The organism is Nitrospirota bacterium, from assembly GCA_035873375.1.
Lineage (GTDB): Bacteria > Nitrospirota > Thermodesulfovibrionia > Thermodesulfovibrionales > JdFR-85 > BMS3Bbin07.
The window spans coordinates 1-48,112 of sequence record JAYWMQ010000048.1 but is presented as its reverse complement, the minus strand read 5'-3'; the positions used below and the strand labels follow the sequence as shown (position 1 = coordinate 48,112).

The 48,112-nt window shown below is 47.0% G+C and carries 52 protein-coding genes and 1 tRNA gene; 26 read left to right on the top strand and 27 right to left on the bottom strand.

The features are described from left to right. Nucleotides 1-150: 150 nt before the first annotated feature. The 3 genes from VST71_10580 to VST71_10570 all read right to left on the bottom strand — a co-directional run bounded on the left by VST71_10580 (nt 151) and on the right by VST71_10570 (nt 1,138). The gene (locus VST71_10580) at nt 151-666 is read right to left on the bottom strand and encodes a TlpA disulfide reductase family protein (GenBank protein MEC4686162.1); all 516 of its coding nucleotides are present in this window, start codon (nt 664-666) and stop codon (nt 151-153) included. Nucleotides 667-774: 108 nt separating this feature from the next. After that, nucleotides 775-860, bottom strand: a tRNA-Leu gene (locus VST71_10575). 65 nt (nt 861-925) lie between these two features. Beyond that, entirely contained in the window at nt 926-1,138 is a 213-nt protein-coding gene (locus VST71_10570; protein MEC4686161.1) for a DUF6485 family protein, read from the bottom strand. Between the two features lie 154 nt (nt 1,139-1,292). On the opposite strand from VST71_10570, the gene VST71_10565 reads away from it, so the two are divergent. Further along, nucleotides 1,293-3,446, top strand: coding sequence for a bifunctional (p)ppGpp synthetase/guanosine-3',5'-bis(diphosphate) 3'-pyrophosphohydrolase (locus VST71_10565; protein MEC4686160.1), 2,154 nt, complete (start codon nt 1,293-1,295; stop codon nt 3,444-3,446). Nucleotides 3,447-3,765: 319 nt separating this feature from the next. Here VST71_10565 and cysK read toward each other — a convergent pair whose 3' ends face one another. Then, the gene (gene cysK, locus VST71_10560) at nt 3,766-4,701 is read right to left on the bottom strand and encodes a cysteine synthase A (protein MEC4686159.1); all 936 of its coding nucleotides are present in this window, start codon (nt 4,699-4,701) and stop codon (nt 3,766-3,768) included. Between the two features lie 258 nt (nt 4,702-4,959). Between cysK and nifH the strand changes: the two genes are divergently transcribed. The 8 genes from nifH (at nt 4,960) to fdxB (ending at nt 13,245) form a co-directional block, all read left to right on the top strand. After that, on the top strand, nt 4,960-5,799 hold the full coding sequence (nifH, locus tag VST71_10555; protein MEC4686158.1) for a nitrogenase iron protein: 840 nt from the start codon (nt 4,960-4,962) through the stop codon (nt 5,797-5,799). Between the two features lie 38 nt (nt 5,800-5,837). Then, the gene (gene nifD / locus VST71_10550; protein MEC4686157.1) at nt 5,838-7,265 is read left to right on the top strand and encodes a nitrogenase molybdenum-iron protein alpha chain; all 1,428 of its coding nucleotides are present in this window, start codon (nt 5,838-5,840) and stop codon (nt 7,263-7,265) included. Next, nucleotides 7,262-8,776, top strand: a complete 1,515-nt coding sequence (gene nifK, locus VST71_10545) for a nitrogenase molybdenum-iron protein subunit beta (protein MEC4686156.1) — start codon at nt 7,262-7,264, stop codon at nt 8,774-8,776. Before nifD ends, nifK begins: the two co-directional genes overlap by 4 nt. Nucleotides 8,777-8,905: 129 nt before the next feature. Beyond that, complete coding sequence (nifE, locus tag VST71_10540) at nt 8,906-11,620, top strand: nitrogenase iron-molybdenum cofactor biosynthesis protein NifE (protein MEC4686155.1); 2,715 nt, start codon at nt 8,906-8,908, stop codon at nt 11,618-11,620. Between the two features lie 56 nt (nt 11,621-11,676). Next, nucleotides 11,677-12,072, top strand: a complete 396-nt coding sequence (nifX, locus tag VST71_10535) for a nitrogen fixation protein NifX (GenBank protein MEC4686154.1) — start codon at nt 11,677-11,679, stop codon at nt 12,070-12,072. An 89-nt stretch (nt 12,073-12,161) separates the two neighbouring features. Continuing rightward, entirely contained in the window at nt 12,162-12,479 is a 318-nt protein-coding gene (locus VST71_10530; protein MEC4686153.1) for a P-II family nitrogen regulator, read from the top strand. Next, the gene (locus tag VST71_10525) at nt 12,476-12,892 is read left to right on the top strand and encodes a P-II family nitrogen regulator (protein ID MEC4686152.1); all 417 of its coding nucleotides are present in this window, start codon (nt 12,476-12,478) and stop codon (nt 12,890-12,892) included. Before VST71_10530 ends, VST71_10525 begins: the two co-directional genes overlap by 4 nt. A gap of 74 nt (nt 12,893-12,966) precedes the next feature. Then, complete coding sequence (gene fdxB / locus VST71_10520) at nt 12,967-13,245, top strand: ferredoxin III, nif-specific (GenBank protein ID MEC4686151.1); 279 nt, start codon at nt 12,967-12,969, stop codon at nt 13,243-13,245. A gap of 62 nt (nt 13,246-13,307) precedes the next feature. On the opposite strand, the gene ilvE is transcribed toward fdxB, so the two are convergent. The 10 genes from ilvE to VST71_10470 all read right to left on the bottom strand — a co-directional run bounded on the left by ilvE (nt 13,308) and on the right by VST71_10470 (nt 21,151). Continuing rightward, on the bottom strand, nt 13,308-14,177 hold the full coding sequence (ilvE, locus tag VST71_10515; GenBank protein ID MEC4686150.1) for a branched-chain-amino-acid transaminase: 870 nt from the start codon (nt 14,175-14,177) through the stop codon (nt 13,308-13,310). A 92-nt stretch (nt 14,178-14,269) separates the two neighbouring features. Then, on the bottom strand, nt 14,270-15,232 hold the full coding sequence (locus VST71_10510) for an alcohol dehydrogenase catalytic domain-containing protein (GenBank protein MEC4686149.1): 963 nt from the start codon (nt 15,230-15,232) through the stop codon (nt 14,270-14,272). Nucleotides 15,233-15,234: 2 nt separating this feature from the next. Then, the gene (locus tag VST71_10505; protein MEC4686148.1) at nt 15,235-15,507 is read right to left on the bottom strand and encodes a YciI family protein; all 273 of its coding nucleotides are present in this window, start codon (nt 15,505-15,507) and stop codon (nt 15,235-15,237) included. Between the two features lie 98 nt (nt 15,508-15,605). Beyond that, nucleotides 15,606-16,328 (bottom strand): methyltransferase domain-containing protein, encoded by a 723-nt coding sequence (locus VST71_10500; GenBank protein MEC4686147.1) that lies wholly within the window; start codon nt 16,326-16,328, stop codon nt 15,606-15,608. A gap of 162 nt (nt 16,329-16,490) precedes the next feature. Then, nucleotides 16,491-17,429 carry an MBL fold metallo-hydrolase gene (locus tag VST71_10495; GenBank protein MEC4686146.1) on the bottom strand — a complete coding sequence of 313 codons (939 nt, stop codon included), beginning with the start codon at nt 17,427-17,429 and terminating at the stop codon, nt 16,491-16,493. A gap of 337 nt (nt 17,430-17,766) precedes the next feature. After that, nucleotides 17,767-18,057 (bottom strand): GIY-YIG nuclease family protein, encoded by a 291-nt coding sequence (locus VST71_10490; protein ID MEC4686145.1) that lies wholly within the window; start codon nt 18,055-18,057, stop codon nt 17,767-17,769. Between the two features lie 134 nt (nt 18,058-18,191). Continuing rightward, on the bottom strand, nt 18,192-18,437 hold the full coding sequence (locus VST71_10485) for a hypothetical protein (protein MEC4686144.1): 246 nt from the start codon (nt 18,435-18,437) through the stop codon (nt 18,192-18,194). Nucleotides 18,438-18,537: 100 nt separating this feature from the next. Further along, nucleotides 18,538-19,074 carry a pyridoxamine 5'-phosphate oxidase family protein gene (locus VST71_10480; GenBank protein ID MEC4686143.1) on the bottom strand — a complete coding sequence of 179 codons (537 nt, stop codon included), beginning with the start codon at nt 19,072-19,074 and terminating at the stop codon, nt 18,538-18,540. Between the two features lie 472 nt (nt 19,075-19,546). Then, a complete protein-coding gene (locus VST71_10475; GenBank protein MEC4686142.1) occupies nt 19,547-20,503 on the bottom strand; it encodes an NAD(P)-dependent alcohol dehydrogenase in 957 nt (318 codons plus the stop codon). Nucleotides 20,504-20,935: 432 nt separating this feature from the next. Further along, nucleotides 20,936-21,151, bottom strand: a complete 216-nt coding sequence (locus VST71_10470) for a site-2 protease family protein (GenBank protein ID MEC4686141.1) — start codon at nt 21,149-21,151, stop codon at nt 20,936-20,938. 311 nt (nt 21,152-21,462) lie between these two features. On the opposite strand from VST71_10470, the gene VST71_10465 reads away from it, so the two are divergent. Beyond that, the gene (locus VST71_10465; GenBank protein ID MEC4686140.1) at nt 21,463-22,146 is read left to right on the top strand and encodes a hypothetical protein; all 684 of its coding nucleotides are present in this window, start codon (nt 21,463-21,465) and stop codon (nt 22,144-22,146) included. Between the two features lie 2 nt (nt 22,147-22,148). On the opposite strand, the gene VST71_10460 is transcribed toward VST71_10465, so the two are convergent. The 3 genes from VST71_10460 to VST71_10450 form a co-directional block, all read right to left on the bottom strand. Continuing rightward, nucleotides 22,149-23,000 (bottom strand): 2-oxoacid:ferredoxin oxidoreductase subunit beta, encoded by an 852-nt coding sequence (locus VST71_10460; protein MEC4686139.1) that lies wholly within the window; start codon nt 22,998-23,000, stop codon nt 22,149-22,151. Further along, complete coding sequence (locus VST71_10455; protein MEC4686138.1) at nt 22,978-24,705, bottom strand: 2-oxoacid:acceptor oxidoreductase subunit alpha; 1,728 nt, start codon at nt 24,703-24,705, stop codon at nt 22,978-22,980. Before VST71_10455 ends, VST71_10460 begins: the two co-directional genes overlap by 23 nt. A gap of 135 nt (nt 24,706-24,840) precedes the next feature. Further along, complete coding sequence (locus tag VST71_10450; protein MEC4686137.1) at nt 24,841-25,158, bottom strand: cupin domain-containing protein; 318 nt, start codon at nt 25,156-25,158, stop codon at nt 24,841-24,843. Nucleotides 25,159-25,387: 229 nt separating this feature from the next. On the opposite strand from VST71_10450, the gene VST71_10445 reads away from it, so the two are divergent. The 7 genes from VST71_10445 to yidC all read left to right on the top strand — a co-directional run bounded on the left by VST71_10445 (nt 25,388) and on the right by yidC (nt 31,062). Then, the gene (locus VST71_10445) at nt 25,388-25,945 is read left to right on the top strand and encodes an HPP family protein (protein ID MEC4686136.1); all 558 of its coding nucleotides are present in this window, start codon (nt 25,388-25,390) and stop codon (nt 25,943-25,945) included. A gap of 113 nt (nt 25,946-26,058) precedes the next feature. Beyond that, nucleotides 26,059-27,258 (top strand): tyrosine--tRNA ligase, encoded by a 1,200-nt coding sequence (gene tyrS, locus VST71_10440; protein ID MEC4686135.1) that lies wholly within the window; start codon nt 26,059-26,061, stop codon nt 27,256-27,258. 58 nt (nt 27,259-27,316) lie between these two features. After that, nucleotides 27,317-27,988 carry an MgtC/SapB family protein gene (locus tag VST71_10435; protein MEC4686134.1) on the top strand — a complete coding sequence of 224 codons (672 nt, stop codon included), beginning with the start codon at nt 27,317-27,319 and terminating at the stop codon, nt 27,986-27,988. 6 nt (nt 27,989-27,994) lie between these two features. Continuing rightward, nucleotides 27,995-28,669, top strand: coding sequence for an HAD-IA family hydrolase (locus VST71_10430; GenBank protein ID MEC4686133.1), 675 nt, complete (start codon nt 27,995-27,997; stop codon nt 28,667-28,669). 131 nt (nt 28,670-28,800) lie between these two features. Beyond that, a complete protein-coding gene (gene rpmH / locus VST71_10425) occupies nt 28,801-28,944 on the top strand; it encodes a 50S ribosomal protein L34 (protein ID MEC4686132.1) in 144 nt (47 codons plus the stop codon). 327 nt (nt 28,945-29,271) lie between these two features. Beyond that, a complete protein-coding gene (gene yidD / locus VST71_10420; GenBank protein MEC4686131.1) occupies nt 29,272-29,481 on the top strand; it encodes a membrane protein insertion efficiency factor YidD in 210 nt (69 codons plus the stop codon). Nucleotides 29,482-29,487: 6 nt separating this feature from the next. After that, complete coding sequence (gene yidC / locus VST71_10415; protein MEC4686130.1) at nt 29,488-31,062, top strand: membrane protein insertase YidC; 1,575 nt, start codon at nt 29,488-29,490, stop codon at nt 31,060-31,062. Between the two features lie 86 nt (nt 31,063-31,148). On the opposite strand, the gene VST71_10410 is transcribed toward yidC, so the two are convergent. After that, nucleotides 31,149-31,541, bottom strand: a complete 393-nt coding sequence (locus VST71_10410) for a PaaI family thioesterase (GenBank protein ID MEC4686129.1) — start codon at nt 31,539-31,541, stop codon at nt 31,149-31,151. Between the two features lie 171 nt (nt 31,542-31,712). Continuing rightward, on the bottom strand, nt 31,713-32,972 hold the full coding sequence (rho, locus tag VST71_10405; GenBank protein MEC4686128.1) for a transcription termination factor Rho: 1,260 nt from the start codon (nt 32,970-32,972) through the stop codon (nt 31,713-31,715). 600 nt (nt 32,973-33,572) lie between these two features. Between rho and VST71_10400 the strand changes: the two genes are divergently transcribed. After that, entirely contained in the window at nt 33,573-33,800 is a 228-nt protein-coding gene (locus tag VST71_10400) for a NifU family protein (protein MEC4686127.1), read from the top strand. Between the two features lie 2 nt (nt 33,801-33,802). On the opposite strand, the gene cutA is transcribed toward VST71_10400, so the two are convergent. Further along, the gene (gene cutA, locus VST71_10395; protein ID MEC4686126.1) at nt 33,803-34,120 is read right to left on the bottom strand and encodes a divalent-cation tolerance protein CutA; all 318 of its coding nucleotides are present in this window, start codon (nt 34,118-34,120) and stop codon (nt 33,803-33,805) included. A 181-nt stretch (nt 34,121-34,301) separates the two neighbouring features. Here cutA and fdhF point away from each other — a divergent pair, with 181 nt between their 5' ends. The 3 genes from fdhF (at nt 34,302) to VST71_10380 (ending at nt 38,386) form a co-directional block, all read left to right on the top strand. After that, nucleotides 34,302-36,338, top strand: coding sequence for a formate dehydrogenase subunit alpha (fdhF, locus tag VST71_10390; protein ID MEC4686125.1), 2,037 nt, complete (start codon nt 34,302-34,304; stop codon nt 36,336-36,338). Next, nucleotides 36,335-37,453 (top strand): 4Fe-4S dicluster domain-containing protein, encoded by a 1,119-nt coding sequence (locus VST71_10385; protein ID MEC4686124.1) that lies wholly within the window; start codon nt 36,335-36,337, stop codon nt 37,451-37,453. The genes fdhF and VST71_10385 overlap by 4 nt, the downstream gene beginning before the upstream one ends. 114 nt (nt 37,454-37,567) lie before the next feature. Next, entirely contained in the window at nt 37,568-38,386 is an 819-nt protein-coding gene (locus VST71_10380) for an FAD/NAD(P)-binding protein (GenBank protein MEC4686123.1), read from the top strand. Here the strand turns inward: VST71_10380 and VST71_10375 are convergent. The 4 genes from VST71_10375 to VST71_10360 form a co-directional block, all read right to left on the bottom strand. Beyond that, nucleotides 38,375-39,415 (bottom strand): sigma-54 dependent transcriptional regulator, encoded by a 1,041-nt coding sequence (locus VST71_10375; protein ID MEC4686122.1) that lies wholly within the window; start codon nt 39,413-39,415, stop codon nt 38,375-38,377. The two genes, VST71_10380 and VST71_10375, sit on opposite strands and share 12 nt — an antisense overlap. After that, on the bottom strand, nt 39,412-39,729 hold the full coding sequence (locus tag VST71_10370; GenBank protein MEC4686121.1) for a response regulator: 318 nt from the start codon (nt 39,727-39,729) through the stop codon (nt 39,412-39,414). Before VST71_10370 ends, VST71_10375 begins: the two co-directional genes overlap by 4 nt. After that, nucleotides 39,726-41,384, bottom strand: a complete 1,659-nt coding sequence (locus VST71_10365) for an ATP-binding protein (protein MEC4686120.1) — start codon at nt 41,382-41,384, stop codon at nt 39,726-39,728. The genes VST71_10370 and VST71_10365 overlap by 4 nt, the downstream gene beginning before the upstream one ends. Nucleotides 41,385-41,497: 113 nt before the next feature. After that, complete coding sequence (locus VST71_10360) at nt 41,498-41,719, bottom strand: hypothetical protein (protein MEC4686119.1); 222 nt, start codon at nt 41,717-41,719, stop codon at nt 41,498-41,500. A 36-nt stretch (nt 41,720-41,755) separates the two neighbouring features. Between VST71_10360 and VST71_10355 the strand changes: the two genes are divergently transcribed. From VST71_10355 to fbp, 5 genes are all read left to right on the top strand, one after another. Beyond that, nucleotides 41,756-42,109, top strand: coding sequence for a sulfurtransferase TusA family protein (locus VST71_10355; GenBank protein ID MEC4686118.1), 354 nt, complete (start codon nt 41,756-41,758; stop codon nt 42,107-42,109). Nucleotides 42,110-42,272: 163 nt separating this feature from the next. Continuing rightward, nucleotides 42,273-43,661, top strand: a complete 1,389-nt coding sequence (selA, locus tag VST71_10350; protein ID MEC4686117.1) for an L-seryl-tRNA(Sec) selenium transferase — start codon at nt 42,273-42,275, stop codon at nt 43,659-43,661. A 271-nt stretch (nt 43,662-43,932) separates the two neighbouring features. Beyond that, entirely contained in the window at nt 43,933-44,205 is a 273-nt protein-coding gene (locus tag VST71_10345) for an HU family DNA-binding protein (GenBank protein MEC4686116.1), read from the top strand. Between the two features lie 137 nt (nt 44,206-44,342). Continuing rightward, nucleotides 44,343-44,648: an MTH1187 family thiamine-binding protein gene (locus VST71_10340; protein ID MEC4686115.1), complete on the top strand. Its 306-nt coding sequence runs from the start codon at nt 44,343-44,345 to the stop codon at nt 44,646-44,648. Between the two features lie 22 nt (nt 44,649-44,670). After that, nucleotides 44,671-45,768: a fructose-1,6-bisphosphate aldolase/phosphatase gene (fbp, locus tag VST71_10335; GenBank protein ID MEC4686114.1), complete on the top strand. Its 1,098-nt coding sequence runs from the start codon at nt 44,671-44,673 to the stop codon at nt 45,766-45,768. On the opposite strand, the gene VST71_10330 is transcribed toward fbp, so the two are convergent. From VST71_10330 to VST71_10320, 3 genes are all read right to left on the bottom strand, one after another. After that, a complete protein-coding gene (locus tag VST71_10330) occupies nt 45,756-46,385 on the bottom strand; it encodes a bifunctional precorrin-2 dehydrogenase/sirohydrochlorin ferrochelatase (protein MEC4686113.1) in 630 nt (209 codons plus the stop codon). The two genes, fbp and VST71_10330, sit on opposite strands and share 13 nt — an antisense overlap. After that, a complete protein-coding gene (locus tag VST71_10325) occupies nt 46,382-47,143 on the bottom strand; it encodes an outer membrane protein assembly factor BamD (protein ID MEC4686112.1) in 762 nt (253 codons plus the stop codon). Before VST71_10325 ends, VST71_10330 begins: the two co-directional genes overlap by 4 nt. A gap of 113 nt (nt 47,144-47,256) precedes the next feature. Next, on the bottom strand, nt 47,257-48,112 hold an 856-nt coding region (locus VST71_10320; protein ID MEC4686111.1), incomplete at its 5' end, for an FAD-dependent oxidoreductase.

Here is a 48,112-nt window from a genome sequence, read left to right as displayed (position 1 = left end):
CTGTTACTGCTATTATGCTGTTATGAGGGAGACGGAGGGAAATATTCCTGAGATTATTCTGCCGGGCCCCTTCTATTATCAGGTAACGCATGTATTTATTGTCTGTTCTTTTTTTGCTCTGCAGCTCTGCAGCTCTGGTATTCTGATTTATTATAAAAGCTCATCAATTTTTTTCCTGATCTCAGGGGAATTCCAGTCATATTCACCAAGGAATTTCTCGACTATCTTGCCCTTTTTGTCAATCAGAAATGTTGTGGGAATCGAAAAGACATTGTATTTACGCGATACCTTTATGTCTGAGTCGTGAAGTACAACAAACGAGACAGGATGCTTCCTGATAAATTTTTTGACAGTTGATAATGACCTGTCGGTTGACACGGCTACAATCTCAAAGTTCTTTTCAGCATATGTCTTCCTCAGATTGTTTAACTTTGGAATTTCTGAAATGCAGGGGGGGCACCAGGTGGCCCAGAAATTCAGAAGTATCACCTTGCCGCGGAAATCCATAAGGCTTACCTCTTGTCCCCTCAAATCTTTGAGGCTGAAAGGAGATGCCTCCTTGCCGATCATCTCGTCTATGGCCCAGGGATTCGCAAATCCCTTGACAGAGAAAGCTAACAGAAAAAATATCACTATAGCAGTAGTTCTGACTACCTGCTGTCTCATAATCCCCTCCTTATATTATAGAAAGACAATTCAAATCCTCCAAATCTCCAATCCTCCAGGTCTTTTCCCCTCCAGTCCTCCATAACTCAGTCTTCCATCCTGAAAACATGGTGCCGGAGGCGGGATTCGAACCCGCACGGGCCGAAGCCCAGTGGATTTTGAGTCCACCGCGTCTGCCATTCCACCACTCCGGCATGCTGCTCATTTATCATTGTCCAGTTTCAGAGACCGGAGTCCAATGAATTGAATATCGAATGATTCAGCCTGTTCTCATCCCTACTGCCTGGACCATGTTTATAAAGTTTTCCACAGAGCGGTCATAACTCCTTTCGTAGGATTCATGAAAGAAACAGGCCGGTAACTCCCCGTTCCGTCTGTGGTAAACGAGGCATTCACAACACTTCCCCTTTCTTGAACATGATCCATATGAGCAGTTGCATTTCTTTAAATTAGCTGTCTTGATACATTCCATTACTCATACCCCTTTCAAAAATTATCTCTATTATACAAAAAATAGTGATTCTTTCGTAAAGAAGTTTAAAGACAGTGATACGGTTTCAGTTCCCTCTCCCCGCCTCTTCTGCATTCCCTTGGACAAAGTTTGTGAAAAGATTATATTATTAAGTATGGGCACAATTAGACACAAACTGATAACCCTTAATGAACTGACGGAAAAGATACTCTCTTATTCCCCTGATGCGGATATTGCACTGCTTAGAAAGGCCTATTATTTTTCACATGAGGCACACTGCAGCCAGACAAGAAAAGAGGGCAGTCCCTACATAGGGCACCCCCTTTCGGTTGCATTAATGCTTGCAGACATGCATCTGGATGTAATGACCATCATTGCAGGCCTTCTTCATGATACGGTAGAGGATACGGAAACAAACCTGCATGACATCAAGGAAATATTTGGTGAAGAGGTTGCCTTCCTGGTAGGCTCTTTGACAAAGCTTGCCAAGATACAGTTTCAGACGAGGGAGGATGCACAGGCAGAGAACTTCAGGAGGATGTTCCTTGCAATGGCAGAGGATATAAGGGTGATCCTCATAAAGTTTGCCGACAGGTTACATAATATCAAGACCCTACAGCACCTCCCCCCAGGCAGACAGAAAAGAATCGCACAGGAGACCATTGATATTTATGCACCTCTTGCCAACAGGCTGGGTATCGGCTGGATGAGGATAGAGTTTGAGGACATGAGCTTTAAATACCTGATGCCGGATATCTACAGGGATCTCCTTAAAAAAGTGGCAAAGAGACGTGAGGCACAGGAAGGATACATCAACGAAGTAGCAAAACAGATAGAGGAGAAGTTGAAAGAGTATAGTATTCCTGCTGAAGTGACCGGCAGGGTCAAACACCTTTATGGCATCTACAGGAAGATGCAGATACAGAGAATCCCCTTTGAGCAATTATATGATGTGCTGGGGTTAAGGATAATTACGGACACCAAAAACCATTGTTACGAAATACTGGGAATAATTCACTCGCTCTGGACCCCGATTCCCGGCAGGTTTAAGGATTATATAGCCCTTCCAAAGTCAAATATGTACCAGTCCCTGCATACCTCGGTAATCGGGCCCAAAGGCGAGAGGGTTGAGTTTCAGATCAGGACCCGGGAGATGCACAGGATAGCTGAAGAGGGTATTGCAGCCCACTGGATGTACAAGGAAGAGGGAAGGGTACTGCAGAAGGATGCAAAATACATCAAGTGGCTGAGGGAGTTGATCCAGTCTCAGAAAGACCTCAGTGATGCAAAGGAGTTCCTTGATGTTGTCAAGGGCGAGGTTGTGCCCGAGGTAGTCTATGTATTTACCCCGGGGGGTGAAATAAAGGAGCTTCCTGCGGGATCGACCCCGGTGGATTTTGCCTATGGCATCCACACGGAGGTTGGTCATAAGTGTGTGGGGGCAAAGATTAACGGAAGGATAGTGCCTTTGAGATACCAGTTACAGAGTGGTGATACGGTTGAGATAATTACATCACCCGCTCATGGTCCGAGCAGGGACTGGCTGAAGTTTGTGGTAACCCAGAGGGCCAAAAGCAGGATAAAGCAATGGATAAAGGCTGAGGAGAGAAAGCAGAGTCTGGAGCTCGGCAACAAGATTCTGGAGACAACATTCAGAAAGAGAGGGCTTAGTCCGTCCATCATCAAGTCACATGAGATGGATGAAGTTGCCGGGTCTTTCAGTATGAGGAACAGGGAAGACCTGATCGTTTCCATCGGATATGGCAAGGTCTCTGCACAGCAGGTGGCCAACAGGCTGCAGCCTGAAAAGAAAGAAGAAACAACAGCAGAGGAGCTGATACTTAAAAGACCTCTCAAGAAGACAAAAGAGATGGGAGGGATTACCATAAAAGGGGTGGATAATATCCTCTATCATACGGCACATTGTTGTTACCCTGTGCCGGGTGACCAGTTAGTCGGGTTTGTAACTCGTGGCAAGGGAGTGACAATACACCGCCACGATTGCGCAAATCTCGAACGTTTGGCTGTAGATGATGCAAGACTTGTCAAGGTGGATTGGACTTCCACCGGGGACAGCACCTCGCTGACAAAGCTTAATGTGGAGACAATGGACCGGCCGGGAATGCTTGCGAATCTCAGTGCACTTTTCTCTTCCTTGAACGTCAATATCACCCATCTCGAGGCAACCTCAACGCAGGATGGCAGGGCCCGTTTCACATTCTTTATACAGGCAAAGGATAAATCCCAGCTCTCAAAGCTTACCCAGAAGATAGCATCAACAGAGGGTGTGCTCAGGGTAAGGCGATAGAAGCACCTCAACTTAATTATTGTCATGCTGATTAACTATTGTCATGCTGAACTTGATTCAGCATCTCTCCGTATTTATTTACCGGTTTCATATTAACCCGGCAACTATTCAGAGAGACATATTCGTCAAAATCAACCACTTAAGAACTTGTTGTGTAAACTCTTGCTTTGTCACCCTGAACTTGTTTCAGGGTCTCATAAGTCTTTGATTCTTAGAGATTCTGAAATAAATTCAGAATGACATATATCGTTTTTTTCTGTTTGTGCAACAAACTTTTAACCAGCTAAAAACTCTGTATTTATTTGCCGGTTTCATAAAATCAGGCTGGTTTCGCTGTATCAAACAGACCCGTGCTGAGGTATCTTTCCCCCCTGTCTGGCAGGATCACGACTATCTTTTTCCCCCTGCCAAGCCTTGCGGCAACCCGGAGTGCAGCCCACATGGCTGCACCGGAAGAGACCCCGACGAGCAGACCTTCCTTCAGTGCCAGTTGTCTGGACATCTCGTAAGCGTCATCGTCAGTTACAGGGATAACCTCATCGTATATCTTTGGGTTGAGCACGCCGGAGAAGAAGCCGGCCCCTATCCCGTCGATCTTGTGAGGTCCTGGTTCCCCTCCTGAAAGGACTGCTGATGCTGCCGGCTCAACTGCTGTGATATGACAATCCGTGCGTTGTTCCTTGAGTACCTCGCCAACTCCCGTTATGGTCCCCCCTGTGCCGATACCTGCAACAAAGGCATCCGGTACGCTGCCAAGGTCTCTGATTATCTCGGGGGCCGTGGTCTTTCTGTGGGCATCGGGATTTGCCGGATTTTCGAATTGCTGAGGCATAAAATAGCGATCCCTGTTTTTAAGGTATAACTCCTCAGCCTTTTCCACAGCCCCCATCATCCCCTTTGAGCCCTCGGTCAGTATCAGCTCTGCTCCAAAAGCCAGAAGGAGCTGTCTTCTCTCAAGGGTCATGCTTTCAGACATGGTGAGGATGAGTCGGTACCCTTTAACTGCGGCCACCACTGCAAGACCAATCCCGGTATTTCCGCTTGTAGGCTCTATAATGGTTCCGCCTTTCTTTAGTTTTCCTTCCTTCTCTGCCTCCTCGATCATATTCAATGCAATCCTGTCCTTTACCGACCCACCCGGATTAAACCCTTCAAGTTTTGCATATACCTCTGCATCCCCCTCTCCTGCAAGCCGGTTGATCCTTACAAGTGGGGTATTGCCTATAAGACCCAGAATGTTTTTATGAATTTCCATTGTCTCTCTATCTTCTCCTTATTGTCAGAAAATTTATTTTACACAAAAGTATTACTTTATTGATGCCTTTGTCAACAGGAACCAGAGCTTAATGGTCATACAAAAATGCTTTGGGTAGAAACAATAATGTATCTACAAAAAGAGCGAGCCCTTCAAAAGCACTGATTTTGCTTGCTTTCAGGATTGGCATGACTCTTGCTATCTATTATATTAAGTAAATAACTAAAAACTGAAAAAATTTCAGAGGAGGACATGATGATGAGACAGATAGCTGTTTATGGTAAGGGTGGAATCGGAAAGTCAACAACTTCACAGAATGTAGTTGCCTGCCTTTCGGAGGCTGGTTACAAGTGTATGATTGTTGGGTGTGACCCGAAGGCGGATGCAACGAGATTGATACTCCATAAAAAGGCTCAGGTAACGGTTATGGATTTGGCAAGGGAAAGGGGTTCGGTAGAGGATCTCGAGATTGAAGAAGTGCTGCTTACCGGTTACAGGGGTATCAGATGTGCTGAGTCAGGCGGTCCTGAGCCGGGTGTGGGATGCGCAGGCCGTGGTGTTATTACTGCCATAAACTTTCTTGAGGAGAATGGCGCCTATGAGGCGGATACCGACTTTGTCTTTTACGATGTTCTTGGTGACGTTGTCTGCGGTGGTTTTGCAATGCCGATAAGGGAGGGAAAGGCAAAGGAGATATATATAGTCACCTCTGGGGAGATGATGGCAATGTATGCTGCAAACAACATCTCAAGGGGTATCCTTAAATACGCCCAGAGCGGTGGTGTGAGACTCGGAGGTCTTATCTGCAACAGCAGAAAGACGGACAAGGAATATGAGTTAATCGCAGAGCTTGCAAAGAGACTCAATACCCATATGATCCATTTCATACCGAGAGACAACGAGGTCCAGAGGGCTGAGTTGAGAAGGAAGACGGTGGTCGAGTACTCTCCTGACCATCCTCAGGCGGATGAGTACAGGACACTGGCAAAAAAGATAGCCGAGAATAAAAACTTCGTCATCCCGACTCCGATGTCAATGGATGAACTGGAAGACCTGCTTATGGACTTCGGAATACTTGAAGCCGAGCCGGAAGATTAAAGAAATTCGACTTTCATAAAATATAACAAGGAGGAGTGATGAGTAATGCCATTAAAGAGACTCAGAAAATAATTGATGAGGTACTGGAGGCATATCCGGAAAAGACGCGGGAGGACAGGGCCAAGCATTTAGCGCCTAATGACCCGACCGGCGAATGCAGTACATGCAAGGTCAAGTCCAATGTAAAGTCAAGGCCTGGCGTCATGACTGTCAGGGGATGTGCATATGCCGGTGCAAAGGGTGTTGTCTGGGGCCCTGTGAAGGACCAGATTACGGTCAGTCACGGCCCTGTCGGTTGCGGGCAGTACAGCTGGGGGGCAAGAAGGAATTATTACAACGGCCAGACAGGTATTGATACCTTTGGCACAATGCACATTACAACGGACTTTCAGGAAAAAGACATTGTTTACGGGGGTGACAAGGGTCTGGAGGCAGCTTTACTGGAATTGAAAGAGCTGTTCCCCCTGGCAAGGGGGATCGGCATACTCTCGGAGTGCCCTGTGGGTCTCATCGGAGACGATATCGAGGCGGTTTCAAAAAATGCTGAAAAGGATTTCGGTTACCCGATAGTGCCTGTTAGGTGTGAGGGGTTCAGGGGGGTCAGCCAGTCCCTCGGTCACCATATTGCCAATGACACCATAAGGGACTTTGTGCTTGGCAAGGGTGAGCTGAAGGAATCAACGCCTTATGATGTCTCTCTGATCGGGGATTACAATATAGGTGGAGATGCATGGGCCTCAAGGAAGATGCTTGAAGAGATGGGCCTGAGGGTTATCGCACAATGGACGGGTGATGCCTCGGTAAACGAGCTTGGCATTGCACACAAGTCCAAGCTGAACCTTATCCACTGTTACAGGTCCATGAACTATATATGCAGGCACATGGAAGAGAAGTACGGTGTTCCCTGGACGGAGTTTAATTTTTTCGGCCCCACGAAGATATACCAGAGCATCAGAAAGATCGCGTCATATTTCGACGACAGGATCAAGGAGAACGCAGAGAAGTTGATCGAGAAATACAAGCCGGTGATGGATGCGGTTATCGAGCGTTACAAGCCGACGCTTGAGGACAAGAAGGTGATGCTCTACGTGGGAGGATTGAGGCCGAGACATACCATCGGCGCTTATGAAGACCTTGGGATGGAGGTTGTAGCCGCAGGGTATGAGTTCGGGCATGACGATGATTACAAGAGGACCTATCCCGAGTTGAAAGAGGGAGCTGTGATAATGGATGATGCCACGCTCTACGAGATGGAGGAATTTGCACGGAGGCTCAGGCCTGACATGGTGGGATCCGGTATCAAGGAAAAGTATTCCTATCACAAGATGGGAGTGCCCTTCAGGCAGATGCATTCATGGGACTACAGTGGTCCTTACCATGGCTTTGACGGCTTCCCTGTTTTTGCCAGGGATATGGATATGACGGTGAACAGCCCTACATGGAGCTTGATACGGAGGAAGAGATGAAGAGGATAAAGATAAAAGACCATAATGAACTCTTTCAGGAAAAGGAATACCTTGAGCAGTTTGAGAAGAAGAAGGAGTTTGAGAATCCCTGGCCTGCAGAAAAGGTCAGGGAAGTGGCAGAGTGGACAAAGACGGAAGAGTATCAGGAAAAGAACTTTGCCCGCAAGAATATAAAGATTAATCCTGTAAAGGCATGCCAGCCACTTGGTGCCATATTCTGTGCCTCGGGGTTTGAAGGTACCATGCCTTTTGTTCAGGGTGCTCAGGGTTGTGTTGCCTACTTCAGGAGTCACCTGAACAGGCATTTTAAGGAGCCGATGGCAGCCATATCAACATCCATGACAGAGGATGCAGCGGTATTCGGCGGGCTGAACAATATGCTCGAGGGATTACGTAACTCCTATGCCCTGTATAATCCGAAGATGCTCGCCGTCTGCACTACCTGCATGGCAGAGGTTATCGGTGACGACCTGAATGCCTATATAAGACAGGCAAAGGATAAGGACATCATTCCCAGGGACCTGCCGGTGCCCTTTGCGCATACGCCAAGTTTTGTCGGCTCGCACATTACCGGGTATGACAATATGATGAAGGGGATACTCACCACCATTACGGAAGGAAAGAAGGGTGAGCCTAACGGAAAGATAAACATCATCCCCGGCTTTGATACCTACACGGGTAACTACCGCGAGGTGAAGAGGCTTCTCGGGATCATGGGTGTTGACTTTACCCTGCTTTCGGATGTGAGTGATGTCTTTGACTCCCCGAATACCGGAGAGTACAAGATGTATCCGGGCGGTACCCCGCTTGAGGAGGCCGCTGACTCCGTAAATGCTACGGCCACTATTGCGCTTCAAAAGTATTCAACGGTAAAGACGATGAAATACATTGAGAAGGAGTGGGGTCAGGAGGCCCTGGTGCTTCCGCCCATGGGTGTAAAAAATACGGACAGATTTTTCGATGAGATAAGCAGGATAACCGGAAAGCCCGTTCCTCAGGAGATTGAGGATGAAAGGGGCAGGGCAGTGGATGCAATGATAGATTCCCATCCCTATGTCCACGGAAAGAGGTTTGCCCTGACCGGTGACCCGGACATCCTGTTGGGCTTGATAAGTTTCATTCTGGAGATGGGAGGACTTCCGGCTCATATCGTCTGCACCAACGGAGACAAGAGGTTCGCGGCAGCAGCGAATGCGCTTCTGAGCGAAAGTCCCTTTGGTCAGGAGGCAACGGTTTACACGGGCAAGGATATGTGGCATCTGAGGTCTCTGATGTTTACCGACCCCGTTGACATTCTCATAGGGAATTCCTATGCAAAATTCCTCTGGAGGGATACGGGGACGCCCCTGGTAAGAATAGGATTCCCCATATTCGACAGGCATCACCTCCACAGATATCCGGTTATCGGCTATCAGGGAGTGCTGAATATGGTGAACTGGATTGTCAACACGGTTCTTGACGAGATGGACAGAAAGACGATGAATACAACGAGTTTTGATGTTATAAGATAAGTTTCGCAGAAAGCACAAACAGTGTAACATGTCATGCTGAATTTGTTTCAGCAATGTCACCCTGAAATAAATTCAGGGTGACAAAAAAAAAGATTTTAAGACCCTGAAAATACACAAGGAAGATATTAAATGTTAACCGGGACTGATAAACTTTTAGAGAGTGGCTGCGGCGTGGAGAAAAAGGAAAAACTCTGCAGGAGCCGTGGCGGAGAGTCTTGTGCCTTTGACGGGGCAATGATAGTGCTTCAGCCCATTGCCGACACGGCACATCTTGTTCACGGTCCCATAGCGTGTTGCGGAAACACCTGGGAAGGCAGGGGCACGTTATCATCTCAGGGTGAACTGTATAAGCTGGGTTTTACAACTGATATTGACGAGATAGACATTGTCTACGGTTCTGAGACCAGGCTCTTCAATGCCATTGTCCAGACGTACAGGTCCGTACACCCGAAGGCGATCTTTGTTTACTCCACGTGTGTAAGCGGTCTTATCGGAGAGGACCTGGATGCTATCTGCAGGAAGGCAGAGGATGCTTGCGGCATAAGGGTCATACCCGTTAATGCCCCGGGGTTTGTGGGACCTAAAAACCTTGGAAACAGGATAGCGGGTGAGGTATTGCTTGATTCTGTAATAGGTACAGGTGAGCCCCCTGACAACCTCTCCGCCAGGGGGGGATTTATAAACCTTATCGGGGAGTATAACATTGCAGGTGACCTGTGGCTTATTGAGCCTGTGCTAAGGAAGGCAGGCGTAAGGATCATGTCCAGGATTACAGGGGATGCAACGTTTGAAGAGATAACCTATGCACACAGCGCAGACCTGAATGTAGTGGTCTGCAGCCGGGCCCTCGTGAATGTTGCCAAGGAGATGGAGAAGAAGTACGGGATACCTTATGTTGAGGTCTCCTTTTTTGGCAAAACCGAGATGGCAAAGGCGTTGAGAGGGATTGGAAGCGGTTTCAGCCGTTCAAATAGCTCCGGCCGTTCAAGTCGTTTAAACGCATGGAGTGATTTTGACCTGGCACAGAAGATCGATAAAGTGATTGAAAGTGAAGAGACCGGGCTTGGAGAAAAACTGAAAAAATATGCTCATCTGCGGGGCATGAAGGCCGTGCTCTATACGGGTGGAGTCAAGAGCTGGTCTTTTATCTCTGCCCTTCAGGATCTCGGGATAGAGATAGTTGCAGTGGGTACTAAAAAGAGCACGGTTGAGGATGAGGAGAAGATGAAGGCCATACTTGGCAAGGATGCCCCTCTTATTGAGGATGTTACTCCGGCAAACCTGAGGAAGCTTATGAAGGAGAGGGCGGCGGATATGCTTGTTGCAGGTGGTCGTAACCTCTATCTTGCCATGAAAGAGGGGTTCCCTTTTGTGGATGTGAATCAGGAGAGACACATCGCCTATGCCGGATATGACGGGCTTGTAAACCTTGCAGAGCAGATAAGTAACAGTGTCAGATTTTTCAATGGTAAAGAGGTTTGCGGGTCGGAAATCAGCGGGCAAACTGTATCTGTTCCCTTAAAAACCAGAAGCGACAGGGATGTGTTGATAAACCCTTTAAAACACTCCCAGTCCATAGGGGCTGCAATTGCCCTGCAGGGGATAGACAGGACACTCCCGGTTATTCATGGGGCGCAGGGCTGTAATTTCCTTGCAAAAGTGCTTATAACAAAACACTTCAGAGAGCCTATTGCACTGATGAGCACAAAACTCTTTACAGAGGATGTTGTAATGGGTAGTGAGGAAAACCTGACCACAGTTGTTGAAGGGGTTATCGAAAAACAGCAGCCGGACCTGATAGGTGTCCTTACCACAGGACTTTCAGAGGTCAAGGGCGACGATGTGGCAGGGACGATAAAAAAATGGAAAATGGAAAATGGTAAACGGCAAATTGTCTATGTTTCCACTCCTGATTATGAAGGCGGTCTGGAGACGGGATATGCAAAGGCGGTAGAGGCAGTCATTGAGTCTGTAGTTGGAAGACGGAAGGCTGAAGGCAGAAGGCTGGAGGCAGAAGTAAAAGACCTTGCAGGCTTTCCTGATGCCGGACGCTTAAGCGGAAATTATAAAGTAAATGTCCTTGTTGGCTCGCACCTGACTCCTGCTGACTTTACAGAGTTGCGTGAGATGATAGAATCTTTTGGCTTGACCCCGGTTATCCTGCCTGACCTTTCCGCACTTGACGGGAGCAGACAGGAGTTCTCGACACTCTCCTCCGGTGGTACTAAGATGAGTGAGATTGAGACGATGGGCAGTGCCGGATTTACCATAGCGATAGGGATGAGCATGGAAGGGCCGGCAAGGCTTTTGAAAGAGAGTTTTGGCATTGAATACACCATGTTTGAGAGTATTTACGGTCTTCAGGGAGTGGATGCATTCATGGAGACGCTTTCAGCCCTGAGTGGCAGGCAGGTGCCTCCTAAATACGAAAGGCAGAGAAGGGTGCTGATTGACGGAATGAGGGATGCTCATTTCTATTTTGGCAGCAAAAGGGTCTGTATGGCCCTGGAGGCTGATTTGTCGGTCCAGGTCTCAAGGGTGCTCAGTGAGATGGGTGCTGAAGTTGGACTTTCGGTTGTTCCGTCCCGTACGGAATCTGCAGGGAGAATTTATGCAGGGAATGTCCTTGTTGGCGACTTTTTTTCAATAGACGGTGATTTCGACCTTTTGATTGCAGGTTCTCATGGAGCGGATACAGCAAAGAGGCTTGGTGTGCCGTTGTATCAGACGGGGTTTCCCGTGTATAAGGTTTTGGGGAATAATTCAAGGATTGCCATAGGGTATAGAGGGACGCTTGTGATGATTAACGAGATGGCAAATCTGCTGTTTCAGGATGATTTATAACGGGTTGGTCGATTTAAAGTTAGTATCTTGATTAATTAAAGTAAAGGAGGCCGGTGATGAAGATAGCATTTGCAACAACAGACGGTGTAAATGTTGACGAGCATTTTGGCAGGGCTGGTAAGTTTGCCATATATGAACTGACAAGAGATGCTTATCAATTCATCGAGATGAGGAAGTTTGCCGAGGGCAGGGATGTAGAGATAGAGGAGACAAAGGGAAAGGGACAGATACACGAGGACAAGGTACAGAGTAAAGTGGAAAAGCTTGCGGACTGCAAGATTATATACCTTACGGATATCGGGGGTCCATCAGCCGCAAGGCTTGCCAGAAAGGGCATAATGCCCGTAAAGGTTAAAGAGGTGATTGCCATTGAGGATGCCCTGAAAAAACTCCTTGAGACCGTGAAAGCATCTCCACCGCCGTGGCTTAAAAAAGCGTTGAACAGTGACTGAAGAACAAGAGTATACAGGGCGGCAGCGTATCGGTTTATACTGCTGCTCCTGAAACAAAACACCAAACAATAACCAAGGAGGAAAAAAAGATGAAGATGATCAGGGCGTTTATAAGACCGGAAAAGGAGCAGGAAGTGGTCTTGGCATTAGAAGGAGCGGGGTTTCCATCCGTTACAAAGATGCCGGTATTTGGAAGGGGGAAGCAGAAGGGACTTCAGGTAGGTCCTGTGCATTACGATGAACTTCCAAAGACACTGCTCTTGATAGTTGTTGATGAGGAGGACGAAAAGAAGGTGGTAAGATTGATACAGGAAAAGGCGAAGACAGGATTTATCGGTGATGGTAAGATATTTGTCAGCCCGGTGGATACTGCCTATACCGTCAGGACCGGGGAGGAAGGCCTATGAAAGAGATTGTTGCAATTATCCGGAGAGACAAGGTCCCCGAAATCAAGCAGGTTCTCGAGGATCTCGGATATCCATCACTTACGATTCAGAGCGTTGATGGAAGGGGTAAGCAGAAAGGGGCCATGTGTGCAGAGATGGACTCGGAGATGCCGGAGAGCTACTGTACTGCGGCTAAACTGAAACCCACACCTTCTACTTATGCCCTCGAGCATACACTGCCGAAGGTGGCCCTTTACGTACCCAAGAGGATGCTTACAATAGTGGTGCCCGATGATGTGGTCACCAAGATCGTTAAATCAATAATCAAGGTTGGCTATACGGGCAAGCACGGGGATGGAAAGATATTTGTTGCACCGATAGGCGGTGCTGTGAGGATAAGGACAGGCGAGACGGATGGAGAGGCAATAGCTTAAATTTTTAAGTATAATTACTTGCAGGCTGATTAAGCCTTTTATTTTTTAATGCTTTTTAGGAAAGGAGAAGATTTATGGCACAGGCAAATTGTTTAACAAGGGGTGGCACGCCGTGGACCCCGAGGTTTATCGAATCAATTGATGTTGAAAAGTGTCTGGGTTGCGGACGCTGCTATAAGGTTTGTAGCAGGGATGTCCTTGAGCTCATTGAAAAACCCTTTGAGGGTGATGATGACTATGGAGACGATATGGGGAACAAGGTAATGTCTGTTGCAAATCCGGATGACTGTATCGGCTGCGCGGCATGCTCCAAGATATGCACAAAGAAATGCCATGTACATGTGGAGATATGATTAATCTGAAAATACGTTGAGGAGACCACAGGAACAGTGATTCACTGTTCCTGTGGTTACGTTCAGACTATTTGGCCATGCTGCTCTAATATCTTCTGTTTAAATCTCTTTGTCAGCATCCGGGTTACCCTTCCCGGAGTTCCGTTGCCTATAACCCTGCCGTCAATCTTTATGACGGCAATAATTTCAGCCCCGGTACCCGTCATAAAGCATTCCTCTGCGTTATACAGGTCATAACGGGTGAGGGTTGTTTCACGACTTGTGATGCCGAGGGTTTCAGCTATCTCCATCACCGTCTTCCTGGTGATACCGTCAAGGGCACCATGACAGGGGGCAGGGGTAAGGAGCTCGGAGTCTTTCATAATAAAGATATTGTCTCCTGTGCATTCCGCCACAGATCCTTCCCTGTTAAGCATAACGGCCTCAAGGCAGCCGGCCTGTTCCGCCTCGATCTTTGCCATAATATTGTTGAGGTAGTTTAATGACTTTATCCTGGGGTCAAGACTGTCCGAGGGTATGCGTCGGGATGAAGCAGTGATTATCTCGATTCCATCCTCGTAATATTCCGCAGGATATAACTGGATGTCGGCAACAATGATTATCACCATGGCCCTTTCGCATGCCGACGGGTCAATGCCGAGAGGCCCCTCTCCCCTTGTGACAATGAGACGGATATATCCGTTTTCCTTCCGGTTTATCTCAACGGTCTTTAGTACCGCCTCCTGCATCTCTTCAATGCTCATTGGTATTTCAAGCAGGATCGCCTTTGCACTCTGATAAAGTCTCTCGATATGCTCTCTGAGCCTGAAGACCTTACCGCTGTAAATCCGTAAGCCCTCGAAAACACCATCTCCATAGAGAAGTCCATGGTCAAAGACCGATATCTTCGCATTAGCCTTGTCATAGTATTTACCGTCAATATATATTTTCATAAGAACTGAATAATATAAGAAGGAAATATTTTTGTCAAGACATTTGTTCAGGTTTGTCCCCTACTTCCGAACTTTGTTGCACAGACTGCTTTTTACCTGAAATCGATGATGACCTTGAGAGAACCTTTTTCTTCTGCTTTTTCAAATGCCCCTTTTGCCCTCTCAAAGGGAAATATCCCTGTAATGAGTGGCCTTACATCAATGCTTTTCCTCTCCAGTGCCCGCAGCGCAGGTTTAAATGGACCGCACCTTGAGCCCACAACCGTTATCTCATCAATTACCAAAGGCGCAAGGTTCATCTCCCTGCCTTCTGCAACCGTGCTCTTTAAAACAACAGTTCCCCCGGGTTTTACCAGTTTCAGGGCCATCTCAAAACCATCGGCTGAGCCGGTTGACTCGACAACAGTGTCGTAACTCTTTTCCATCTCCAGATTATCAAGAAGAATGGTCTTTACGTTCTGCCCTCTTGCAATCCTGAGTTTATCTTCATGCTTTCCAACGAGGGACAGGTCTGCCTGAAGGAGGTTGAGGACAAGACAGCAGAGCAGGCCGAGCTTTCCATCCCCCATGACAAGGATTTTGTCAGTGGGTTTGATGTGGACTCCCTGTGTGATTTCAAATGCAGCAGCCAGGGGTTCTGTAAAGACCGCCTCTTCGGCGGTAATGTTTTCCGGAACTTTAAGCAGGTTCTTTGCGGGAAGGGTAATATATTCAGCCATAGCCCCGTCCTTGTTGAGGATCCCAAGGACTTTTCTGTTTGGACAGTGGTTTTTCAGTCCCCTCAAGCAATAGCTGCAAAGGCCGCATCCACAGTTGATTTCACCGACAACCCGCCTGCCGGTTAATCCCCGGTCTTTGCCGTTTATCTTCTCCACCACACCCACAAACTCATGTCCGATTATTCCTTTAAACCCACTGTAGCCCTTCCTGATTTCAAGGTCAGTGTTGCAGATTCCGGCCCGGCTTACCCTGATAAGCGCCTCGTCTTCTGCTGGTTCAGGCACAGGGTAGTCTTCAACAAACTCCAGTTTGTTATCAAAAAAGACCGCCTTCATGATTACCCGATCTCCACATTCGGATAAAACCTCTCTGTTTCAAGAGTGACCAATCCTGATTTAACCAGCGGGTCTTCACCGGATATCTTCTCAGCTTCAGCAATACTGTCTGCTTTAGAGATAGCCATCCCGCCTGAATCGCCCCATTTACCGGCCTGAACAATTATTCCTCTGCCAATCTGTTCCTTGATCCATTGAATATGCTGCGGAATGACCTTTCCGATTTCTTCCGGATTAACTCCGGGTTTGATCCTGTTGATTGTCATAAAGTACATGTGCCCTCCTTAGTCTTTTTGTCCACAGATTGAGCGAACAGGAAAGATTAAAAAATTTTGTATCTTTTCTGATAAATCTGTGTAATCTGTGGATGATGTCAGTTTCTTCCGCCATAAATCGCAAAGATTCCGTATTTATAATAGCAATCAACGTTCTTAAATCCAAGCTTTCTCAGGGTATCCAACTGTTCGTTCAGGGTGTCAGGTTTATTCTCATCTGCTTCCTTGTATCTCCTTGTAATATCATCAAAGTAGTTGCCTTCCATGCCAGGAGTGGCCTTTCTTTCATCCATCCACTCCTCCCATAATTTCATATACCACTGATCAAGTGTTTCCGTTGGTGCGAGTATGACATCAATGTTCATAAAGTATCCGCCGGCCTTCAGGTGTGAATAAATTAACCTGAAAAAGTCTCTCTTCTCATTCATTGTCAGATGATGTATGGCAAGGGCTGAGACGATGAAATCAAAGTCCTGCTCCGGAATCTCTTTTTCGAGCATCTCCTGAAAGCTTGCCTGAATATAATTGATATTTTTGAATCCCTTCAGGCGTTCCCTTGCCTTATTGAGCATATCAACGGAGCCGTCTATCAGTGTTGCCGATATTGACTCATCCACAGACAGGAGTTCATGTGTGACAATTCCGTCTCCACAGCCCAGATCGAGAAGCATATTGTTTTGTCTGCTGCCGGGGAAGTGCCGGTAGAATGACTTCATTATCCCGAACATCCGCCTTCGCTCAACGATATAGATATCCGCTTTCTCTCTATACTCCTGTGAAAAATCAGCCTTTGCCCATCTTGATCTATTGAATTCCGTCATCTTTTTATCCCCGGATTAGAGTCTGTGTATAAACTCTATGAAGGAAGTCGTCTTCATTAAAAGAGCCACCCTGAACTTGATTATTGTCATGCTGAACTTGATTCAGCATCTCTATTCGCACTTATCTTCTTCTCTGTGCCCTCTGTGGCTTATTTTGTGAAGTTATTTTTTCCCCTTCAGATATTTCATCTGAATATTGGCGGGAATAAGATTATCTCCCAGAGACCTCGCAGGCAGTGCCTTTTTGATCTCGGATGTGATGTACTCAACATCATCTGATTTTGCCGCAAGTTCCTTTGCCTTTTTATCAAAGGCAATAATGTAATCTTTCATATCCTTAATATCCTTTTTGCTCGAAACCGGCCCGTGTCCGGGGATTATGGTCTCCACATCAAGCGCAATAATGTAGTCAAGCACCTTTACCCAGCCTTCGATATCTCCATCTGCCATAAACGGATGGTAATCTGTAAACAATATATCCCCGGTAAACAGTACCTTTTCCTTGGGCAGATAGACCATAATGCTTCCGTCTGTATGGGATGGACCGGCGTAAATCAATTCTATTTTTTGATTACCCAGATATATCTCCATTGTCTTTTCAAAGGTCAGGGAAGGAATGGCGATCTCTGTTCCCTGCATATCCTCTTCTGTAAGTCCGTAGTCTTTTGCGTTCGTAAGAGCACCCTCACCCCTGTTTTTCAGATTATTCCTGCAGTTTATAGAAGAGATAATTGTTGCCCAGGTTTTTACAAACTCTGAATTGCCAAATGTATGGTCGAGGTGATAATGGGTGTTGACGACATACTTGATGGGTTTGTCTGAAACCGACCTTATATCTTTGATAAACCTCTTTGCCTCTTTTGAAGAGACCAGGGTGTCAATAACAACAATCCCGTCTTTTCCGATAACAATCCCTGCATTTGCACCAAAGCTGTTTGATGGAGAATCGTCTTTGACACCAACATAGGAATAAACATTATCCGTTATCCTTGTCAGTCCCTCCCGGGCAGTTATATCCTGACTGAACGCAACAGAACTGAAAGATGTAAGCACCAAAACCCACAGAAAAATAAATCCCCTTCTTAAAATAGCCCTCTTCATTTTGACCTCCTCTTATTTTAGCAAGTGTGTTCAACATACTCGACAATTGCTTCATGATGTTGCCAACGTATTGATATTAATCCGTCAACTATACAGAGAGACATATTCGTCAAAGTCTACCACTTAAGAGATTGTTGCATGAACCCTTGTTTTGTTACCCCTGAACTAAATTCAGGGCAGGCTCTGAACTTTTTCAGGAGTGGCAATTCGAATAGACTGCGTCACCATTTTTGAGATTCTGAAACAAGTTCAGAATGACAAACCAGAAATCACCAGATGGAATAACACCTCCATAGCTGTCATGCTGAACTTGATTCAGCATCTCACCGTTTCGGTCTCAGAATTCCTCGCTTAAATCTATCCAATCAGGATTAAGCTGGGTTATTAAATCTATCTTCCATTTCCTGTGCCAGTTCTTTAGTTGTTTTTCTCTACTTATAGCACTTTCCACATCGTTTGTTACCTCATAATAGACAAGTTTCTTGAGTTTATACTTTTTTGTAAATCCTTCCACGATCTTATTTTTGTGTTCAAACATTCTGCGTGACAGATCGTTTGTTACACCTATATAAAAAACACTATTTGATTTGTTCGTAAGAATATAGACGTGGTATTGCTTATCTTTCATCTAAAAACCTGCCTCTTCAGCTGTCATGCTGAACTTGATTCAGCATCTCTCCCTTTCGGCCTCTTTTGAGACCCTGAAACAAGTTCAGGGTGACAAAACACAAAGCTCCATCCGGTATAAACGCTCCATCGCTGTCATGCTGAACTTGATTCAGCATCTCTCTGTTGCAGCCTCTTTTGAGACCCTGAAACAAGTTCAGGGTGACAAAACACAAAGCTCCATCCGGTATAAACGCTCCCGTCACTGTCATGCTGAACTTGATTCAGCATCTCTCCCTTTCGGCCTCTTTTGAGACCCTGAAACAACTTCAGGGTGACAGAACACAAAGCTCCATCCGGCATAACCGCTCCGTCACTGTCATGCTGAACTTGATTCAGCATCTCTCTGTTCCAGCCTCTTTTGAGACCCTGAAACAACTTCAGGGTGACAGAACACAAAAAAGTCATCGGAATGACATTCCACAGATTCTGACTTTTCTATTCAAGAACTATGGGTACTGTCCCCCCCCTCTCTCAATGCCTTCAGCACGGCATCCTTGTGACTGTCTTTGCCGAGGTCTTCCTTGCCTGTCATCTCCTCTATATCTATTCTGACAACCACGATTAATACCAGCTTCTTTTCAAGAAATCCACCATAATTGCCCTGCGGCTGATATTTTTCCATAAGGCATCTCAGTGCAAACAGTTTTTCTTCTCTGTCTTCAATAATATGGGCCTTGCCTTTTATGATAACGCTCCTGTAAAGATATCCAGCCTCGCAGGGTTGATTCTTTGCCTTTACATAGGCTAATGGCTCGTCCACTTCAAAACAGACCCGGCTGTCTCTCCTTATGTCGTCAATCTTTTCTCCCTCTTTTGCACTATGAAAATATAGCTTTCCTTCGTGATATGCAAAGTTGAGCGGCTTGACCATTGGATAGCCGTCTTTGCCGATAGTCCCAAGCCTGCCGGCATGGCAGGTATTCAGTAGTTCAATAATAACGTTTTTGTCCCGTATCTCTTTTTTACTCTTACGCATAATGTCTCCTTTCCTGGTCTAAGATAGTTAACAAATGATGTTATTCTCCAACAACCGTTAATCTCCGGATCCTGGTTTTATAAAATATCTCTATAATAAAAAAGGCCACGGAAATAAATGCCGTGGCCTTTGAGTTTTTTTTAGATTTAACCTGCTACCAACTAATAAAAACCCCCTTCAGCCATGGCATCTATATGCCATACCGCTTTAAGAAGCTGCTTTACTAATATTAGATTTTTGTTATACATGGCTCAAGCATAAAACAGATCAGATTTCAATGTCAAGAAAAAACAGGATGCAACGATAAAAAGCCATGAACAAAGGAAGGAGTGATATGATAGACTCTGAACGGTTTCCAGTTTTACATAAGACTCACCTGGATTCCCGAAGTATTTCGGGATCGGAGTCCTGGCCGGATGCCGGGACGAGAATGAGTGAAGGGTCTATCATATCACTCCTAACACTACCTTAATCACAGGATTCGGGTTGTTACGACATTTTTCCCTCTGCTATGGCCTGCCTCACAGTATTTATGCGCAGCAGCAACTTGAGATAACGGAAAGGTTTTATCAATTATGGCTCTTATCTTACCTGCTTCAATAAGGTCTTTAATGAAATCAAGGTCCTTGCTGTTTGCCTTTACCATAATATATGTCGCCTTTCTGCCTGGCAATAAGGACGTCAGGAGTTTTTGAAGAATAGTCTTTGGACCAGGTACAGTTGTGATATAAATTCCATTTGGGGTCAGGACTTTTTTGCATGTTGCGAATGATTTGTTTGCAACTACATCATAAATAATATCGTATGTCCGAGAATCTTCTGTAAAATTCTTTTTTGTGTAATCAATCACGTTATCTGCACCCAGAGATTGAACCAACTCTATATTTTTAGAACTGCATACCCCGGTAACAACTGCGCCTAATGCCTTGGCGATCTGGACAGCAAAAGTTCCAACTCCTCCGGAGGCGCCATTAATGAGCACTTTTTCCCCTGCAGAGACTTTTCCCTTATCCCTGAGTGCCTGCAACGCTGTAAGCGATGCCAAAGGAACAGCCGCTGCTTCTTCAAATGACATATTGGCAGGTTTTATGGCCGCAGACCTTTCAGGTACGGAAGTATATTCAGCATAAGCTCCCCCGTCCCTTATGCCTATTAATGCATAGACCTGATCACCTTTCCTGAATTTTTCTACACGTTTACCAACCTCAACTACTTCTCCGGCAATATCAAAACCCAATATCTTTACCCAGGGCTTTATAATCCCGGTAAATAACTTTAATTCTCCTCTTCGAATTTTGAAGTCAACAGGATTAACCGAAGTAGCATGTATTCTGACAAGCAGATGAGAGGGTTTAACTTGTGGTAACGGAACTTCTTTGTATTCCAATACCTCTGCACTTCCATATCTGTTAATAACTATAGCTTTCATAATGATGTCTGACTCCTTGTATTCAAAGTACAGGCATTTTAACATGAAAGCGGGAATCAGTTTTTCGATATCTTGCCATGTTTTTAGGAATCAGACCTTTCTTCAGGCCGGGTATCGCTGTTATTGTTTTTCCATCCGTAAACTTGTCCGGTCGTTAAATGGCAGGATAAACATATAAGAGGGATGGCTGTGTAGAGGTGTCAGTGCATAAAAACACGCCCCTCCCGCAGGCATGAACAGACCGATATCCGTACCAATGAAACAGTCTACATAACGGAGCTGCTCTTTATCGATTTGTCCTACAAGTCTGCGGATACTTTCGAGTTCTTTCATCACTGTCATTCAAAACAGCTCATGCTGCGCTGAAATCATCCTTTCCGCAAGTTCAAAATAGTTCTTTATCTCCCCGGTCGTCTCGAACATCAGGGTGCCTCAGGCTACAATCCTGACAATATCTCTGTAGGTTACAATAAGGCTAAGGATAATAAACAGTGATCCTGCTGACATTATTAGTGCACGTTTAAACCAGGAAGCCTCAAACAATTCCTTTGCCTCGCCGTCTTCTCCTTCAGAGAAACTCACGAAGCCGCCAAGAGGGAGCAGCCGCAGGGTAAATTCCGTCTCCTGATGCCTGAAGAGTGTAAGTATTTTCGGGCTGAAAGGAAAACCTATTGAAAACTCAGTCCGGGGTGTTTTTCTACAAGGATTGAGAATGCCTCTGTAACTCCGTTCTTAATCAGCCTGACGACATCAATAATATCTTCCACCAGAACCTCCCTGGAATTAGCTCGGGGCAAAGTTTAAGCCTGTTTAATTATGAAGCAATGCCGGCAAGGGGACAAACGAGGCGTGCATGTTGCAAATGTTTTAACGTTATGCAATAATAGAATTAATTGGGGGGAGTGGTAGGGGGGGCAAACCTGCCGGATATTAATCTATAAGCATCCATATGTGATAAATTGATAAATATTCTCCACGGTATATATATCGCCCTTTTTTTGTTTATGTCCCTTGTGCTTATAAAAAAGAGCCGCGGGGCAACTGATGCACACCTGAAGAACATCTTCTGGGCACTTACAGTTTTTGCCATTATGAAGGCCGGGGCCTCCATAGCTTCATACGGATGGTTCTTTGCCGACACCCCATTATATATATCAACCCTTGCCGATAACTCAAGGATTATGTTTGCCGTTATTTCCAACATATTCCTGTTTCATTTCGGTATCAGCATCCTTACCTACAAGATTGAGACCAGAATAGACTACAAGATATTCCCTGTCCTCCTCTTCATCGGGTACATGATACTCTATGTTTCTGGTTCGGTCGAGTCCTCCGAGCTCGAGAAAACAAGCCGATTCAGCTTTGGTTATAACGGTGCAATTCTCGGATTTGTGGGATGTATCAACCTGTATCTCAACAAAAAGAAAAGGGGAAGCAGGCGCAGGGTGTTATATGGGCTCCTGTTACTGGGGGGAGGCCTTATTGCGTATGCAATTACAGAAGGTATCCTCAGCGCAAGTAGTTCCCCGGGAATACGCACAAAAATCCTTGAGGTGGTCACCGCAGGTATACTTGCAACAGCATCAGTGCTTGTGACAGACCTGATGAAAAAAGAAACATCAAGGAAAATAGGGTTTATCTGAACTTAATAAAAACCCTGAATCTCCTTTTCAGCTTCTTTGAAAGAGAATCGCTGTTTAATGAGAGGAGTATCCTTAATAACGGGAATTCTTTCTTCAAGGGTTGGCCTGCTGTTTCTGTAAATAATCCCGGTGGGTATCTTTTCTCCCCACTCAAGGGCCTTTTTAAATGCCTCTATCCTGTCAAAGGGGTCATGATCGTCACCTATGCGGTAGACCCTCCCGCTATACCACTGGTATGTATTGACCTTATTGAAGGTCACACACGGTTGAAGTATATCAAGCAGGGCAAACCCTTTATGATTAAGGGCCTCTTTCATAAGCCCCTTGAGGAACTCCGCATCACCTGCAAATCCCCTCGCCACAAAGCTGCAATCAAGGGCAACAGCCATTGCCATGGGATTCAATGCCTCTGACAGGCTGCCAAAGGGCTGGGTCTTTGTAACCACCCCCTCCATGGTTGTTGGTGATGCCTGCCCCTTTGTCAGTCCATATACCTGATTATCATGAACAAAGAGTTTTACATTTATGTTTCTCCTGATTGCGTGCAGCAGGTGGTTGCCCCCTTCCCCATAGCAGTCCCCGTCTCCGGCAACGGCAATAACAGGCATCTCATGATTTGCAAGCCTTATTCCTGTTGCAACAGGCAGGGTCCTTCCGTGAAGGCCGTTGAAGGTATTGCACTTCATGTAGTGGGGGAGCTTGGCAGCCTGTCCAATCCCGGACACAACGGTAAGCTGGTGCGGCTCAATCTCAAGCTCTGCAAGGGCTTCCTTGAGGGTCTTTAAGATGGGGAAATTGCCGCATCCGGGACACCATGCAGGTGTCTGTCCCTCATAACTTTGAAATGTGGGCATCCAATTCTCCTGAAAGGCCTTCCAGTGTAAAGGGCCTGCCGTCGTATTTGTTAATCCCTGCATCAAATTTGTATCCTGTTTCCGCCCTCATAAGGCGCGAAAACTGCCCGGTGGCATTGTTCTCTATACAGAGGCTGAGCCTTGCATTGCCAAGGACACTCAGGTAATCAAATTTTTCAGTTGATGGAAACGGGTAAAGTTCGCTGAAATGAAGCATTGCAATTGCATAATCCCCTGAAAACACGTCAACAGCCTCTTTCATCACCCCGTATGTTGAACCCCAACCAGCAATCACTATATCCGGACGCTCGCTGCCATACAGAAGCGGTGGCTCGATCTCCTGCCTGATGAGGGGCAGCTTCTTCAACAACCTCTTTTGCGTCATCTTTATCCTTGTTTCAGCATCTTCTATCATATGCCCCTCTTCATCATGCTCATCACTGTCCGTCACTATCAGGTGCCCTGACTCTCCCGGCACAGCCATCGGAGATATCCCGTTCTCCGTCAGTCTATGGCGTTTATAAACAGAGATGCTTTCAAGAGCTTCGCTCCTCAACTTGTAGTCATTATGCCTTAACCTGCCGGTATCCAACCCCCTGAAAGTCCATTCACTATCGGCAAGGTGCTGATCTGAGAGGATAAATACGGGAATCTGGTACTTCTCTGCCAGGTCAAAGGCCTTGTTTGTGAGGTAAAAAGCCTGCTCCGGCGTACCCGGTGCAAGGACAACCCTTGCAAACTCGCCATGCCCGGCATGGAGGACAAAGAGGAGGTCAGCCTGCTCGGTCCTTGTGGGCAGGCCGGTTGCCGGTCCCGGCCTCTGCACCTCTGCGATTACAATCGGGGTCTCTGTCATTGCAGCAAGTGAGAGCCCTTCAACCATCAAGGCAAATCCACCGCCTGAACTGCCTGTCATTGCCCTTGTGCCGGCAAAAGAAGCGCCCAGTGCCATATTTATTGCAGATATCTCGTCCTCTGCCTGCTCTATGACTATTCCATATTCTTTGGCCTTTGAGGCAAGGAAGATCATAATGCCGGTTGACGGGGTCATGGGATATGCTGCATAAAACCTGCATCCGCTCATAAGTGCACCAAGGCCTGTTGCCTCATTGCCATTGATGAGCATAAGGGGTGTTCCCCCAGGCTCAGGAACGGCAAAATCACACCTGGTGCAAACTTTTACGGCATGGTCAAAGCCCGCCCTTGCCGAGGCAATGTTTTTCCCGGCAATCTCTTCTCCCTTTTTACTGAACCTTTCACGGATAATATCTTCAAAAATGTTCAGGTCCATGCCGAGTATTCCCAGCACCGCACCGGTTGCCACTGTATTTGCCATAATCCTGTTGCCCCCGGCCTCAACAGCAATCGCCTCAAATGGTATGTTTAAAAACTCCGGGGAATCAAAGCCCTTTTTTATAAAGGCTGCATCATAAATAATTATCCCCTCTTCACTGAGGGATCCCCTGTGGATCGAAATAGTGTTGAGGTCAAGGGCAATAAGGATATCAACCTTTTCTCTCGAAGACATGACCTCTCTGTCGGAGAGGCGTATCTGGTAGAAATTATGCCCTCCGCGTATGCGGGACATATAGTCCTGATGAGTAAAGACATGGAGTCCTGAGCGGGCGAAGACCTTTGCAAGCACTCCGCCTATTGTCTGAAGCCCCTGCCCTGCCTCTCCCCCTATCCTGATCGTGTAATCCACAAATTTTGCCCCCGCTTATAACCAAGTTTTCAGGCTTCCCTCCACGGTGAGAAGAACTATTTAACAGTATATCACCTCTTGTTCTTTTGGGCAATAGAAATCAGAAAGGGGCAAGGGTATAGAATTTGAAAGTGGTTACTCTACAGGCGTAATCACTGCCATAACAACAAGCCTCTCGCCCTTTGAGGCCTTAAAACCGTGCGGCACCATCGGGTCGCAGAGAATAGCCGTCTTTTCGTCAGCCTCAATCTCCTCATCACCAACTGTGAATACCCCCCTGCCCTCAACACAGTACATCATGAGTCTCAGTGGAGCCTTATGCGGTTTTAATTCCTGCCCCGGCTCCAGACACATTAGGGCCACCCTCATCTCCGGGGTGTCTGCAAGCATCTCTCTTGAAATCTTGTCAGGATAGAATTTGATAAGTTCCTTTAAATTCAATACCTCGGCCATTGCTTCCTCCTTTTTTTGTTAATACACATAGTGAACAAGAATGCTCTCCTGATTACTATCTTACACCAGAACATACAGAGAGTCCATGAGATAAATCATCCCCTGAGTAAAAAAAACAAGTCTTATCCGGAGATATGATTCAAATCATACATTTTCTGCCAGCAATAAGCATATTATACAGTATGCAGGTACAACCAATTAAGCAGATACTCTTAAAAGGGATAAAACAATGAAAGACACTCAGATCAAATACAGTTATTTATCAAAAATGAAAGGAACAACCAAAAGCCCGCCAGTGGTAAGTCTTTCTGAAATTGCCTGGTCATGGATTGGTGCATTCCTTGGTATTGCCGCTGTATCCTACGCTAATTACAACATTCTTGAAGATACTGACCTTGTAATGGTGATAGGCTCTTTCGGAGCATCTGCAGTTCTGCTATACGGTGCCATTAAAAGCCCGCTGGCTCAGCCAAGAAACCTCATAGGTGGACACATAATCTCGGCAATTATAGGGGTTACCTGTTACAAGCTTTTCCCTTCTCAAATGTGGCTGGCATCCTCTCTGGCCGTTGCCACATCCATAGCCGTTATGCACGCCACAAAGACATTACATCCACCGGGTGGTGCAACCTCACTAATCGCAGTAATAGGCAGTAACAAAATCCACAGCCTGGGTTATTTATATGCTATTGTACCCGTTGGACTTGGAGCGGTTATCATGTTAATTGTTGCACTCCTGGTTAATAACATACACAAAAACCGCAGATACCCTCACTTCTGGGTCTGATGCCGGCCTGACAGGTTGGCAGCTATCCGTCCTATCTGACTGATCCGTCTTATCTGACCGATTAACAGACAGCCCTTCTGAAAAATGCGTCGTTTGGAGTATAATAAACGACCATGATTCCACCGGAAAAACAGATCAATACAATCAAAAGAGGAACTGTAGAGATCATCAAGGAGGAAGAGCTCCTCAGGAAACTGAGAGAGGGAAGACCCCTGAGGATCAAGGCGGGCTTTGATCCTACTGCCCCTGACATACACCTTGGTCACACGGTGCTCCTTGAGAAGATGCGGCAGTTGCAGGAATTGGGGCATGAGGTGATATTCCTCATCGGGGACTTTACCGGGATGATCGGCGACCCCTCAGGCAAGTCCGAGACAAGAAAACCCTTAACGGAAAAAGAGGTCTTGAAAAACGCAGAGACCTACAAGGAACAGGTATATAAAATCCTGGACCCTGAAAGAACAGAGATAAGATTCAACAGCGAGTGGTTTTCAAAGATGAACGCCCTGGAGATTGTACGTCTCGGCGCAATGCAGACAGTGGCGAGGATGCTTGAAAGGGATGATTTTAAAAAGAGGTTCGAGTCTCAGCAGGACATAACCATTCTGGAGTTTTATTATCCCCTGTTTCAGGCATATGATTCCGTGTTTTTAAAGGCGGATATTGAATTGGGCGGGACCGACCAGCGGTTCAACCTCCTTCTGGGACGGACTTTTCAGAAAAAATCGGGCATGGAAGAGCAGGTAGTTATTATGATGCCTTTGCTGGAGGGCACAGACGGTGTTCAGAAAATGTCAAAGAGCCTTGGCAACTACATAGGGATATCTGAACCACCGAAAGAGATGTATGGCAAACTGCTGTCAATCACAGACGAATTAATGATCAAATACTATGAATTACTGAGCCATATAAGCATAGAAGAATTTGAAGCACTGAAAAGGGGCATCAAAGACGGCACGGTTCATCCAAAGAAGGCAAAGGAGGCCCTTGCGCTGGAGTTGGTAGGACGTTACTGGGGCATGGATGCGGCCCTCAGGGCACAGGAGGAGTTTGAGAGGGTTTTTAAGGAAAAACAGTTGCCGGATGATATCCCGGAAATGGCAGTAACCTGGAACAATGAGGATATATGGCTGCCGCAGGTGCTGAAAGAGGGAGGTCTCTGCAAGAGCACTGGTGAGGCCATGAGGCTTATAAAGCAGGGCGGGGTATGGATAAATGACCGTCGTGTTGTTGACCCCCAGGAGAGATTACCCGAGGGTGAATACATAATAAAGGTTGGGAAGAGGCGTTTTCTGAAGATTAAACCAGTATAACGGATGTTTCTTTTATTAGTGAGACTCCGTGTTTGTTCGTAGCTGAAGCGTTATGACAATGACTGATCCAACAGAAACTATCCTCAGACTCCTGCTTGGTGCCGTGCTCGGCGGCATTATTGGATTTGAACGCCAGAGTCATGGCAGGCCTGCAGGTTTCAGGACCCACCTTATTGTGAGCCTCGCATCTGTATTAATAATGATTGTCTCCGATGACTTCTATCGCATGAGTACACTCAACCCCGAGATAATCAGGATTGACCCTGCAAGGATAGCAGCAGGTGCCATTACAGGGGTCGGATTTCTTGGTGCAGGGGTTATAATCAAGTCAGGGCTAAGCATCCAGGGACTGACAACAGCAGCCTGTCTGTGGATTGTCTCGGTTATAGGGCTTGCAGTAGGAAGCGGTCTTTATGTCCCGGCATTGACTGCATTCCTTATTACATTCTTCTCGCTCTGGACTCTCAGGAGGGTTGAGGTAAAGGTTCCGAGACTGACATACAAAATCCTTACCCTGACTACCGAGCCCAAAGCAAAGGAGGAAGATGTTGTTAAAGTCATTAAGGAGGCCGGTGCCGATATTGCAAATATAGACTATGAGATGGACAGGACTAAAAACGAAGTGACCTATCATCTATCCATAACGTTTAAAAACAAGGAGGTTATTTCAGCCATCCTGGAAAAGATTTCTGAATTGACCTATATCAAGAGGTTTTACCTGAGGGGTTAAATAATAATGGATATTAAAAGATTTAAAAAGGCACTCTGGTCCGAGGTCAAGCACGTCCTGCTCGACATGGACGGCACCCTCCTGGACAGATATTTTGATGACTATTTCTGGGAACACCTCGTGCCTGAAAAATATGCAGAAAAACACAACATCACCTTTGGCAGGGCAAAAGAGGAATTGTTAAAGAAGTACAAGGTCCACGAGGGTACGCTTAACTGGACGGATATTGATTTCTGGTCAAGGGAACTTGACCTCGACATCCCTGCGCTTAAAGAGCAGATAAGGCACCTGATAGAGGTACATCCCCATGTTGAGGATTTTCTCAGGGAGCTGAAAAGTGCCAACAAAGAGGTCATACTTGCTACAAACGCCCACTACAAGACCCTTAAGATAAAGCTGCGAAAGACCTCTATAGGCGGATACTTTGACAAGGTCATTACCTCTTCAGAAATTGGTTGTCCCAAGGAGGACATCGAATTCTGGCGGAGGACAGAAAAAATGCTGCGTTTTGACAGGGAAAAAACGGTTTTTATTGATGACGTTATGGAAAACCTTGAGGCAGCCAGGGAGTTTGGTATCAGATACATTGTACTGAAGACAATGGCAAGCTCAAAGGATAAGGAGGCAGGAGATAATGGCAACTTCCTTGCCGTCGGAGATTTCAGGGAACTCCTGCCGTAGGGCAACGTCTACCTTCAGGAAATTCATGATTCCTGCCGCATCTTTTTCTTGACATAAGTGCCTTTAAAACTTTATACTTCGTATCCGTAAACTAATACGCAAACTAAAAAGAATAACAAGGGGAAAAACAGATGGGAGGAGCATACACAACATATCGTCCTCACAGGATCAAAAGAAAAAGGTCCCTCGGGTTTCTCATAAAGATGAGAACAAAAAGCGGTCGGAAGGTTGTAAAGAGAAGAAGGGCAAAAGGCCGCAAAAAATTGACCGTCTGAGAAAAAAGAAGGATTTTCAGGAAGTCTTCAGATCCGGACGAAAAATTGTATCGAAACACACTATCCTCTACGCCCTACCAAATAACCTGAACAGTATCAGATTAGGTCTGGCCGTAAGTAAAAGGATAGGAAACGCTGTTGTCAGAAACAGGACAAAGAGGCTGCTCAGGGAAGCAATGAGGCAAGCCCTTTGTCTGGTCTTAAAGGAAGAAGGAGTCTCAAAGTTACACGGCTATGACATTATACTGATTCCCAGGCAGCGATGCGTTACCGCAAAGTCATCTGAGATAGTGCCGGACCTGACTGAGAAGCTAAAAACCGTTTGAAATGAAAAGTCCGATTATCTTACTTATAAAAAGCTACAAAGTGTTGCTCTCACCGGTCTTGCCACAGAGCTGCAGATTCGTTCCAACCTGTTCCGAGTATTCAATCGAAGCAATTAACAAGTATGGAACTTTTAGAGGCAGCGTTATGTCTGCAAAAAGGATATTAAAATGCCACCCTTTCCACCCAGGTGGATATGACCCTGTAAAATAGGTAACTATGGAAGAAAATTTCGAAAAACGAACTTTAATTGCGATTGTACTTGCCCTCGTGGTACTCCTTGGGTATCAGTATTTCTTTGCACCTTCACCACAGCCCCGGAGACCTGAACAACCCCGGAATGTCGCACAGGACATACAGAAAAGGGTAACGGAGAGGCCCTCTGTGCCAAAGGCAGAAAATCTCTTTGTGCCTGAAGGTACAATGGCATCTGAAGAGAGACTCCTGAAGGTAGAGACCCCCCTCTATACGGCACTTTTTTCGTCAAAAGGCGGAACCATCAAAAATTGGCAGCTAAAAAAATACCGGGATGACGAGGGCCTTGAGGTGGTTTTAATGAGGACTGATGCTGAGGTCCCGGCCCTTGCCATGGGAACAGACGGCAAAAACTTCGTCTTTGACAAGGTGAACTTTACCATCAGCGAAGGGCAGGACAATATTAACTTAAGAAACGAAGGAGACAGGGCTTCCCTCTCATTCACATACAGAGGAGACGGGATCGTAATAAAAAGAACGTATTCATTCTTCTCAGATAATTACGATATTGAACTCATTGAAGAGGTTCAGGGCCCGGATAACTACTGGGTTACCCTCGGCACTGGATTTGGCATATCAGGTGCAGTGGGCTACGGAGGCCATATCGGACCTGTAATACTCAAGGATGCTGACAGGGTTGAGATTAAACCCAACAAGCTCAAAGAACCCAAGATTTTTGGCTCAGAGTTGAAATGGATAGCCCAGGAAGACAAATACTTCTTTGCCTCACTTGTCCCGCTTGAGAAAGCTATAGGTGCAAAGGTATGGCGCACCGGCAACGGAGATGCGCTTGTTGCAGTAAATCTCCCCGCGGGCAAGAACAAACTTCTCCTCTATGCCGGGCCCAAAGAGTATGACCGGCTGAAGAGCCTTGGTGTTGGTCTCGAATATATTGTAAACTTTGGCTTTTTCTCCATACTTGCACAACCTCTCTTCTGGATACTGAAGTTATTCTACAGGGCTATCGGCAATTATGGCTGGTCAATAGCGCTTCTTACAATCCTGGTGAGAATTCCCTTTATACCCCTTATCAACAAGGGACAGAAGTCCATGAAAAAGCTCCAGGCCCTTCAGCCAAAGATGACCGAGATAAAGCAGAAGTACAAAAAAGACCCTCAGAAGATGCAGAAGGAAATGATGGAGCTGTACAAAAAATACAAGGTGAATCCCATGAGCGGATGCCTGCCGATGCTTATACAGATTCCGGTCTTCTTTGCTTTATATAAGGTACTCCTTGTTGCAATTGAACTTCGGAGTGCACCGTTTATCTTCTGGATTCAGGACCTCTCGGAAAAGGATCCTTACTACATATTACCCATAATTATGGGGGCTACCATGTTTATTCAGCAGAAGATGACGCCAACAACTATGGAATCACAGCAGCAGAAGATAATGACCTATCTTCCCATAGTCTTTACTTTCCTCTTCCTGAAATTCCCGTCAGGCCTTGTCCTCTACTGGCTTGTAAGTAATCTTCTGAGCATCCTGCAGCAGTATTTTGTTAACAGGAAAATAGCCCGGGAAGAAGAGCCTGTTTAATAAATAAAGGTGCGTGGGGCTTTCAGGGAAGATTCTGTACTGCATACTCACAGGAACACTTCGCGGGGAAAGATGCTACCCTAATCTTACCTGGCACTGAAAAGCTTGAGATGTCCTTCAGCAACTATGGTCCCGTCCATCTTTTTCACCACAGCAACCCCTTCTATCAGCCTCCCCCTGACCGGTTCGGCAGAGGCCTCAACCACACATCTTTCACCTATCATAAGCGTGGTCTTGAACCTGATACATATCTCGACGGTAATGGCCTTGATACCAAGAGAGGATGCTGCCTTTACTGCAGCTTCGTCAATGAGGGTTGAAATCAGTCCGCCATGGAGAATGTCCCGGTATCCCTGGTGTATTTTATCCGGAAGGTATGTAGCGCTTGCGTGACCATTTGAGGCAGAGAAATCGAGTCTTAGTCCTGAAGGATTTGCCTTTCCACAGACAAAACACGCTCCGTTATCAACAAAATCCATACTTTGTCCCTGCTATTGGTAATCACTGCTTCCAGAACCGGCACAATGATGTTCATTAATGAAAAAGCCAACAAAAGGCTCGGCTTTCCCTCCTGATATCAAACCGATAAAGGAAAACGTCTCTGCCCTGCTCCGCTGGCCCTTCATAAATGAGCCCAAAACATGACTTTACTATTTATTCATCATTTCAAGAAACTCTTTGTTGGCTTTGGTGCCTCTGAGCTTGCCTAACAGAAATTCCATACTCTCCACTGTTCCCAGGGGATTAAGTACCTTTCTGAGTATCCACATCTTGTTAAGCACATCCTTGTCAACCAGCAACTCCTCTTTTCTCGTACCGGAGGCATTGATGTTAATACTCGGGAATATCCTTTTCTCAACAAGTCTTCTGTCAAGATGGAGCTCCATGTTGCCTGTGCCTTTAAATTCTTCAAAAATGACATCATCCATACGGCTGCCTGTATCAACAAGGGCGGTGGCAATGATTGTAAGGCTGCCTCCGGTCTCAATATTCCTTGCCGTACCGAAAAACCGCTTGGGTTTCTGAAGGGCATGGGCATCAAGACCTCCGGAGAGGACCTTTCCACTTGCAGGAATGATGGTATTGTATGCCCGGGCAAGCCGGGTTATACTGTCAAGGAGTATGACGACATCCCTCTTTATCTCAACAAGCCTCTTTGCCCGCTCAATAACCATTTCAGATACCTGTGTATGTCTCTGAGGTGGTTCATCAAAGGTAGACCCTATTATCTCCGCAGTAACAACCTGTCTTCTCCAGTCTGTTACCTCCTCAGGCCTCTCATCAATAAGGAGAATAATGAGGTGTATCTCCGGCTGGTTATGCTTTATGGCCTTGGCAATTGACTGCAGGAGCATGGTCTTGCCTGTCCTCGGAGCTGCAACAATCATGCCTCGTTGTCCTTTGCCAACAGGTGTGATGAGGTCCATAACCCTTGTGGAATAATCGCTTGAGCTGTGCTCCAGGTTAATCTTTTCAGTTGGGTAGTAGGGAACGAGATTATCAAAGAGCGGACGCGTTATATTGTCATCAGGTGGTTCATGGTTGATGGCCTCGACCTTAAGCAGCGCAAAATACCGCTCACTCTCTTTCGGAGGCCGTATCTGTCCGGATACAAGGTCACCTGTCCGCAGATTAAACCGCCTTATCTGCGATGGGGATACGTATATATCGTCCGGGCTTGGCAGGTAGCTGTAATCAGGTGAACGCAGAAAACCAAAGCCGTCAGGCAGTATCTCAAGGACACCCTCTGCAAAAAGGTTCCCGGTCTTTTCAGCCTGGGCATGTAATATTGCGTATATAAGTTCCTGTTTTCTCATTCCCGCGGCCCCGTCAATACGCAGATGGTGGGCTACCTGGGAGAGTTCCTCAATGGTCTTTTCTTTTAGTTCAGAAATCGAGACATTACTCATGATGCACTCCTTAAAATATCTGTTAAGGTGTCAAGTCTTTCCAGATAAGTATTACTAAGAAAGCCTATGGCTTCTTCATTGTTTTTTTCTAAAGCTGAAGATATTTATTAACCTGATTAGACCGGCAGGTTTTCAGAGCCTTGAATTTTCATAAAACTTGATTGTTTATAAAAGAGGCTGGTATTCGTGATATTCTCAGCCGTTGAAAGCTATTTTTCATTCCTCAGGCTCTTAAGGGTAAAAGACGGCATCCCTGCAATAAAACATAATGCCATCAAAATTGCCGCCTGTTGGGTACAACCATTAATTGATATCGGTGTTTTAGGTATGAACAGGAATCTGCATCTTCCTCCCCTCTGATACGGCAGGAGCAACGTGTACATAAATTATATCCTGATTATAGCCTGAAGAGACCTTGAATAAAAAGCTTCTCTCATAATTCTAATGTATAGAGTACAATAAAGAGAAAACTTTGTCAACTGCACGAATCAGGAAGCCCTTGCAGGGTTGCTTTTGGTATGCTGAAAATAGGAAAATAGAGTAATTACGGGGTTATTCAGATTACCCTGATAAAAATTCGATCCAGAGAGGAGCATATCAATGATTGACAGGACAAAGGTTGAAGAGGTGATAAACAGGATCAGGCCAACGCTTCAGAGGGATGGTGGAGACGTCGAACTCGTTGAGATTACAGATGACAATATCGTAAAGGTGAGACTCGTTGGCGCCTGCGGTACATGTCCCATGTCCATAATGACACTGAAGGGAGGGATTGAGACTGCAATGAAGCAGGATATCCCTGAGGTCAAGGCAGTAGAGGCAGTATAGGGTCAACGTATCAATTCATTATCAAGCCACTTCAGATAATCTTCAGAGCCCTCAACAAGCGGAAGTGAAATTATCTCCGGTACGCTATAGGAATGGAGTTCTTTCACCCTCTTCTCAAGTACTGTGAAGAGGGCCCTTTTTGTCTTTACAATCATAAGGACCTCGTGTTCATCCTCTATCTTCCCTTCCCAGCTATAGATTGAACGTATGCCCTTTACGATATTCACACACCCTGCGAGCCTTTCTTCAACAATAGTCCTTGCAATCCTTGCTGCTTCTTCTTCATCAGGTGCTGTAATGAAAACAACTGAATACTCCATAACCTTAACCTCCTTAAGTCGGGACCTGCCCGGACATCCTTGAAGCCCTGGGGATTACCCGCTGTCTTTTCTGCATCCGGGAATCAACGAGTCTCTATTATATCAAATTTATCTCCTTACAGCAGATCGGGAATCAATCCGGACATATACAGATGATACGCCCTCTGCTATAATAACCTCTATGAAGAAGATTATGACGGTCTGTCCCTACTGCGGCTGCGGTTGCGGCCTCTACCTCCATGTGGAGAACGGGCGGATTACAGGCACCTCTCCGAGCAGGGCCCACCCGGTAAACAGGGGGAGCCTCTGTGTAAAGGGCTGGAATGCCCATGAGTTTGCCACCCACCCCGACAGACTGAAATATCCCCTGATAAGAGAAGGGAAAAGCCTGAAAAGGGCCACCTGGGATGAGGCATTGACCCTTGTAGCAGCACGCCTTGGTGAGATCAGGACAAAACACGGGCCTGACTCCACAGGGATTCTCAGTTCAGCAAAGTGTACAAATGAAGAAAACTACCTGATGATGAAGTTTGCAAGGGCCGTGCTTGGTACAAACAACATTGACCACTGTGCCAGGCTCTGTCACTCCTCAACCGTGGGTGGTCTGGCTGCTGCATTCGGTTCCGGGGCAATGACCAACTCCATAAGCGAGATTGCTGATGCAAGCCTCCTCTTTGTGATTGGTTCGAACACCACGGAACAGCACCCGATGATCGGTATGCATATGCTTGAGGCCGTTGACCGTGGGGCAACACTGATAGTTGCAGACCCGAGAAGGACACAGATAGCAGAGTTTGCCCATATCCACCTCAGGCACCGCAGCGGCACAGACGTTGCCCTTCTGATGGGGATAATGAATGTAATAGTGAGCGAAGGGCTTGTGGATGCCGACTTTGTCAGAAGAAGGACCGAGAATTTCGACCCCTTTGAAGAGGAGCTGAAGCGTTATTCACCGGCAACTGTTGAGGGGATTACCGGGGTCAAGGCCAATGATATAAGGCGTGTGGCAAGGATATATGCCATGGAGAAACGCTCCATGCTTTTTTATGCAATGGGGATTACACAACATATAACCGGGGTGGACAATGTAAGGGCCTGTGCCAACCTGGTCATGCTCTCCGGACATATCGGCCTGCCGATGTCCGGTATCAACCCGCTGAGGGGACAGAACAATGTGCAGGGGGCCTGCGATATGGGGGCACTGCCGAATGTTTACAGTGGATATCAGAAAGTGACTGACGCGCGGGCAAGAAGGAAGTTTGAAAGGGCATGGCGCAAAAAACTCCCCGTCAATCCCGGGCTGACAATAATGGAGATGATGGATGCAGCACGTGTGGGCAGTCTGAAGGCCATGTACATAATGGGAGAAAATCCCCTGATGTCCGACCCTGACCTTCATCATGTCAGGGAGTCTATGGAAATGCTTGAGTTCCTTGTTGTACAGGACATATTCCCAAACGAGACCTCAAGCCTTGCCGACGTAATCCTGCCCGCTGCATCCTTTGCCGAAAAGGAAGGTACCTTTACAAATACCGAGCGGAGAGTTCAGCTTCTCGGCAGGGCGGTCGGACCGGTTGGTGAATCAATGCCTGATGGCGAGATAATATGTGCCCTTGCAGAAAAGATGGGTTACAGCATGTCCTACAGGGGCCCCTATGAGGTTATGGAGGAGATAGCCCTCCTTACTCCGTCTTACGGAGGTATACTCCACCACAGGCTATCAGGGGGGTTCGGCCTTCAATGGCCCTGCCCTGACAGCAGCCATCCCGGAACCCCCTACCTGCACAGAAAGAAATTTGCCAAGGGGCTTGGCTCGTTCATTACAGTGGATTTCCTGCCGCCTGACGAGCCGCCTGATGAGGCATACCCCTTTCTCCTTACAACCGGACGCCTCTCATTCCATTATCATACAGGGACGATGTGCAGGAGGACCACTGTGCTTGAAAGGGAAGAGCCTGAATGCCTCGTAGAGATAAACCCCGCTGATGCAGAAAGGCTCGGTATCGGAAAAAGGACAAGGGTGAGGGTTAGTTCAAGGAGGGGCTCGATAGAGCCGAGGGCCCTTGTGACCGGGAGAACCCCTGAGGGAACGGTCTTCATCCCGTTTCATTTCATGGAGGCTGCTGCAAATATCCTGACAAACCCGGCCACAGACCCTGGGGCAAAAATACCGGAATACAAGGTCTGTGCAGTAAAGATTGAGAAGATCGAGACATGAAGAACGAATGGATACTTGAAAAAAATCACCTCTCTTACTGGCTGAGGCAGTTAAGAAAAGAGAAGGACCTTATCGGACCGTTAAGGGATGATGAGGGCAAGGATATCGTCTTCAGGAGCGTTGAGCAGATTCATGAGGTCATACTTGACTCCCCTGCATCGCTGCCTTCGCCCAAGGAATTCCTTATCCCCCAATACGACCCCATGCTCAGATTAAAGGTTACGAGTCACGAGTTGGCTTTTCCCTCCAGACCGCAACCCGTATCCCCTGACGTGCACATGAAGGAATCTTCTGGAAAAAACAGGATTCTGGACCTGATGGATAAAAAGAAGCGTGTCATCTTTGGTGTCAGGTCCTGCGACATCTCTGCCATCAGGCTCCTGGACAGATTCTATCTCGAAGGGTACAGGGATCCATATTATGAGCAGCGGAGGAAGAATACCCTGTTTATCTCTGTTGTCTGCAATAACCCTGATCCGACATGCTTCTGCATCGGGCTTGGAACAGGCCCTTATCTTGATGAGGGTTTTGACATACAGTTGACCGACCTTGGCAACAGGTACTTTGTTCAGGCAGCCTCTGCTGAGGGAATAAAGACAGTCAGGGGGATGTCCTTTCTCTTCAGCAGACCACGAAAGACAGACTATGATGATCAGTACGAGGTTTTTCTGAGTGCAAAGGCGAGGTTTCAGAAGCGGATAAGCCTTGAAAGCCCCCGCCGGATGATCCTTGCCGGACGGTTAAAGGACGACTTCTGGCAAAAGGTTGCGGGGCGATGTTTTGAGTGCGGCGGCTGTGTTTATGACTGTCCACTCTGTACGTGCTTCACTGTAACCGACAGGACATACCCAGACGGTGTAGAGAGGATAAGGCTTTGGGATACATGTCTCTTCAAGGGTTTTACTCGAATGGCCGGTGGTATACTGCCAAATGAAAAAAGGGTTCTGAGGACTATGAGGTGGTATTACCACAAGCTTGTCCACTATCCGGAGACGCTGAACGAATTCGGGTGTGTGGGTTGTGGCAGATGTGCCGTAACGTGTCCCGGGAAAATAGATATGGCAACCATCGCAACAGAGATAAAGGGACTCGCCATTAACGGAGAGGAAGAATAAAGAATAACTGATAAGCAAAAACAGGAATTTTCTCAGACAGGATTAACAGGATTCAACGGAAGAGGAAAACAAATAACAAATAACAAATGACAAATGAAAAATGGTAAGTGAAAAATGAAAAATATATACTTGCCTGTAAGCGGAAAGATCGAGGAGATTATACCCGAGGGCAGGGACGTGAGCCTCTTCAGGGTAAGGACTCAAATGCCGCTTGAATATGCACCGGGACAGTTCTTTATGGTTTCGGTATGGGGTGCAGGAGAGGTTCCCATATCAGTGACATCCCTTTCCGGAAAGGGTAATACGGTGGAGCTGTGCATAAGGAGGGCCGGCCTCGTTACCGGGGCAATCCATTCCCTGAAAGCCGGAGATTCGTTATGGCTGAGAGGTCCCTATGGCAACGGCTTTCCCCTGGATATCTCCAGGGGCAGGGATGTTGTAGTAGTTGCAGGCGGGATCGGCATGGCCCCGTTAAGACCGCTTCTCCAGTGGTTTATGAAAAAAAGAGAGGATGTGGGTCAGGTAACGCTCCTGTACGGTGCAAGAACTCCTGATGATATTGTCTTCAGGGATGAGATGAAGGGCTGGAAGGAGAGGGGAATAAAGGTCCTTCTCACTGTGGACAGGGCTGATAAAGGCTGGAAGGGCCATGTCGGTCTGGTAACAGGCCTCTGGCAGGAGGTGCATTCAGACCTGCAGAAGGCCGCAGCCTATATATGCGGCCCCGAGGTGATGATAAAGGCCGCCATGGGAGAGCTATTCCTCTTTGGAATGCCTGAGGAGAGAATAATTACCACTCTTGAGGCACACATGAAGTGCGGGGTCGGTAAATGTGGTCATTGTTATGCAGGTCCCAGATACATCTGTACAGACGGCCCTGTCTTTTCATACAGGGAGATTAAAAACTATAGCCTGCTGTATCTATCCCGGTAACAATTCGAGGTTCTTCATCCTGGTCCTGAGTTGTTTGCGGCTTATACCGAGAAGGGCTGCTGCCCTTGACTGGTTCCATGATGTCTTCTCAAGGGCCTTCAGCACAACTCTTTTTTCCATCTCAACGAGGTTAAACCCATCGGTTCCAAAGCGGTCTTCTTCAGCGACCAGCTTGAGTTTACGGGGAAGACAGTCAACTGTTATCTGCTCGTAAGGGCATAGAATAACCGCACGCTCAATAACATTTTCAAGCTCCCTGACATTGCCCGGCCAGTCATGATTTATAAGGATGTCAGTGACTTTTGAATCAAAACCCGGAATGTTTTTTTTGTTTTTCCTGCTGAAGAATTCAAGGAAGTGAGCGGCTATGATGGGGATGTCCTCTTTCCTTTCCCTGAGCGGGGGGATGTTAATTGTTATAACATTGAGCCTGTAGTAAAGGTCTGCCCTGAAGTCACCCTTTTCAACCGCCTCCTCTATATTTCTGTTGGTTGCGGCAAGGATACGGACATCGACCTTTATCTTCTTCTTTCCGCCAAGCCTGTGAACCTCCTTTTCCTGAAGGAACCTGAGCAGTTTTTTCTGGAGTGCAAAGTCGAGGTCACCGATCTCGTCAAAAAATATGGTGCCTCCCTCTGACATCTCGATAAGACCGACCTTGTTGTCATAGGCACAGGTAAAAGCCCCTTTTTCATAACCAAAGAGCTCGCTCTCCATCAGCTCCGGGGGGATCGTGGTACAGTCTATGGGGATAAACGGACTGTTTGCCCTCAGCGAGGTATAGTGAAGGGCCCGTGCAACCAGTTCCTTGCCTGTGCCGCTTTCGCCGAGTATGAGGACAGCGGCGTCAGTCTTGCTGACGCGTTGAATCATGGAGAATACTTCCTGGATTGCTGCTGATTTACCGATAATATTCAGGAACTGATACCTGCCGGGTATGTCTTCCTTTGTTTCCAGCACCCATTCCCTCTTCTGCAAGGCATCCCTCACCATGGATATCATGATATCGAGATTTACAGGTTTTGTCAAATAGGTTTTGTCAAATAGGTGTATGCGCCCTTCTTCATGGCATCTACAGCCCTTTCAATAGTGCCGTAGGCAGTCATGAGGATAACAGGCATATTGGGGTTCTTTGCCTTGACCTCTTCGAGAAGTGTTTCGCCATCAATCCCCGGCAGTTTGTAATCCGATATTATCAGGTCGACATGGTTGTTTTTAAACCGCGATATCGCCTCTTCACCGGTTCTGGCGGTCTCCACATTGAATCTCTCTTTCCTGAGAGTGGCTGAGAGCACCTTCAGTGAATTTATCTCGTCGTCAACTATAAGTATGGTCTGTTTCATCTCTTCAGTGGTAAAAACAGGATAAATATGCTTCCCTTGTTGAGCTCACTTTCAACAGTTATATCCCCACCATGCTCCTTGGCTATCTTCCTCGATACAGCCAGCCCGAGACCGGTTCCCCGTGTCCTGGTGGTGAAAAAGGGATTGAAAATATTCTCCATATCTTCCTCTCCAATACCCTTTCCATTGTCCTGGACCGAAAGAAGCAGCCCCCTGCCGGACAGAGTGGTGCTGACTTTAATTTTACCATTTTTCTCCACGGCATCAAAAGAATTAATCAGGAGGTTTATAAGCACCTGCTTTATCTGGTGGTAGTCAAAAGAGGTTACCGGGATATCTCTTTGCAAATCGGTCTCGATAATTATACCCTGCTCTTCGCTTTCCTGTCTCAAAAAACCGAGTGTTTCTTTGACAAGCCTGTTTATATCCGATGGCTCTGGTTCGGGCTTTACAGGCTTTGCAAAGTCCAGCAGCGTGGTGGTCAGCCTGTTAATCCTTGCCACCTCGTCATAGATAATCCCTAAAAATTCCCGGATGAGGCTCCCTTTAAAGTTCTTTTTGATATACAGGGCGGCCCCTCCTATTGCATTAAGGGGATTTTTAATCTCATGTGCAAGCGTGGCTGCCAGTTCACCTGTAGCCGCAAGTCTGCTCAACCTGTCCTGTTCTGAAAGGGAGTGATTCAACTTGACAACCATATCATTGAATGCCCTGGAGAGCTCCCCTATCTCATCACTGCTGTTAACCTCTATCTGTTTATTGAATCCTTCTTCTGCAAGCTTGTCCACGGCATCTTTCAGGGTAAGCAGCGGGCGTATAAGTTTTATTATCAGGCCAAGTCCGAACAGCAGTGCAGATGCCAGGGTAATCAGCAGAAGAAGAAAGACTATAATCCTTCTTCCTGTGAGGTGGAGTGGATTAATGTTTTCATAGAAGACCACCATGCCGAAGACGAGCAGGGGGATGGCAGCGAGAAGGCTGAATGCAGTAAGTGTCCTGTAGAGCATGCTTCCCTTTAACTGTAAAAGTCCCTCCTGTTTCAGGCTGAAAAAAAGTATTCCGAACCCCACCGGCCTGAAGAGATGACCATACACCCAGATTGTCGACCCTATCGGTGCCGGGAAAAAGAGCAGGACTGCAGATATGCATATCAGGGCATGTCCGAGTGCAAGGTACAGATATGCCCTGAGTCCGGTATGATGGAATGCTGCGATATAGAGCATGCAAACAACTCCCGAGAGATAGGCAATGATAATCCATATCAGTGGTCTGAACTCGCCGAATATGGGAAATTTTCTGTAGACATCGGGGAAAAGCAGGATCAAAAGGGGAAGGTAAAGCAGTGGAAAGGCCTTTTTAGTCCAGGGCTTTTCCACGGAAACAGCTACTATCAGTATAAGGAGTCCAAGGCAGTAGCCAAGGAGTGTCTGGTAAAGGATGTTTTCATCCAGACCAGCAGTGTGTATGGTGGCGTGTATGACACTGCTGATACCCAGCAGCACGAACCCTGAACTGATGAGGAACATTCTGCTTCTTTTCTCTTTGTCAAGGGCGGGGTTTTCCGAACGGGAGATGGATAAAACCCTGATTGACAGGGCAAAGCATATTAATGCTATCGCATATTCTTCTCCTATATGATAAAACAGCCAGTTCATGCAGATGGTACAGCGTTGACAGCGGTTCTTTTCTTTTAGTTGTAAGTTCTGAGCTGCGCAGGTGCTGCATGAAATGCAGCATACTATACATTAATGCATAGGCCAATGATAAATCAAACGCAGGCACCTCTCTGTCCGTTACGGCACAGAGGGTGGTAATTACCTGTGCCGAACTGGACAGGGATGACATCAAAACAGTCCAACCTGTCCATCGTGTTTATTGCTTGCCTCTTCCGCCTCCGGTCAGGTGTATGGGGATCAAAGCCAAGCCAGCCGGACAAAGTCAGGATTATGCGTTCATAACCTGATTCCGCATAATCCTGAAGTGGCACCATGTTTGCATGATTTAAGTTATAACAAAGGAGCCTGCGGTGCCAAAAGAGATCAAGGTTGACAAGATGCTGGATGTCAAGGGGCTTTCATGTCCGGGACCGACTGTTCTGACAATGAAGGCACTGGAAGGCATGAAAAAGGGCAAGGTGCTCCAGGTAATAGCCAATGATACCAGTACCAGACTTGCTATCCCGTCATTATGCAGGAACACCGGCTATGAATTACTTGAATTCAGGGAAGACGAAGGCACGCTGTTTTTTTTATTAAAAGTTGAACGTGGTATTTTTCGATCAGGATGTTTTTGTGGGTTTATGTTATTTAGCTTACCCCTCCCCAAGGCCTTGCCATTCACAACAGGGCTTTACCCCTATCAGGGATTTAACCCCTGTTGATAGGTAAAACCATTCAATGAATGGTCAGGCTACCAGACTGGATCAAACCCGGCATAGCCGGGTTTGATCACTTTTTAACCTGCTATTTACAGTGCGATTACATTTCGGTATAATAGGCAGGGCGGCAAACATGAAGGCAACAGAGCAGGTTTAAAAAACCATTATGGAACAAAAGGAACTCTTGAGAAAAATCCCCTCAGTGGATGAGGTCATGAAAAGCCCTCACGGACTTAAGTGGCTGAAGTCCTACCCGAGAAGATACATTCTACGTGCTATCAGGGAGATTATAGCCTTTAAACGGGGGGAGATACTCGAAGGCTTCACCCCTGATGTCAGCCTCAACGCCATAGCCGGCGATATCGAGATAAAGATAGAGAAACTTGTAGAGCGCAGGCTAAAGCCGGTCATAAATGCAACAGGGGTGGTAATACACACCAACCTTGGCCGGGCACCCCTGCCCCCTGAGGTTTTGAACAATGTCATGGATGTTGCCGCGGGATATTCCAATCTTGAATATAACCTCGAGGAGGGCAGGAGGGGAGAGAGGTATGACCATGTCAGGTGGATACTGAAGGACATCACAGGTGCCGAAGATGCTGTTGTTGTTAACAATAATGCTGCGGCCGTGCTGCTCTGCCTCAGCGCAGTTGCAAGGGGCAGGGAGGTTGTAGTCTCAAGGGGTGAGCTTATCGAGATTGGAGGGGCCTTCAGGATTCCTGATGTCATGCTGCAGAGCGGGGCGCTCCTGAAGGAGGTTGGGACCACAAACAGGACAAATTCAGGGGACTATGAAGGAGCTGTTGACGAGCAGACCGCACTGCTTCTCAAGGTTCATCAGTCCAACTATAAAGTGATCGGTTTTACAGAAGATGTGTCAATTGGAGAGCTTGTCGGGATTGGCAAAAGAATGGGAGTAACTGTTATGTTCGACCTCGGCAGCGGATGCTTTACCGACCTGAGACCCTATGGCATACATGACGAACCCGTTGTTCATGAGGTGGTCAGTAAGGGGGTGGACATTGTAACGTTCAGCGGCGACAAACTCCTTGGGGGACCACAGGCCGGAATAATTGTCGGCAGGAAGGACCTGATAGAGCAGATATCCAGGCATCCACTTGCAAGGGCTCTTCGCATAGATAAACTTACCCTTGCTGCACTGGAGGCAACATTACTCATTCATGCTGACCCTGAAAAGGCAAGGGAGAGAATACCTGTACTGAAGTCCCTGCTGCAGGGAGATGATGTGATAAGGAGACGCGCCAAAAAGATTCAGTTGTTGATAAAACGGGATGTAAAAAATGCACAGGTCTCCATTGAAAGGGATGAGTCTCAGGCCGGAGGTGGTTCCCTGCCAGGGGTAAGTCTGCCGACATATGTTGTAACACTCAAGGTAAAGGGAATGACAGCCCCGGCTGTAGAGCAGCGGCTGAGGAGGGGTGCTGTTGCAGTAATTACAAGGATAAGGGCAGGCACCGTTGTCATTGATGCAAGGACGATAAGGGACTCAGAGGTGAAACCCCTCCTGAAGGCAATAAGAGAGGCAATCTGTTAATTTTTTTCTTGACAAAAAAAATTTTTCTTGCTACTGTTATTCAAGAACCTTAAAAGACCGTAAAACCCGCTGAAAATTAATAATCCCGGTCCCCTGGCACAACGGGTCTTTTTTGTCTGAAACTCGGAAGGTCCGTGATAAAGAAAATATAATGGGTAAGGCACTCACTATAGGAAGTTTTATCCAGGAGGTTGAATGCAGGCCATTCAGACCTCAAATGGTTTATTAAAATCAAAACAATCTCTTAAAAGAAAGGGGGGAAGAAGATTAAATGACAAAGTCTGATCTCATTGACAAGGTTGCTTCAGATGCCGGGTTGAGCAAGGCAGATGCAGGCAAGGCGCTGGATGCTGTTCTTGATAACATCAAGAAGTCTCTCAAGAAAAATCAGAAGGTGACGCTTGTTGGTTTTGGTACTTTCTCGGTCACCAAGAGAAAGGCCAGAAAGGGTCGTAACCCGCGAACAGGCGAAGAGATTAAGATAGCCGCTGCCAAGGTTCCAAAGTTCATAGCAGGTAAAGGCTTGAAGGATGCAATCAAATAACTCATTTTTTGTTCCGGGGGATGGACTTCTTCCATCCCCCTCACTTCTCATTATAACAGACAGTTCATGTCAGAGGAACCAGAATCCGGAAGTATTTGTTTTCATTGTCAACCTGCAGAATTACAGGGAGGTGAGCAATGCTGGCAGAATTCAGTATAATCCCGTTAGGTGTTGGCAGCAGCATAGGGGATTATCTCGCCGACGTACTGAGGATTGTTGACGAGAGCGGCCTGCCTTACAAGGTCAATCCCATGGGAACCTGTGTGGAGGGGGAGTGGACGGAGATAATGGGACTCATCAAAAAATGTCACACTGCAGTGATGAAGAAGGCAGACAGGACCATAATAAACATCTCGATCGATGACCGGAAGGGAAAGCCGAACAGATTGGAACTCAAGGTAAAGTCTGTAGAGAAAAGGCTCGGCAAAAAACTTAAAAAGTAGGCTCAAAAAGCAGGAGGTTGCTATGTCTGACAAGATTACCCTCAGTGTTATCAAGGCTGATGTAGGGGGCTATGTTGGTCATTCAAGTATCCACCAGAACCTTATTGATATTGCCAGGGAGCGGCTCGCCAAGGCAAAGGAGCGGGGAGACCTTACAGACTTTCATGTTACGCGGGTTGGTGACGACCTTGAGCTCATTATGACGCACACCCGGGGCGTTGATAATGAGGAGGTCCACCAGCTTGCCTGGGACACATTTGTTGCTGCAACTGAAGAGGCAAAGAGGCTCAAGCTTTACGGGGCTGGTCAGGACCTGCTCGGTGATGCCTTTTCAGGAACTGTGAGAGGGATGGGCCCCGGAGTGGCGGAGATGGAGTTTGTTGAGAGGAAATCCGAGCCTGTTATAATCTTTATGGCTGACAAGACATCCCCGGGGGCCTGGAACCTGCCCCTGTACAAGATATTTGCCGATCCTTTCAACACTGCCGGGCTGGTGATCGACCCAACCATGCATGAGGGGTTCAGCTTTGAGGTTGTCGATGTTTACGGACACAGGAGTATTACCCTTTCATGTCCGGAGGAGATATATGACCTGCTGATGTTTATAGGTGCGATGAGGAGGTACCTTATAAGGCGGGTCTACAGAAAGGACGGAGAGGTATGTGCCTCTGCTTCCACACAGAAACTGAGCCTGATTGCAGGCAGATATGTTGGAAAGGATGACCCTGTCCTGATTGTCAGGTGCCAGTCGGGTATGCCTGCCGTGGGTGAGGCACTTGAGCCCTTCAGCTTCCCCCATTTAGTAGAGGGCTGGATGCGTGGTTCTCATCATGGACCGCTGATGCCGGTGCCTTTTTATGAGGCCAACCCGTCAAGGTTTGACGGTCCGCCAAGGGTGATAGCCGCGGGGTTCCAGATCAGCAACGGCCATCTCGTGGGACCGAGGGACCTCTTTGACGACCCTGCATTTGACAGGGCAAGAAAGCGCTGCAATGAAGTTGGAGACTACATGAGGGCTCATGGACCCTTTGAACCTCACAGACTGGGGCTTGATGACCTGGAGTACACAACCATGCCGCAGTTAATGAAGAAGCTTGAGGAGAGATTTCAGCCTGAGTGATCGAGTATATCCTGAATATGCCTTAAGGCCCCCTCGGGGCCTTCTTCTCTGAGGATCTGCAGGACTTCCCTGCTGCCGAGCCTTTTGAGAATCACAGCCCTTTTCTCAGGCGGAATGTCTGACTCCATTAAGGTCTTCCTTATTCCTGCAATGTGTTGAAGAAGGTCCCCTGCTTCTTTTGTGTAGAGGTCTTCGAGTTCCTCCCTGATGCTCCTTGAAAGGGCAGGGCTTGCCCCGGATGTTGAAACTGCTATGGTAAGCTCTCCTCTTTTTACAACGGAAGGTACAATAAAAGTGCATAGATCCGGCACGTCCACTACATTTACCGGAATATTGCCTGCATCCCCGGAGACCTTACGGTTTACATCCATAGCAGATGTGGCGGCTATAACAATAAATGCCCCTGTCAGGTCGCCCTCCTGATATCTCCGCTGTATATGTTCTATCTGTCCCGCACGCTTTAGCCCGGCAAGCCTTTCAGTAAGCTCCGGACTGATAACAGTCACTGAGGCACCGGCCTCAAGAAGTGTAAGCACCTTTCTTTCCGCTACCTCACCGCCACCGATTACAATGCACCTTTTGCCTTCAAGATTTAAGAATACAGGATAGTATCTCACGGTTTGATTTCAGCTATAACCTTTTCTGCTTTTTTAGAGAATTCACTGTCAGGAAATCGTTTTTGCAGCTCCTTAAGATATCGCAGTGATTCGTCTGTCCTGTTCAGCTTTTTGTATGAGATGCCTGTAAGATAAAGGACTTCCGGCGTTTTTTTGTAATCGGGAAACTCTTTTAAGAGGCCGAGAAACCTTCCTGTGGCGGCATTATAGGCCCCCTTTTTGTAATAAAACTCGCCGACAAGGAACTCATATTCAGCTATGAGATTCCGGCATTTCCTTATCTTGAGCTCTACTGCCTCCCTGTAGGGATTCCTTGGATAAAGCCTGAGCAGTTTCTGAAACTCCTCCAGGGCCTTCCTTGCACCTCCGGCACCTTTTGCAGGGCTTTCAATCTGCTTAAAATATACAAGGGCGATCTGATACTGGGCATAAGGTGCCTGGGGATGGGCGGGATAAAGCTGCAGGAATCTCCTGTACTCCTCAACCGCACGTTCGGGTTGTCCTTCCGTTACAAAAGATTCTGCAATCTTCAACTGTGCCAGGGGGGCATATTTTTTTGAGAGGTCCCGGTTTTTTACTTCAAAGAGGAGCTTTCTTGCCTCTTCATATTCGTCCATCTCAATAAACTTGCTGGCCTGCTGAAGCACGGCCTTGGGGTCAAACACATCCTGTCTGACCGGCTTTTTTCCGGAACAGGAGACCAGCAGCAGGGAGACCATTGATACAAATAAAAGCGTGGAAAACAATAGTTGTTTCATACCATTATTAAATCCTTATCAGGATAAATTAGTCAAGCATTAAGGAGCAGCAGACAATGGATATCAGACAGGGAACCAAGGCTGTCCCGGGATTGTTAATTGAAGGAAACGGGTCAGATATTGTCTTCCATTTCCCAGACACCGCAGGGGCAGATGCCTGCACAGAAACCGCAACCAATACAGAGGGCGTCGTCAACCACATAGGCATAGGAGCCGTCTCCGGATTCCTGTCTGCTGATGGCCCCGTAATAACAGGTGGCCTCACACATACGGCAGTCCCTGCATACGGCACAGGACATGCAGCGGTTTGCCTCTGTCTCGGGTTTAAACGGCTCACCGCGGCAAACGTCATAATAGGCAGTCTTTATTTTGTCGTAAGGGATAACGGGCTTTGGGGCCGGCCTGTAGTATGACCTTCCCGACAGCAGGGCATGGACTGCCATGGCGGCCTTTCTGCCCTGGCCTATGGCGTGAGTGACAAGGCCAAGCCTTGTGGCATCACCGATTGCATATATCTTTGGATCAGAGGTATGTCCGGCCTCATCAGCCTCGATCCAGCCGTTCTTATTTGTATGAACCGTCGGCGGCAGGAAGTCCGTTACAGGAGAGTCTCCTATGGAGACAACCACAAGGTCTGCCTCAAGGAAGGTCCCGTCCGTGAAGCAGACCTTTTTCTCTCCCTTTACATATTTTTCCGTGAACTTCGGCCACAGAATCCTTGTCCCCAGGGACTCTGCAATCTCCAGCTCCTTGCCAAAGGCCGCCGGTTTCCGGACATCAACAGCCGTCACCTCTTTGGCACCGCAGTGAAATGCCTGTGCAGCAACATCCATTCCCACATTACCTGCACCGATTATCACCACCCGCCTGCCTTTCAGGTCCGGGGGATTGCCGGTATTTATATCCCTGAGGAAGTCATAGGCGGTTGCCATATCCTCAGCACCGGGAACGTTAAGCTTCCTTGGCCTG

Excerpts from the sequence above, each read along its gene's own strand:
- VST71_10580 (MEC4686162.1), bottom strand. The coding sequence starts at position 666 with ATGAGACAGCAGGTAGTCAGAACTACTGCTATAGTGATATTTTTTCTG.
- VST71_10570 (MEC4686161.1), bottom strand. The coding sequence starts at position 1,138 with ATGGAATGTATCAAGACAGCTAATTTAAAGAAATGCAACTGCTCATAT.
- VST71_10565 (MEC4686160.1), top strand. The coding sequence starts at position 1,293 with ATGGGCACAATTAGACACAAACTGATAACCCTTAATGAACTGACGGAA.
- cysK (MEC4686159.1), bottom strand. The coding sequence starts at position 4,701 with ATGGAAATTCATAAAAACATTCTGGGTCTTATAGGCAATACCCCACTT.
- nifH (MEC4686158.1), top strand. The coding sequence starts at position 4,960 with ATGAGACAGATAGCTGTTTATGGTAAGGGTGGAATCGGAAAGTCAACA.
- nifD (MEC4686157.1), top strand. The coding sequence starts at position 5,838 with ATGAGTAATGCCATTAAAGAGACTCAGAAAATAATTGATGAGGTACTG.
- nifK (MEC4686156.1), top strand. The coding sequence starts at position 7,262 with ATGAAGAGGATAAAGATAAAAGACCATAATGAACTCTTTCAGGAAAAG.
- nifE (MEC4686155.1), top strand. The coding sequence starts at position 8,906 with ATGTTAACCGGGACTGATAAACTTTTAGAGAGTGGCTGCGGCGTGGAG.
- nifX (MEC4686154.1), top strand. The coding sequence starts at position 11,677 with ATGAAGATAGCATTTGCAACAACAGACGGTGTAAATGTTGACGAGCAT.
- VST71_10530 (MEC4686153.1), top strand. The coding sequence starts at position 12,162 with ATGAAGATGATCAGGGCGTTTATAAGACCGGAAAAGGAGCAGGAAGTG.
- VST71_10525 (MEC4686152.1), top strand. The coding sequence starts at position 12,476 with ATGAAAGAGATTGTTGCAATTATCCGGAGAGACAAGGTCCCCGAAATC.
- fdxB (MEC4686151.1), top strand. The coding sequence starts at position 12,967 with ATGGCACAGGCAAATTGTTTAACAAGGGGTGGCACGCCGTGGACCCCG.
- ilvE (MEC4686150.1), bottom strand. The coding sequence starts at position 14,177 with ATGAAAATATATATTGACGGTAAATACTATGACAAGGCTAATGCGAAG.
- VST71_10510 (MEC4686149.1), bottom strand. The coding sequence starts at position 15,232 with ATGAAGGCGGTCTTTTTTGATAACAAACTGGAGTTTGTTGAAGACTAC.
- VST71_10505 (MEC4686148.1), bottom strand. The coding sequence starts at position 15,507 with ATGTACTTTATGACAATCAACAGGATCAAACCCGGAGTTAATCCGGAA.
- VST71_10500 (MEC4686147.1), bottom strand. The coding sequence starts at position 16,328 with ATGACGGAATTCAATAGATCAAGATGGGCAAAGGCTGATTTTTCACAG.
- VST71_10495 (MEC4686146.1), bottom strand. The coding sequence starts at position 17,429 with ATGAAGAGGGCTATTTTAAGAAGGGGATTTATTTTTCTGTGGGTTTTG.
- VST71_10490 (MEC4686145.1), bottom strand. The coding sequence starts at position 18,057 with ATGAAAGATAAGCAATACCACGTCTATATTCTTACGAACAAATCAAAT.
- VST71_10485 (MEC4686144.1), bottom strand. The coding sequence starts at position 18,437 with ATGCTGAATCAAGTTCAGCATGACAGTGACGGAGCGGTTATGCCGGAT.
- VST71_10480 (MEC4686143.1), bottom strand. The coding sequence starts at position 19,074 with ATGCGTAAGAGTAAAAAAGAGATACGGGACAAAAACGTTATTATTGAA.
- VST71_10475 (MEC4686142.1), bottom strand. The coding sequence starts at position 20,503 with ATGAAAGCTATAGTTATTAACAGATATGGAAGTGCAGAGGTATTGGAA.
- VST71_10460 (MEC4686139.1), bottom strand. The coding sequence starts at position 23,000 with ATGCCCACATTTCAAAGTTATGAGGGACAGACACCTGCATGGTGTCCC.
- VST71_10450 (MEC4686137.1), bottom strand. The coding sequence starts at position 25,158 with ATGGCCGAGGTATTGAATTTAAAGGAACTTATCAAATTCTATCCTGAC.
- VST71_10445 (MEC4686136.1), top strand. The coding sequence starts at position 25,388 with ATGAAAGACACTCAGATCAAATACAGTTATTTATCAAAAATGAAAGGA.
- tyrS (MEC4686135.1), top strand. The coding sequence starts at position 26,059 with ATGATTCCACCGGAAAAACAGATCAATACAATCAAAAGAGGAACTGTA.
- VST71_10435 (MEC4686134.1), top strand. The coding sequence starts at position 27,317 with ATGACTGATCCAACAGAAACTATCCTCAGACTCCTGCTTGGTGCCGTG.
- VST71_10430 (MEC4686133.1), top strand. The coding sequence starts at position 27,995 with ATGGATATTAAAAGATTTAAAAAGGCACTCTGGTCCGAGGTCAAGCAC.
- rpmH (MEC4686132.1), top strand. The coding sequence starts at position 28,801 with ATGGGAGGAGCATACACAACATATCGTCCTCACAGGATCAAAAGAAAA.
- yidD (MEC4686131.1), top strand. The coding sequence starts at position 29,272 with ATGAAAAGTCCGATTATCTTACTTATAAAAAGCTACAAAGTGTTGCTC.
- yidC (MEC4686130.1), top strand. The coding sequence starts at position 29,488 with ATGGAAGAAAATTTCGAAAAACGAACTTTAATTGCGATTGTACTTGCC.
- VST71_10410 (MEC4686129.1), bottom strand. The coding sequence starts at position 31,541 with ATGGATTTTGTTGATAACGGAGCGTGTTTTGTCTGTGGAAAGGCAAAT.
- rho (MEC4686128.1), bottom strand. The coding sequence starts at position 32,972 with ATGAGTAATGTCTCGATTTCTGAACTAAAAGAAAAGACCATTGAGGAA.
- VST71_10400 (MEC4686127.1), top strand. The coding sequence starts at position 33,573 with ATGATTGACAGGACAAAGGTTGAAGAGGTGATAAACAGGATCAGGCCA.
- cutA (MEC4686126.1), bottom strand. The coding sequence starts at position 34,120 with ATGGAGTATTCAGTTGTTTTCATTACAGCACCTGATGAAGAAGAAGCA.
- fdhF (MEC4686125.1), top strand. The coding sequence starts at position 34,302 with ATGAAGAAGATTATGACGGTCTGTCCCTACTGCGGCTGCGGTTGCGGC.
- VST71_10385 (MEC4686124.1), top strand. The coding sequence starts at position 36,335 with ATGAAGAACGAATGGATACTTGAAAAAAATCACCTCTCTTACTGGCTG.
- VST71_10380 (MEC4686123.1), top strand. The coding sequence starts at position 37,568 with ATGAAAAATATATACTTGCCTGTAAGCGGAAAGATCGAGGAGATTATA.
- VST71_10370 (MEC4686121.1), bottom strand. The coding sequence starts at position 39,729 with ATGAAACAGACCATACTTATAGTTGACGACGAGATAAATTCACTGAAG.
- VST71_10365 (MEC4686120.1), bottom strand. The coding sequence starts at position 41,384 with ATGAACTGGCTGTTTTATCATATAGGAGAAGAATATGCGATAGCATTA.
- VST71_10360 (MEC4686119.1), bottom strand. The coding sequence starts at position 41,719 with ATGGTGCCACTTCAGGATTATGCGGAATCAGGTTATGAACGCATAATC.
- selA (MEC4686117.1), top strand. The coding sequence starts at position 42,273 with ATGGAACAAAAGGAACTCTTGAGAAAAATCCCCTCAGTGGATGAGGTC.
- VST71_10345 (MEC4686116.1), top strand. The coding sequence starts at position 43,933 with ATGACAAAGTCTGATCTCATTGACAAGGTTGCTTCAGATGCCGGGTTG.
- VST71_10340 (MEC4686115.1), top strand. The coding sequence starts at position 44,343 with ATGCTGGCAGAATTCAGTATAATCCCGTTAGGTGTTGGCAGCAGCATA.
- fbp (MEC4686114.1), top strand. The coding sequence starts at position 44,671 with ATGTCTGACAAGATTACCCTCAGTGTTATCAAGGCTGATGTAGGGGGC.
- VST71_10325 (MEC4686112.1), bottom strand. The coding sequence starts at position 47,143 with ATGAAACAACTATTGTTTTCCACGCTTTTATTTGTATCAATGGTCTCC.